This is a genomic window from Chryseobacterium taichungense, from assembly GCF_900109935.1.
Classification (GTDB): Bacteria; Bacteroidota; Bacteroidia; order Flavobacteriales; family Weeksellaceae; genus Chryseobacterium; species Chryseobacterium taichungense.
Genome location: NZ_FOBV01000010.1, coordinates 57,672 through 115,342 on the forward strand (window position 1 = coordinate 57,672; position 57,671 = coordinate 115,342).

Genomic DNA, 57,671 nt, shown 5'->3' on the forward strand with positions numbered 1-57,671 from the left:
TACCGTACCTGTACCAGGTTCCTGTTCTCAGGAACTACCTCAATATCGACAAGGCCATTGTCGGACATATCATCATCAAATACAAATACATCTTCAATTAAGAATTATGGAAATACTATTTAAAAAAGGGATATTCTTGGTTTTTGTATGTGTCGCCATTGCGGCATCAGCGCAGCTAAGTGTCAAAAGACTGAATGATCCTTCGATCGTTGCCCAGCATAAGAGAATGACCTTTGAAAGCTGGGGCGACTGGCGGCCATACCCCAAATATTTCCTGGGTATCCAGACTAATTTTGCCTACGCTACGGTATGGGGAATGTGGGCTCCCAAGATCAATAGGGATTATAAGGACGGGGACGATATCCGTCCGTTGAAACCTACCGGAGAACAAAATCTGCGGTTCGCACAGCTCAAATTCCAGGAAGAGGAAGCTAAGAAGATCAAGGCTGCATCCGACACGATCTATAAAAGAAGCGTGCAGGACTTTGCACATTGGACTTCTGCTACAGTCGATGCGGATCCGCTTTGGTTATTGTATTACAAGCGGATGCTCAAGCCGATCACGGAATTTCCGGACACCCCGCAGAACTTTATCGACTGGCGGCTAAAAGACCAGCAGACCTACGAAACGCTTAATAGTACGGGAACCTTAAAACGGCTTCAGGAAGAACTTGATCTTATAAAAGAGAAATACACGTTATCCCGGTCAATGGATATGCCGAGGGGAAAACGCTTTATCATGTATCACGAAACGCTGATCCGTTGGCGAAAATTTGTGCAGGAACTGAGAAGGTACAATAACCGAACAACGTTGCTTCTGGATTACAAAAACATCCTGAACAGCCATTTACCCACCGCATTGCCAACACAATGGACACCGGCCTCAGACAAAGGAATTGTTCAAAACGTGATGCAGCACTATAAACACAAATATTAGAGATGAATAAAAAACTAACGCTTTGCCTTTTGGCAATAGTACTTCCCATAATGGGCTTTGCGCAAACCGATGGCGACTACAGCAACCTGCTTCAGTTTCTGAAGGGTGACGGCGCTTTCGAAAAGTGGTTTATGGAGGTGTTTACCAAGCTGGACACCAGTATTCAGGACAGCGCTCAAGGTTCCGCATTGGTCGGAAGAGCGATCGGAGGACTGGGCGCACTGATGTATCTCGGCTATATGGGCTGGCAGATGGCCGCCGGAGACCGGGAATGGGAAATTACCCCGATGCTTAAACCGATCCTCATTGGATTCACTTTAGTCTATTGGACCGGATTTGTTAATCTGATCCAGGCACCGTTCGAGGCTATCGCAGAACCCGGCATTGCGATTTTCAGTGATATCGAATCTGAGGTCAATGACCTGAGGGTGCAGAGGTTTAAAAAGCAGCAGCAATTGCTGGACGCGGTCATTAAGCTCAATGCCGAAGAAGATGCGAAGCAGGAAGTGATTAATAATACCTCCAAAGATGCTGATGATTCGTGGTTTGATATCAGCGACGGGATTGATAAGCTGCTGCAACCCATCAAGGAATGGCAGATCAGGATGCAGTTCCAAATGCAGAAACTGGTCGCCGAGGTTATCGAGTTTGTATGTCTTTCTGTTCTCAGGATTTGTGTTTACCTTATATTCTTTATCCAGAAGATCTGGGCGTACATTCTTATCATTTTAGGTCCTATTGCAGTCGGAATGGCGTTGGTGCCGGGATTTGAAAATTCACTGTACAGCTGGGTTTCCAAATTTATCAATATAAACCTTTACACGTTTGTCGCCTACACGATCATCAATATCGGACAGCAGCTTATTGCTTCAGGGTACACCATGGAAATCGAACGCTATGACACTTTACTGACCAACGGCACAGTGACCAATCTCGATGCCTTGATGGTCTATGTCAGTAATTCCGGAATGATCTACAACCAGCTTTTTACCTGTGTCGCTTATATCGTGACCGGTATCGGGGTATTGATGACCCCGACCATTGCGGATACGATTGTGACCGCAGGCGGAGAAGGTGCTATGACGAAAATGAAACAAGCTGCCGGAAAAGTGGCAAGTAGTGCTAAAACAGCAGTGCTTACGGTGAAAACAGGAGGTGCTGCGGCAGCGGCATCGGCCGCTAAATCAGCCGCAGCAGGTACTGCTTCAGGTCGAGTGAGTAGCGCAATGAATAACAAAAAGAATTAAAATGCTTATAAAAAATATAGAACAGCGAATCAAGATCAATAAGATCGTATCCTTATCAGCCATTGTCTTTGCGGTCTTTATCGTTATTGCTGGGTTTTTCTTTTCCTACCGGATGATCCAGGATTCCCGCAGATCCATTTATGTTCTCGATAATGGGGTTCCCGTATTGGCTAAACAGACGGATGTGCTTTTGAACCGGCCCGTAGAATACAAAGCCCAGATCGAATTGTTCCACCGCCTGTTTTTCACACTGGCTCCGGACGATGCTTATATCAAGGAGAATATTCAGAAGTCATTGTATCTCATTGACGACAGCGGAAAGAAGGAATACACCAATCTCCGGGAAAAAGGATTTTACAACCAGATCGTGGCTTCCAGCTCAATGGTCAGCATTCACGCTGATTCGATCAGCCTCAATGTGGAGCAAAACAAATTTCAATTCTTCGGTAAGCAGATGATCACCAGAAAATCTTCGGTCATAACACGAAAGCTCATCACCGAAGGATTTTTTGAGGACATCATCCGAAGCCCTAACAATCCACACGGGGTGTTGCTTAAGAACTGGCGCATCATCGATAACGAGGAACTTTCCAATCAAACCAAAAATTCGTATTAAGATGAATGCTTTTATAAAACAAACCGGCAAAAAGTGGCTGGACCTCGTGGCTAAAAATCCGAAAAGGTTCTTTACCTATTCGATGATCTTTCTTTCGGTCTCATTTATAGGATCGCTGATACAGGGAATCTTCTTTCCTTCCCAAAAGACCTTTACCATTAAACCGCCTGTTCTCTATTCCAATACTGGGATAAGTCAGAATTCAGTTTCTGTCCAGAATAAGGAAATGGAAAAGATCGTTGATGAGCTGAAGTTGCTGAAAGAAAAAAAAGACCGGAATGCACTGCAAAAAGAAGACAGCCTGAGAATAGAGTTTTTGTTTAATCGATTCCAGCAGTTGAAAAATAGCCGGTAGTACCGGATAATGTTATAAAAATTAAAACGCAATGAAGAAAATAGATTTCAAACAGAAAAAATATGTGCTGCCGCTCTTAGCGCTGCCCTTCCTGCTTCTTTTCGGCTATGTCGGTGCGGAGTTTACCAAAGAGGAAAAACCCAAGGACAAGCCTAAGGAGCTTTTCTTTTCATTAGGCGAAAGCAAGGATTCGATTATGAATAAGAATGATGCCTATGATGCATTTTTCAAAAGAGATGACAACCGGACAATGCTGGAAGGACTGGATAAGGAACAGGACAGCCTGCTAAGTTATGATGACCAATTATCACTGGCTCAAAAAAGAAAAATCGATTCGCTGAAAGCAGTATCCTCAAGACAGAATCAATACCAGGGCAAAGGAAATCCTTCATCCTACTATGATTCAAAGAAAGGCAATGAGGATAAGGACTATAAAAAGTCGGCGGAAATAATCCGGATGCTCAATGACAGATCGTATGGAAATCAGGAAATTAAATACGCTGATACACCAAAAGAAAAAACACAATCGGTCCAGCCAGATCCCGTCAAATACCTAAGAGAGCAGATGCTTGTAATGGATTCGTTGGAAAAGGCCAGAGACCCGGAATACCAAAGCAAACTGGCGGCAGAACAACGGCTCAAAGCCAATAAGGAAAAGATGGAAGAATTTCTTAACTCTACCTTTAATGTCAGCAAATCAGGAATCAACAATGTGTTCAATGCATTCTATAAAGAACAGGAAAACAGCTTTATCAAGGCAGTCATTGACGAAAACAACAAAGGCTTTCTTGGCAGCCGGATAAGATTCAGACTATTGGAAGATATTTTTGTGGGCAACCGTAAAATCAGCAAAGGTTCTATTCTCTATGGGCAGATTTCCGGATTCTCCATGCAAAGGGTTGATCTTAAGATCATATCGGTGTTCACCCGGGGAGAGATTTTTCCGGTCAACCTCTCCATCTATGATGTGGATGGAATGAAAGGCCTGTATGTACCGCAAAGCGTTTTCCGCGATATGATCCGGGAAATGGGCAGCAATTCGGTTCAGGGAACGCAGATGGATGTGGGCGGACAGGGATTCTTTACCAGCATCGGTTCCAAGTTGTTTACTTCCACCTCGAAATCCATCGCTAACCTGATCAAAACCAATAAAGCCAAACTGAAATACAACTCCTATGTATTCCTGATCGATGAAAAACAGCTTAAAGAATCACAAAACCAGCAAAATAAATAAAATGATGAAAACATTATTATACAGCCTACTGCTGTTCACCGCAACATTGTTCACTGCACAAACTGCCACCCCTGAGCAGATCATTTCTGATCTGCCGGAACTTGAGATCACGGAAGGAATCAACCTGCATATGATCTCGCCTGAACCGATTCAATATGTTGACCTTTCCACCGATAGGCTGACCGGCGATCTTCCAGCCAGCAATATCGCAAGAATTAAAATTACCGATACTGGTATTTCAGATAAGGACAAGAAGAAACAATCCATCTCTTTTTTCAGCGGAGACACAGTGGGTATCATCACCGTTGTCGGTCAGTCTTTCATCGCACAGTATAAAGCGGTCTACAGAAGCCCCGACAACCTTAATACCATTACTAACATCCACATTCAGCCCGAAGCGATGCAGCCCATCGAGTTTGACAAAATGAGCTTCTCAAACCGTGAGCTAAGGAAATTTGCCTTGGACATCATTCAGAATAAGACCGATAAAAAACCAGTCAGAACAGAAAACAACCTGAATCTCAGTATGCAGCTTAACAATGTATATGTGATGGGTGATTACATCTTTCTGGATATGACCTTTAAAAATACTTCCAATCTAAGCTACGACCTGGAAGCGCTTAAGTTTTCCATTGAAGATAAGAAGATCCATAAGGCGACCAACAATCAGAGCATTGAAATGACACCGGTATTTCAGCTAAATCCTCAAAAGCACTTCAGAAAAAACCTAAGGAATATTTATGTATTTAAAAAATTCACTTATCCGAACTCGAAAGTAATGATGATCCGGTTGATTGAGGAACAGCTCTCAGGAAGGACCATTGAAATGAAAGTGAACTATTCGGATATCCTTAAAGCGGACACCTTCTAACAGGCTAGGCCTGAGCTAATTTTTTAAATAAAAAGAAATGCAAGAGCAACAACATCAGATCAAAATCTACGGATTCCTGCAAAAGGCAGTTTATGCGGTCGTTGCATTGGATTGTGCTTCGCTGTTTTACCTGAATGCGGATGTTCCGGTCGTGTCTAATCTCCTGAAGAACTTCTCGAAGATGAGCTTTATTTATCCACCCATTAATGCTAAGTTTGCCACACTCCTTTTGATTGGGTTGGTTGCTATCGGCACGAAGGCTAAGAAAAAGAAAGATCTCAACCTAGCTAAGGAGATCATCGTCCCAATTGTCTTGGGACTGGTAATGATGTTCTGTTCCCTATTATGGCAGAAGGAAGCAGGAGACACTAAGCTTCCAAAAGTCTTCCCCGGGATGAACCTGTACCAGGTCATTTATGCAGTTCTCTCTTTTCTGGGTGCTGTAATTCTTCAAATGGGCGCAGACAGCATCTCTAAGTTGATGCAGCAGAAAATGGGGAAAGACCGGTGGAATGTGGAAGAGGAATCTTTTGACCAGAACAAAGAACTGGTCGATACCGATACCAGCATTAATATTCCTTATTTGTTCCGTTACAATGCAAAAATCAATAAAGGCTGGATCAATCTTAATCCTTTTCGCGGAACTATGATCATCGGAACGCCAGGCAGTGGAAAGTCATTCGGCGTGATCAATCCTGCCATCAGGCAGATGATCGCCAAAGGTTTCTGCTTGTGCATTTACGACTTCAAGTTTCCGGATCTGGCCCAGATCGCCTACTATCACTATTTGATCAAAAAAAGTAAAGAATCGGGATATAACCATCAGTTTCACGTCATCAGCCTGAACGAGGTCGAGAGATCAAAAAGGGTCAATCCTTTTCATAAAAAGTATATCCAAACACTGGCAGAAGCACAGGAAATGGCGGAATCGATGGTATCCTCACTACAAAAAGGCGGAAGCAGCTCCGGCGGAGGATCGGATGCATTCTTTACCCAATCTGCGATCAACTTCCTGTCATCCTGCATTTATTTTTTTGCCACCCTGGAAAATGGGAAATACTCGGACCTGCCGCATATTCTTTCCTTCATGAACCGTAGCTACCAGGAAATTTTTGACACGCTGTTTACCAACGAAGAAATTGGTTCACTCCTTTCTCCCTTCAAAACGGCATATGACAATAAAGCTTTTGACCAGTTGGAAGGACAGATCGGGACTTTGAAGATCTTTCTTTCCAGACTAGCTACGAAAGAAAGTTTCTGGGTTTTTTCCGGTGATGAAGTGGAGCTGAAAATTACCGACAGGGAAAATCCTTCTATATTGATTTTAGCTTCAGACCCAGGAACACAGGATATTAACTCTGCGCTGTACTCTTCGGTACTGAACAGAACGCTGCGTTTGGTCAATTCCAAGCACAATCTGCCGGGAGGCATTATTGCTGATGAGTTTCCGACCATTTATATCCACAAAATAGACAACGTGGTCGCAACAGCAAGAAGCAACAGCGTTGCCGTGTTGCTAGGGCTGCAGGAAATTCCTCAGCTCCGGCAGTTTTACAAAAAAGAAGTAGCAGACACCATATCTGCCATTGTCGGAAATATCCTTTCCGGTTCGGCCAGGGACAAGAATACACTGGACTGGCTGGAAAAACTATTTGGTAAGATTAAGCAGAAATCCTATTCCCAATCGATATCACAACAGGGAACAACGACCAGTATTAATGAGAAAATGGACCACATGATACCCGCCGGAAAAATAGCCGCATTAAAAACCGGTGAAATGGTTGGGATGATTGCTCAAGGCGAAGAAAACGATACCGACGAATACAAGACATCAGCAATTCATGGAAAGATCAATCTGGATATGAATGCCATCAACGAAGAAGAGCAAAACTACGCTCCGATGCCGGTCTACTATTCATTTTTGGATAAGAGGGGAATTAACCGCAAAGAGGAAGTACTGATGAGCAATTTCCGGAAGATCAATAAGGAAGTGGAACTCATCGTAAATGAATTTATAAAATCAGCTTCATGAAAACATTTATAACATCCTTTTTGATCGGGTTGCTTTTTTCTTTTAAATGCTCTTTGTATGGGCAATTCAACACACTGACGCTTGGATCGCCAAAAAAAACAGAGAATCTGGCCGTTGTAGAAAAGATGGAAGAGACTAAGGATTTGAAGCAGAAAAGCGACAACAGATTCTGGAAGGCTATTTTTACCACCATCTCCAAAGCAGACCTGAAAAGAGAACTGGACTCTTTGAAAACAATCATCAAAGATAATTCAGACAACAACGACAAAAAATGGAGAATACAAAAAATCCAGGACTCGTTGATTTTACAGCTGCAAAGTCAGTTGATTAATAATGAACAAAAACGATCTTTTTCTATAAGAAGCAATGACTATGAAAATGAAACCGGAGAACCAAAGTTTTCAAAGATCGCAATGCCATTAAGTAGATCTGTCTCCGTGACATCTCCTTACGGAATGAGAATACATCCAATATTTGGACAATCAAAAATGCATAACGGTATTGACCTGAAAGCCCGCTATGAGAATGTGTATGCCGTGATGGATGGTGTGGTTACCGCTGCAGGATGGGATCTCAAAGGCGGCGGAAATTATATCAAAGTAAAACATTTCAACCGTTTTGAAACAGCTTACCTGCATCTCTCGGAAATCTATTACAAAGTTGGGGAGCTGGTAAAAGCCGGATTCATCATTGCCAAAAGCGGCAATTCCGGAAACTCCACCGGTGCGCACCTGCATTTCTCAGTCAGGGAAAACGGGAAACATATTAATCCTATCCGTTTTCTCAATGACCTTACTGAAGCGAATTAGTGGCTTGCAACATCCTATCAAAATTAACAAAAAACATCATCTTATGGAACATCACAATTTACCCACCGAAGACCTCAAAACCTACGGAATAATCAATGAAGACCTGACTTTTTCAAAAAAGTTAAGCGCTGACGACATCCAAAAGTTTCTCCAAGGCTATACGATTGTCGCTGATAATGACAGGAACCGCGCTACTTTTCAGCTTACCAATAACAATACGCAGCTGAAGGTCATCTTTCTGGAACGGGACAAAAGACTTGCGGAAATTCTGGAACAAAGCAAAGAAAAAGTCCAGTACACGGACATCAAAGACCTGTCAAAGACTCCCAACGAATGGAATATCGAAAAAAAAGCATTCATCTTCGATAAGGAAAACAGCAAAACAGTGGAATTCGATTTTATTAAAAATGCCACTGAGCTCACCGCTATTATTGCCGATCAAAAGGACCTTCAGGAACTCAGCCGCTATAAAGCCGAACTGCAGAAGCTGAAAAATTACCGCCACGATAAAATCGACCAGTACCCGGAAATCGCCAAGGAAATCGCAAATGATATGAATATTGTTTCCAGGGAACTTAATGCCGTGACGAGGATAGCTGTCGAAGATAAAAGAATTAACAATAGTAATTCTGATGTTCAACTCAATGTCAATGACAGGGATATGTATGAAGATGCCAACCGGATGCGGGAAAATGAGGAACAACAGCTGGATGAGAAACGAAGATTCAGAAGATAAATTCTTTGAAAGTCTTGATGCTTTCAAAAATAATAAAACACCCTATTTCAAAAATGTAACAATGGATCTATTTGAAAATTACCATCAACTCTCCAAAGAATTGCAGGCAGTCCTGGATAAATGGCAGCAAAAAGAAGCCAGCACAGGACTTGATTATAAAGATTGTAAAGCGTTCCAGGAGGAATGTGAAGCGGTTGGCTATACCTTCGACTACCAGTTAGATGGCCAGCCTTTCGATTTACGTCCCATCAACTTGCAAAGTCCCCGATTACAAGAAGAGGATGATCATCTTCAGAATTCAGTGGCTATTAAAGCAGGAAATAATCTTAGCTGGTATGATCAATATATTACGCCGCTGTCAAGGGCTTATAAAGATTTTATAAAAGAGATGGAGCATACTTCTTCCGAGCATTTCTTCCGTGACGGAGAACGGAAATTTACCGCGCAGGAGAAAAAATTTATGCAGATTTACGCTTACAGAGACATACGAATTCTAAACGAGGCAGATCGGCAAAAATTAATTACCGATACCTGGGCGAAAGAACTGAGCAACAGGACGGAATTAAGTGCCGGTATGAGCTATGCGCAGAACGATGAAAAGCAGGCTTATCATTACCGCAAGTATGAAGCGGAAGCCGCAAAATCGGATGCAAAAGAAATACCCCATACCGAGGAGCCGGACTATGAAGAAAACAGGAAGCCGGCATCTTCCCTACCAGCGGGCTGGAATTGGTTCGATTACGATGATGGAAGCGGTTCCCTACAAAGTCCAACCGGCGGGAGTTACTATAGCTATGATCTGCAAACCCAGGAATACCACTTACCGTTCGGCAAAAATGAGTGGACAGGTATGAAAGACCTTTCTGAAAATTCAGCGAGCCTGAACGAATTTAAAGTTTTCGCAGAAAATGACCTGAAAGAAAAGGCCGTACGCAACCATATATCTCCGAAGCTTTCCGAACAGGAAATTAATGATCTGCTTCATCACGATAATAGTACAAAACAGAAAAAATTTTTGCTGAAAGATCTAAACATCACCCAACACCAAAGAGAGAGCTATCAGGAAGAGATGGAATTCGGAACTACAAACGGAGACTACTCACTCACTGAACATCAATTAAGACAACTGCCGGATTTCATTGATGGCCATTATCTATCTAAGAATGATAAATACGAGTTGGCTTATGGATTACTTCAAAAACAGCAGTATGCAGAAGCCTACTCCATCTTGCCTGGCGGTGAAATTATCAAAATGTTCCTGGATGAAGAAGAGATGTCAGCATACAGGCCAATAACAATGAATGAAATACAATATAACAATCAAAATCCAAACATTATGGAAACACAAAAAGATTTCGACCAGGTACAATACCTGAAGGACCAGCTGAAATACCTCGGTTTTGGAGAAGGCGAACAGCTTCACAAAGATTTAGAAAAAGGAATTGCTGCTAAAAAACAGCAGTTTGAGATTAAAACCGGTTCCGATAAAGCATCACCCGGCAACCAGGTAGATTTCACGCTGAAATTCAACAAGACAGAAAGAGGGGGTATTTTTCTCAATGCCTACCACGCCAAACTCACAATGGAGAACAGCGAAGATCGTTCCCACAATTTTCCGGTCAGCAGGGATAATAATTTTACCGCTAAGGAAGCCATTAATCTTTTAGAGGGACGAAGTGTGAAGACCGAGTTTCTCAACCCTAAGACCCAGGAAGAAGCAACCGCCTTTGTTCAGTTTGATTTCGGTCGCCCTAAAACTGAAAAAGACAACTATTATTTTCAGAACTTCCACGAAAAGTACGGTGTTGATACAGCGAAGATCGTGGACAAAGCGGAGCTGGTATTTGACAAGCCGGAATGGAAAGACAACGCGATAAAATCTCTGGAGAAAGGAAATATTGTCAAGGTAAAATTCAAACAGGATGATTCGGTCATAGAAGGCAAAGCTGTTCTCGATCCCCAGAACCGAAACCTTAAGCTCTATGACAACGATATGAACCGGCTTAATACCAACAAGCCTTTGGAAGGGCTGGAACAGGATCATAAACACGAAAAGAATAACGTGAAAGAGCAGAGCATCAAGCGATAAGAGAAATACCTGACCCTAATTCGAAAGCGGTAGGTTTTGTGATCTGCCGCTTTTTTTTTAAATCAACACGATGAAAATAAAATTGACACGATTATCCATTGCACTGATGTTAATCCTGAGTTCCTGCCACCAAGAAATTAAATCCGAGAAAGGCGGAATTGATATTATTTCCAATGTCTATTTCAACGCTTCCAAAGGACTGGACGAGATGCAGAGTTTTCATATTTCCAAAATAAGCTATTCTGAGGATGATCTGATAGAGATCGTTCCCGACCGAAGCTTTCCGGAAATGAGTAAGCAGATTTATTATATCAATGATTCTCTATGTTATCCGATAGGCTCCGAAAGAAAAACCACCATATTATCAGAGATTGCCTTAAAACAAAAGCCATTGCTGGTGTGGCAGAAGAAAGAAGGTGCCGTATTTTCAAAAGAATGGATACCGAATTACCGCAACAGAAGAAAATTATCTGATACCATTTTGTTTGGAAAGCAGTACAAACGCTTCGAGATCAATTCGCCCTGGAACTATACCCGTTTCTATATCTACCCCACCGACACCATCCTGCCCTACTCATTGTACCGACACGCTGAACAGGATTATCACGGAAGGCTGGAACGTATCGACTCTTACAATAAAAAGAATGACATTTTTGTCACCCTCCAATTGATCCCTAGAAAAAGCTGGGATGAGTCTGCCCGGGAATTATTTGAGTTTAATCGTTTTGTAACACGCACTAAAAATGAGTGACGATTTAGAAATAAATGATGACATTACTGTCATTGAAGGAAGTAAAAATGAACTGATCCTTTTCGCAAAAAATGAGGATGCTAAGTCGTTCCAAAAACTCTTAGAGCTTAACGCGCAGTCCAATAGCAGAACCCTTGTCATACTTAATGCTGCTATTAACAGTAAGAGATTTCTTAATCGGTTTCAAAACTTTGATGGTAAGATCTTTTTGTGTCTTGAGGCAAACCGGACAGGCGATGCGGCAACACTTAAAATCCTAATGGAATTTAAGGAAAATAATATCAAAGACATCCGGAAAATGTATGACATATCCGCTAATGGAAATAAGGACCTGTCTCAATATCTTCAGAACAAATTAGATGATGTTCATAAAAACAGTAATTTAGTTACATCAAAAGAATCAGAAAATGCAGCCACTACTACTAAACCAAACGGAATATCCGACACTCAGCACCTGGAATCCGGATCTGCTGGACGAGATTCTGGAAAACCTCTGCAGGACAGCCAATCCGAGCAAACAGGAAATAACGCAACAGGACAAAATGTGGGCAGCTCAAATGCTGGAAATGGATCTTCAGGCGCAGAGCGGAGCAATCTCGCAGCCGGTGAAAGAGGAAGAGGATCCGCTGACAAAACACAACCGCACGATGCTGAAGAAAAACCTTCCGTGGGCAGAATCGTATTCGGGCGAATTGCACCCAACACAGGAAGATCCGACAAACAAGTCCACAAGATAACCACTAATGTTGCAAATGCAGCAGAATTAGACGGTCTTATCTCTAAATATAAAGGTCAGAAGCTGACCAACCAGCAAGTTGCAGAAGTCGCTTCAGCAGCTTGTTTTATTTCCGAAAGCAAAGAGGTTCTTTTTAAAGATGGCATTGCCATTACCGATGAATTGAAAGACATCTGCAATCAGTTCAAAAGCGGCGGTGTCGCAAAAGAAGGTCGTGGTATTCTTGACGAGTATTACACGGATCAGAAAATCGTAGACGCCGTCCGGAACCTCATCAAGGAACAGCTCAAAAACAGGAAGGAAATAAGCGTTTTGGAACCGAGCGTGGGGACGGGCAATTTCTTGTATGCGGTCAAGGAACTTTCCTCTAATAAAACTATTTCAGCTTTTGAGATCAATGAGACCACTGCGAGGATTGCTAAAATACTTCATCCTGAAGCTACTATCAATCTCCGTTCTTTTGAATCTGAATTTATTGACGAGAAGGGAAACAAAAAAGAGCTCTCTCAGCAATACGATCTGGTTATCGGTAATCCGCCTTATGGGGAACATCGTGGCCTCTATAAAGGGTTGGGTGAGGAACCGAAACTTTCCAAATATGAAGATTATTTTGTCAAGCGCAGCCTTGATGTTCTGAAAGACGACGGAGTCCTGGCAATGGTCCTCCCATCCGGCTGGCTCAATCGCAAGAAAGATCTTGAAGATGCTGAACTGCTTAAAGCCTTCCGCTTACCAACCGGAGCTTTTGCGGGAACACAGATCGGAACAGATATCGTTATCCTTAAAAAGTCCTCGCAAATAATCAAGCATAATATCTCCGATTACTTTGAAAAAAATCCGGAAAACATTTTGGGCGAGATTCGTGAGAAATCGAATCGTTTCGGCCGGATGGAACTTTATGTCCACGGAACTTTGGACGATGCATTAGCCAGGCTACAAAGGCTTGAAACAAACAAGCAAACCGAAAGGATCGGGAATCTTTTTGAAGATCTGTTGTCAGAGCCTCCAAAACAAACGGTAAATCAGCATTCTATTCCTTTGCAAAACAAAGATAAAACCGAATCGATTTCTGAAGGTATAGCTGATCCGGAAAAAAATGATGTCAGCTATAACGAAGTCCGGGAAAAGATTGAAACTGTTCTTTCTAAGCTTAATACCGTAAAATTTAAATCGCCAGCTGTTCTGAAAGAAATTGATAAGTACAAAAAGCTGCAGTCCGAGATAGAAGAACAACCATGCAAATTTTCAAAGGACAGAATTAATGAAATTCTGAAAAAAGCAGATCGGTTTATTAGTTCCCATAAAGATAAAAACACGGAATACAGGGTTCAGACGAAACCTGAACTTAAAAAAGGAATCTTAAAATATCTATTCTCCAAGGCTGACGATGTTGTTAATACTTCAATTCAAAACAGCTCCGATATTACTCAGGAACAAATTGATGCCTTCCGGGATACCAATTATGATGGCACATTGAACAATTATGGGAAACATTATCAATTCGCTAATTACTTTGATGGTAAGTGGGTTCACGATTTTTATTATGGAGAAGGAAATATTTATTCTAAGCTTGAGCAGCTGGAGATAGATTTCAAGGATAAATTGGCTGTCGGAGGAACTGAAGACCAATATAACAAGCAGCTGAATCTCCTTCTTAATGTGCTTCCTAAGCCAAAAACCTTTGATGAGATTTTTATAAGCCCCAATCACGAGTTCGTCCATCAATTTGCATTGGGACAGGTAGAAAAAGAACGGTACAACTACAATACTAAATCAAATGAAGTCGTTGTAGTGGATTATAATCTGGCTGAAAAATTTAAAGATTTTGTCGGGACTTTAGCGAGTGATGCCTTTCAGGGTTCTTCAGCCTGGGAGGTGCGTCAGTTTGTCGATAATGAGACCGTAACGGGAAGTGATAAGGAACGAAATGCTTTAGTCCGGGACAGAAGAAAGGCTGCAGCCAACGATCTCTTTCAAAAATTTATCCTGGAAGAATTATCGGATGAGCTTAGGGAACGGTTTGTTAAGGATTTTAATAGAAATTACAACAATATCTACGTTCCGGACTATTCCAGATTCCCCTTGTTTTCTAAAATCTATAAGAACTTCAAAGGTTCAGAATTAAAATTAACCGAGGTTCAGAAAGCAGGCATTGGTAGACTGACAACGAAAGGTGTTGGCTTGCTGGCACACGAGGTATGATTCGGAAAAACACTTTCGGGTATCCTATCGATGCACGAAGCGATGGAGCGGGGAAATTCCAGGAGGCCGTTGATCGTAGTTCCCAACGACAGCATACTGAAGCAATGGGTGGAAACCATTTTTGAAACAATACCCGATGCGAAGGTCAATGTGCTTGGCAATCTGGGTAAGGATTATGATCTTTCAAAATTTGACAACAAGGACGGAGAAATTACCATCGTTACCTATGAAGGCTTCAACAACATTGGTTTCTCGGAAAGCATCACCCAGGATCTGGCATCAAAGTTCTCATATATCTCCGAAAGCGAACTTCGTAGCGTAAATTCAATTAGTGAACGGGATTTTCAGAAGGAATTAGAGAAGGGCAAAGAGATCGAGGGTAAAATGAAGCGCGGGAAGATCTATGACTGGGAAGATTTCGGCTTTGACCATCTGACTTTTGATGAAGTCCACAATGCCAACCACATTGTCGGTAAGGTTAGAATTGAGGATCGAAGATTTTCTTCGGATTTCAGAAGCCAGAATCAACAGACATCCAAGCTGGGGATCAATACCTGGATGGCAGCACAATATATTCAGGAGAAATACGACGGAAGAAATGTTACCCTGCTTTCAGCAACACCTTTTACCAATAAACCGCTGGAATACTATTCCATATTATCGCTGATCGCCAATAAACGGCTTGAAGAATCCGGCTATTTCAATGTCAATACCTTCTTTGAAACTTTTATGGAGGCGGATACCGATATGGAGATTGATGCGAAAGGTGATGTAAAGTTTAAAGCCAATGTCCGCCGGTTCAAGAACAATTCTTTGTTTCAGCAGCTTCTGTCTGAATTTATTGACATCAAGGGTGAAGAGGATAATCCAGAATTGATCCGTCCTAACAAGATCAACAAAGAATACAAGATTGAGCAAAATGAGCTGACTCGCGAGCAATATGATCTATTGACCGAGAATTTCAGCGAAACAGAAAAAGGAGCAATTCTCACTCACATTCTGAATGCAAGGCTGATTGCTATTTCGCCGTATTTATCGCCTTACTATGAAGGAGAATTTCCATCCGTAGAAGAATTTATTGAAAACTCACCGAAGCTCAACGAAACGATGAACCTCATCCGGCAGAATAAAATAGACATTCCGGACGCCGGGCAGATCATTTATTCGGAGTTAGCTGTTTCGGAATTTCCACGGATGAAAGAATACCTGGTGACGAATATCGGTTACAAGCCCGACGAAATTGGTATTATTACTGGCGCAACATCCAAGCCTCAAAGGATATCGATTCAGAATGATTTTAATTCGGGAAAAATTAAAATCATTATCGGCAGTGAGGCCATTCAGGAGGGAATGAATCTCCAGGAAAACACAACAGATCTGTACCTCCTTTCCCTACCCTACAACTTTACGACCTTAAGGCAAGTGGAAGGCCGTGCCTGGCGGCAGGGAAATAGGCACGAAAATGTCAGGGTAAATTTTATGCTTACCAATGACAGCATTGACGTTTTTATGCTGCAGAAATTACAATCAAAGCAAGCCAGATACCTGGAAGCAATGAAAAAAGGAGCGGATGTACTGGACATCTCTGATATCAGTACGCAGGAACTTAAAACTTCTATTATCACAAATCCTGAAACACGGGCTAATATTGAAATTGAATTGCTGAAAAAGAAGATCGAGAGTGAGAAAAATAAGCATCTGGCGGATATTGCCTTCGTCCTTAGAAAACAGGAAGATTTTCTAAAAGTGAAGGAGATGGTAACCAAGGCTGAACAATCTTATAATCGAATTTTAAGCTATACTCAAAATCCAGACGAAAATACCGATTACTGGAAGAATCAACTTCCATCTTACCAGAAAACGATTGACCTGGCTAAAGCGGAAGTTCAGAAAACAATCGAGCTCTTAGGTGAAAAGGGGGTTAATGTTGCAGAAATAGAAATTCAAACTAAAAATACGGAAGAGAAAATTGCTGAATTAGATAAAAAATTAGAAAATCTTCCTGAGATTAAACAACATTTAATTACAAAATATAATATAAAGAACGAGATAACATTGAGTTCGAAGCAAAAAGTCAGTGTCATACAAGAAAGATCTCAAGAAAATTTAAGAATATTTGTAACGACCGATAAAAAATTAAGTCTTAACAATTCTGCAGCTCCTCTGCGAAATGAAGAAGGAAATGGGTTAAGGCTAAATACTATGGTTTCTAGAAAAAGATAAATCAAACTTGGTGGCAGCTAATTATTTCAAAAAAGGTGGTAATCCTAAATTTTGTGAACTAAAATTTATACTAGCATTTTTGTAAAGGTATTTTTTTACCTTTAGAAAGAAGATTATATACATTAAAAAAATTACCTGATGATCCAACAAACACATCAAATCAGTTTTCATTTTTTCGACGTAGGAGGTGGAGATGCTATTTATATAAGATTTTTAGGCTCTGATTCCTATTGGCATAACATATTGGTCGATGGCGGGTATGGGAAGGAATATAAAAATGCTTTCGGACCTTTAATAAAAGATCTAATATCAAATAATGAGAAGATAGACAACTGGATTATCAGCCATGTTGACCGTGATCACATTGGAGCAGTACTGGGCTTTGTGAGAGATATTAAAATCTTGGATAAGCATGAAGTTGTAAAGAATTTTTTGTTTAACCATTCACCTGAAGTAATACAGGCTTCTAACGGCAAGATTTCAGTAGGTGATGGTATTAAATTTAGAGATTATCTTTCTGAAAAAAATCTCCTTTCGACAGTTCCAATTAATACTAAAACAATTCCTGTTGAATGCTCTGGATTTAAAATGACCTTCCTTTCACCAACCCCTGAAAAGGAAGCTGCAGCAAAAGAGTTATGGAGGGTGGAAGAAACTAGTGGTAAAATAGGCAGACCAGAAGACAAATCGGATCACAAAAAAACGATAGAAGAACTAAAAACTGCCAAATTTATTGAGGATACAGACCCTATCAATGGCAGCTCCATTTCTTTACTAGCTGAATTCGGAGACTTGAAAGCCTTATTGCTCGCAGATAGTCATCCTTCTGATGTAATTGACAGTCTTTCTGCTTTGGGATATTGTAAAAAAAAACCAATTGAAGTTGAATTTATGCAATTGTCTCATCATGGAAGCAAAGCAAATACAAGTTCTGAACTTTTAGAAATAGTAAATACCAAATGTTATGTTGTAACGGGAAACGGCATACATAACAGACATCCGGATAAGGAAGCAATTGTAAGATTATTGACAAAGGACAAAAGAAGTTCAGAAATTTTAAACATTCATTTTGCTTGCGACACAAAAGATTTAAGAAATATTTTTGATGTGGATGTAAATGCATGTGATAATCATAAATTTGAGTGTAGTTATGCGGAATTAGGCCCTGAAAGTAAAACACTTGCCTATTTACCATTAAAAGATAATGTATGAAAAAAAATATACAACAACTTGCAGCTGTTAAAATATCCAGCAATAAGGAGGTAAGTACAGCAGTAATATATTTTCCGGATCCAGATGTAGAATATGTTTATGTTCTTACGGCCAAACATTGTTTAACAGGAAAGAATTTTGATAAAGAAATAATTAAAACGGGAATCGTTTTGGATGAGATTTTTAATGAAGAAACATCAACATTCCATTCTTATACTTTAGTTGATACAGATATTGTCTTGGTGTCTGAAAGCGATGAAGAAGATATGGCATTATTGATTTTGCCAAAAGAAGATATTATCTCACTTACCGGCAAACAATTTTTTTGCCAAGTTATCGATACTAATCAATCAATTGAAAACTATCAAATAAGAGGATTTGCGAGTTTTAATAATCAAGATAAGGATCGTTATTTTCCCTTAACATTTAATGAGGATGAGAAAGCAGACCCAAAGCACTTCTCTCTTAGGTCAGAAGAACCTTTAGATACCTTTGATGCAAGAGCATTGGAAAATGTTAGTGGACTATCCGGCAGTGGAGCTTATTCCATACTTTATGATAATGTTTATCTTACAGGAATTATCCATAATTATGAAGATAAAGACATTTTTATAGCAACAAAAGTATTGGCTTATAATAAATTATTGAATAAGGTAGATAACTTTCTACCCATCCCTTTAACAGTGCCAGAGACTAATAAGGAAGTTGTCAGCAGCTATTCAGAAATGGAAAAGAATGAGAAAAAGACCATCGAAAAAACGAATGAAACAGTAGGTGATTTTAACGTGCCACGTGACAATACAAAGCTTTTGCAATCTTTAAAGAATAATAATTTAATTGTGGTTCATGGAAAACCAGGAGTAGGAAAGTCGGCTTTGACCAAATCAGCGGTATCGAATTTAAAGCTATCAGGTGATCACACTATCTTAACATTTACAGCTGAAAATCTTTATTGTGAAACATTAAGCGAAGCTTTAAAGAATTCAGGATGCAATGCAAGTATGGAGCAAATTCTTGATAGTCCATTGTCTAACAAATATTTTTTATTTTGGATAGAGAGTTTTGAAAAATTATTGGAGTCCGGAAAATTTGGGGCATTTAAAGAATTACTCCAGGTACTTAAAAAAAGTAAACATGCTGGGGTAGTTTTAACAATGCGGGATTACCTTATCCAGAATTTTAGAATTAATTTTTATACTGAGCTGCCTGATAATATAAGCTATTTACAAGTGGATGAATTTAATGATCAGGAAATTGCAATGATTCGCGAAAGGTTTCCCGAACTCAATTCTTTACTTGATAATCCTAAAATTAACCATTTATTACGTACTCCTTATTATTTAGATAAAGCTTTAAGAATCTTACCAGTACTTTCAGGGGAAGAAGCTTTAGATGAAAAGCAGTTTAAAATTTTAATGTGGAAGCATATTGTGGAAAATAATTCCACAAAGCGTGGGAATGTTTTTTCCGATATTTGTGTAAAAAGAGCGATTGAAATGACTCTTTTTACAACTTATACCGCAGATGAAGAAATAACCAATGAACTTGTTCGCGATAATATTCTCCAATTTGATAATACGGCGGATGAACCTTCATTTTGCCCATCTCATGATATGCTGGAAGACTGGGCTTTAATTAGATATATACGAAAGCAAAAATCTATATCCACTAGCGCCAAAGAGTTCCTTCTTACATTGGGTGTTACACCCTCACAGAAAAGAGCATTTCGGTTGTGGATGGAAGAACTCTATATAAGCGAGCCTGAAGAGTCAATTACTTTTGTACATGAACTTCTTAATGACCGTGATTTATCACAAACTTGGAAAGATGATTTACTAATTGTTTCTCTTAGATCTCCTCACGCAAATATTATCTTAGATAGTTTAAAAGATCAATTTCTGCATAATTCAGGCAGCTTGCTTGAAAGAATTATTTTTTTACTTCAGACAGGATGTAAAAAGATGGATCCAACTAAAAGAGACTTTGATCACTTACTTCCAGCAGGAAATGGATGGGATTACATTATAAATCATATTAAGGATAATTTTTCTGAATTAATAGAAATTCCTGGATTTGAAACAAAATATCTTACATTGATAGTTTCGTGGTCTGCACAGCTAAAAGAGTTTAATCAAGATATGCTTCCATCTGGTGCAAAAAGCGCTGCGTTTCTGCTGGAAGATTTTATATATAGATCTCAAGCAGTAAAATCAACGGGATATTTTAGAAAGGCTGATTATTCTTATCTCAAAATTTACCTAGATATTCTTTTTAAGTTGACTGAAGCAGACACCGTATTAGTTGGTAATTTAATTCAGTCATGCGTAAATCCACAAGAAGCTGATACGAGATGGACGAACCAAGCTATTTTATCTAAGGTTAGAAATTATATTATTAATGGTTTGACCTCTGATCAGATATGCCGTTTCTTTCCAGACGAAGTTCTGAAAATGGCAACCGAAAAGTGGGCTAAGAAAGTTATACCTCGCTCAAAGGGTCATTTCAGCGGTTGGTACGACAAAAAACCAAAACATAACGATTTTGGATTAGATAAAGATTTGGACTATGACTATGAATTCCCAAGCGGTTATCATACTTTTTTTTACTGGATGTTTTTATATCATCCAGTACAGGCACTTGATTTTATCGTTCCATTCTTGAACACAGCCTTTGACTACAACTGGAAGATATTGTCTGCAGATGATGATGGATTAGAAGAAATTAAGATTAAATTTGAGAACGGTACAGAGAAAATGTACTACGGTACCACTTACTACTGGTCAATGTATAGAGGATTTAATGTTGATAATCGAGTTTTAACCTCTTTATTAATGGGATTAGAAAAATCTTTGTTAGATTTAGGAGAAAAAGATTTAAAAACTGTACAAAATTATCTGAAAAGGCTGATCTTGGAATCCAATAACGTTGCCGTACTAGGAATTGTTTCAAGTGTTATTCAAGCATATCCGTCTGTGCTAGATGAGTATTCTGTCTCTTTACTCGGAATTCCTATTTTTTTTGAATGGGACTCATCCAGATCAACATCGGAAATGATAGATAGTTCATTTTATCCGGATGATGATTTTGAAAAGAGAGAACGTATAACGGAAAACAACAGATTCCATCGTAAAAAATATTATGTTGGTTTGGTTGGTTTTGTAGCACACTATATTTTTTATGAGCGAAAGCTTAATGATCTTCTTTTTAAACAGATAGATAGTATGTGGGAAAATCTGCATCAAGATAACATTGGTTTTAAGAAGTTTTTATTTGACATGGATGCTCGCAAATATGCCATTAAAATAGTGGAAGAGCAAGGAGAAAATAAGCTTATACAATTAACCCCTGGTTATGATACAGAAACTATGCAGATGGTTAGTAGCTTTGGGCAAGAGGAATATCCTCCTGTAAATGCTGTGTGGGCTAGAAATGCTTATAACAATGTAACGATGTCCAATCACAATTATGAAACTTGGAAAATCGGTTATGAGTACATACTAAAATTAGAAGGTAAACCACATTTCATGGTTACACCTATAACTATGGCAGCAGTTGCGTTGCGTGATTTCGCAGATAATCTTTTACCGGATGAGCTATCATGGTGTTGCGAAACCGTTATAAATCTTGGTGAAAATAAACTTTTAGATAAAGACGCTTATCCAATGAATCTAGATACGGTGGATAGTGATCCTGGTTTAAGAGGTTTATCGTATATGTTTAAGTATAATCTTGATGTTTCATTTCAATTGAAAGTAAAGGAACTGATTATGCGCTTACTGTTAAAGGAAATGGACAAAAGGGATCGTCTTTCACTATCAGCAGGTATATCTCATGACTTATCAGTTTATCAGCCAGAATTCGTAGAAAATTGTTGGTTTGGATTACTTGAATTTGCTACGAAAAAGAAACATCTCAATCAAGAATATAAAAGAAAAAAAGCCCAGTATAACCGGGAAGAAATAACATTAGAACAGTTAAATGAAACAGATCACGATTGGTTTGAAAAACTAGTGATGTCAGTGCTTTCAGGAACAATCACTGCTCCAGAAACAAATAATACTTCATTAGATATGGCAACACACTGGCTTCTAGACGAAGCTGTATGTATTATCCCCTGGAAAACTGATGTTCCTGAACAACATCAATTTATACAGGAAATTTTAAAGATGCATCTGGAATACTTAAACGATCAAAAAGTAGATAGTTATTCTGATTACCTTGACAGTAGAAGTGTATTTATATTTTTTTATCCAAGATATCTGTTAAGTCAGCCACTTGAGTTTTCGAAACCTCTTTTTACTTCTATTTTAGATTTAACAGTAAGCGTTGAGCAAAAAATAAAAACGGATAAATCTCAAGAATTTATTTTTAAACTAGTCAAGGAGTTTATTTTGGCAAGAGGAATTGACTTAGGAAAGTTTTGGGCACTTTGGGAGGTTTTGAAAGATTGGTCTTTGAAGAATATGAATGGTACCTTTTTTCCTTTTTTATTATTAGATATTGACTGGAAGGATAGTGTAGAGAAATGTAGCTTTATCGAAGGCAGACATTTGTTTTATAAAGACTTGATTACAAATTGGGGATTTAACAGAATTAATTCTTCAATAAGATTCTTAAACGGTATAGCTTTTTATAATTATATGCCTGAATCTATATCGTGGATTGCACTGATGCTTAAAACGGAAAAATCTGTAGAAGCAGATTATAATCTGCTAAATAATTTCATTGAAAAAGCTTTTTACAAATACGGTGCAAAGATAAAACGAAACAGAAGTGCCTTGAAAGATTTTCTATTTATCCTAGATTTTCTAATTGCGAAAAGCTCCACCAAAGCTTATATGCTAAAAGATGAGTTGCTTCAATATAAATAAATTATATAATTTTTTGCCTGCGTAAAAATAAGGTCGGAAAATAACTTTCCGACCTTATTCTAGCTATAAAATTTCCCATCAGATTGATATCCTTCGGGTTTGATAAAAGGTAATTCTTCAAGTTCTATTTTCTCCCCTTTTCGTACATAATATTTACCAATATGCTCATCGTCTTGTCCCATCAGATAGTGGCCTGTCAATCTTTCCAGCCATCCGTACACTACGGCTCCTACAAACTTTTTGTAATGCCGTTTGTCAGCTAGCGGAGTATCATTAAAATTTTCCCTCTCATTTCCTGTTAGATGAGCTTGAGGATTTTTTGAATGATCATATTTCCACCACACAGTGATCATCAGTTCTTGGTAGCTAATCTCTCTCCAAAGAATCGCACAATTCTGTCCAAATAATTTTGTCAAAAAATGTCCATCCATATCTCCAGCTTTTCCCGGCTGTTCCTTATCAACATCAAAATTGATTTTTTTCTGTTTTAAAAGTTCATTAATCGCTGCAACAATTAAATTTCTATAAGGATCTTTGTTAAGAGCCTTAACAGTTTCCTGTCTTTGAATTGAGGCAACATTTTTTAATTGGTTTTGAAAGTTTTTCCAGGAATGAAAACCACAGTTTATAGAGGCTTTCTCTAAAGCTTCAGCGTGCGTTATGCTTTCTGCTTTTTTGATTGATTTCGCCATACGCTTGATATATTCAGCAGTATGGCCCTTAATTTTTAAGACCATAATAACTAGTTTAAAATCGAAAAAATGACACCTGCCTCTCAAGTTTTCAAATTAAAAACTCGTTATTGGTATATAAATTATTACTACAGCACTGAAACAGTTTCGCTAAGACAAGTGGCAAGCTTCTGTAAAAGCTTTAAACAAAGGTACATTTTTTTCAATTACTACGAATATTTTTTGAGAATTTAATTGTCGTTTCTTGATATTAAAAGTTTAGAAGTTAAGTATTAATGCTTTTTGTATCATGTCTTTTTGGTGAAGATTCTATTTTTTAATTAAAATTATTCTTGTTTATACATTACATTTTATTTTTAAAATTTTGATACTTTTAAAATAAAAACGTATCTTTTAGTATAAAACTTTTACCTGTGGAAGATATCGACCTAACCAAAGTAAAATATTACCCGGACCGATTTTATATTTGTCTTGATGGATTCGACATCGAAAATTTAACAACTTTCCTTAGCGATCTAAGTATTGGCGAACAGCAGTCTATATTCATACATGAATACTATCATTATTTGACTAACATAGCAACTTTCGCAGGAATTCGTCAGTTTGCTCTAAACTTTTGTGACAGATTTAAAGCAACAACTATATTAGCGGTAGCAAAAGGCTTGGATGCATTTCCAATAAATACAAACAACCACCAAAATTGCGCGGAAATGGTAAAATATTGGGCAGACGCTCTTGAATTACTTAATGACGATGATATTGATTATAATGTTATACAAGAAACTGCAAGATCACCTAATAAAAAATTTTCTATAAGTTCTATAGAAATAATAGAAAAACCTATGGATGTTTTAGTCGATGGAAATGTTATAAGTGGAGGCCGAAAATTTATAGCCATTTCTGTATGTGGACTATCAAGTATTAAATCTTTTAATCTGACCTTTGGAGCGATAGATGAATTTCTAAGTTCAGCTATCGATGAATATTTGTTTGAAAAGGACATGTCTGATGTAAACCCTAGCATATTAAGCAATAGGGCATTTTACCCTTATTGTTTTTTTGATGAGTTATTTAAATTTTATGGAATATACCCGGCTTCAGCATTTGAAAAGATTATTATAGGGTACTTTTCGCTAAACTCTCCTAATCCTCCAATCACTCTTATAAATATTCTGAAAAAACTTCAGAATGGAGCTTATAATGAATTTAAGAAGAATCCTGAAGATTTTTTAATGACTAATTTTTTTGAAAATTCTCAATATGAAAATGTTTTGAATTATATAAAATCATTTGCTGATCAATGTTTTGAGCAAGGAAGAATTCATATAGCTCAAGCACTTTATTACTATTATGATAAATTTTATATGTCTCAGAAATTAAAAGAAAATGATTACTTTTTCTTTGTAAGACCGTTCTTTGTAAAAGCGGAAGAGACTTTGAGGATGAAACAGAAATTTTCACTTTCACTTTCTAGAATAATAAATCTTTTTAGCCCACCAGTAATCTTAAAAGATAAACAATTCTTTTATATTGATAAACTAACATCATTCGGTGAGTCTACAGTTTTAATATTAGCTACATACGAAATTTTAGAAAGTATTAAAACGAATAAGATTGCTAAAAGACCACCCAATCTTAAAGCTAAATATAATTTTCCTGATGGTGATCCTAATTGCGATACTTTCGAGCTTTTTACTCCACCACCCATATATGGTACTGCATTCCGATTAGCACTTAATGAAATAGGTTTGTATGGTCTGTATCTAAAGGAACTTGAAGCAAAAAAGAATAAAGACAATTAAGTAATACTGCCAGCCTATGACATTATCAAAAAGACACCACTACATTCCTCAATTTCTTATCAAAAGATTTGCAGACGAGGATAATATGCTTTATATATATGACAAAGAAAAGAATGCTTTCGCCAAGGCAAGGAGAAGTCCAAAGTCTGTTTTCTTTGAGATGAACAGAAACACCCTATACCTTGACGGAGTTCCTGACGACGGCTTGGAAAAACTTTATGCTGAACTTGATGAAATGTTTTCAAAAGATTTACAAGAAATAACAAGTTCAGGAACAATTACTGAAGAGGCATTAACGTCTATACTATTTATGGCATCATCAATGAAATGGCGCTTGCCAGCAAATGATAATCTGTTTGATGCCAAAGACAAGGAATATCCCTACGAAAAACTACCAGTTAAAATTACTATTAAAAAAGACGATGGAATAGATCATATAGAAGCGATGGAATATCTAATTAATTCGAAATTTTTCAAAAATACAAAAAGATTGATTTTCCCATTTCTTCCTTTTTACGAAAATCTTGCTATAAGCGAGGAAAAATTACTTCGTGTTCAAAATAACAGTTATGTAAATTCTAATACAAATATAATTTCAATATTAGGAGATGTTCCCTTAATAGAAAGTGACATTAATAATCTTGATGATTTCGGAAATTTCATTTTGCCACTTGGTAATAATGAAACTTTTATTTGTACTGATTCCCAAGAAAAGAATGTAAAAAACATCGCTTTCTATTTAAATAAAGATTTAGCAATGTTTCATCAGGCTCAGAAATATGTTGTATGTAAGGATAAAGAATATCTTCAGAAGATAATAGAAACTTACAAGCATCTTCAAAATCAGGGTCAGGCAGAAATGATCAATCGTTATATATTTCAGTTTGTATAGGAAGAAATTGAAGATATAGTCGACCGTCTATAAGTTAAAATTAGGTTCTCCTATTCATTCACTATAAATAAAGTTAAATTTTAATTATATTTGGTCATAATTGGTCTTAGGTATATTGAAAGAATTTAATTTTATCGGCAATAACAAGAAAAGTAATTTGAAAGTTTACAACCGAACAAAAATTGACTTATATTTGCAGTAGTAAAAGACGCTAATATTCTTTTTTCTTAGTGACCTATTCAGTGACCTATTAAAATCGAGAACAGCATAAGTCCGATTAATAGGGTGTTTGTTAAAACACGTACAAGCCCCTCAGGACCCACAGAAATCTCTCTTTTTTAAGGGAGATTTTTTTGTTTTATAAATGGATAGTTTTAATGCTAATAAATAATCATAATAAATAAAACGTCCAGAAAAACTGAGTGTTTTTATACTTTAAATAGACTTATTTATTATGTCCGGGCGCATAATTTCTGGCAGATTTGTTTCCTGTTGCTTTTTTAACCTGCCCTGGAGGCAATCCTTTATTTCCATTGGATTTTACGGCAACACATGAACTGAAAAGCAGTCCTATTATTATAGCAATTCCGATTTTCTTATATACTTTCATAATCTCACAAATTTAAAATAGATATTAAAATAGTATGCCAATGAAAGTTATTAAGGAATTAATATTATGAGAATAAGAATTATATTTTTTCAATAATCTTCTGGATATTAAGTTCTTCCAGGCAGGCCCAGTCTCCACGAAAGCATTCTTTATCCCCAAAAACCGAACATGGCCTGCACGTAAGATCTTTCACCTGAACCACATCGCTCTCGCTTTGTCCAAAACCTAAAAATCCGGCATAAGGATGGGTTTGCCCCCAAACGGAAACACATCTTGTTCCTACCAGGCTCGCCAAATGCATATTCGCCGAATCCATAGAAATCATAAGTTCTAATTTTGAAATCTGATCCAGCTCTTCGGTAAGGCTTAATCTGCCCGCAAGGCTTTTCGTATTAGGAATTTCCTTTTCCCATTTTTCCAGTATTTCGGTTTCTGTTTTTCCGCCACCAAAAAAATATACCGTACGATTTTGAGCTAAAATCCTTGTCAACTCATAAGACTTTTCTAAAGGTAACATTTTTCCTTTATGCTGGGCAAATGGCGCGAAACCAATACCTGATTTAGCGATAGCTTTAGGTCTTAATTGATGAGATAATTCAACCTTAAAACCCATTTCGCGGAAAACATCGGCATAACGTTCTACTGTTTTTTTTAACTGGGTTTTATTAAGATTCCAAATGTCTGTTAAATGTTCTTTTTCTTCCTTTTCTTTATTAATCTTGAAAACCTTCAATCCTTTTCTCCGGTAGATTTTATCAAGAATTTTTGTTCTGATTACATCATGAAGATTAGCAATTAAGTCTGGATGAAACTCGCTGATCAATTCATTGGCAAGTCTTGTTAAGCCAAAGAAGCCTTTATAATCATCAAGGTTAACTCCTTTAAATATAACATTCGGAATATCAGCAAATAAAGCTTCAAAATTACTTCTGGAAACCATAATGATTTCCACATCAGGATTTTGCTCAAGAAATTCCCGGAATACGGGTGCAGTCATTGCAACATCACCAAAAGCAGAAAAACGATATGCTAAAATTCTTGTCACAATTACGACTTTAGTTGGTAGGCAACTGCGTAAAATTTAATTTGTTTCGTCATGGCCATTAATCCATTCGCTCTGGAAGGAGAAAGAAACTCCTGCAAGCCGATTTCTGAAATAAAATCAAAATCAGAATCCAAAATCTCCTTTGTAGAATGGCCGCTGTAAATACTTACCAGAAGAGAAACAATTCCTTTTGGCAAAATCCCATCAGAATCAGCATTGAAGAATAACTTACCGTCTTTAAATTCAGCATCGATCCAGACTTTACTTTGGCAGCCTTTAATAAGATTTTCATCCGTTTTCTTGTCTTCAGAAAGTCCTTTAAGCTCTTTTCCCAGATCTATTATGTATTCATATTTCTGTTCCCAATCGTCAAGAAAAGCAAATTCATCGATTATTTCCTGCTGTTTTTCTTTAATGGTCATTGTAAATAATTTCTTTCTGCAAAGATACTAAATTATGTTTAGGCCTAAGGTGGTTAAAATCATAATAAAAACAATTGACTTACTGCTTATTGTCCATAGCCTGCTGAGAGTATAAAACCTTTTCAAAAAGCTTCAGCAGTTTCACCTCTTCATTTTCCCAGCACAGTAAATCAGCTGCCTTTTCCAGCTCAACTTGGTAATTTTTTCTTCCTTTTCTTAAAACTGAACGGACCGCCTCTGCAATATTTTCAGGATGATGATTTTCAATAATTTCCCCGACATCAAATTGCCGTTTAATATTCTGCATTTCAGGAAGATCAGAAAGAATTAATGGAACACGAGCCTGAATGCAATCTAAAACCTTATTAGGAAGTGAATAATAATAACTTTCTCCTCCGTTTTCCTCGATGCTCATCCCGCAATCAGCGGTAAGGGTAATCTTCCGGAGATCCTCTGGTAAAAGTTTTCCCAAGAATAACACTTTATCCTGAAGCTTTTCTTTAAAAACCAACTCTTCGTATTCTTTTTTCTTCGGTCCGTCTCCTGCAATTTTAAAGATCACATGATCAAGATGATGCATAGCCAGGATTGCCTTATCTATGCCGCGGAAAGGATTTATAACACCCTGATATAAAATTATTTTAGGATTATTTTCAGGAATATTGACATTAAAATCCAGTTTTCTTGGTGCATTCTGAATAACGGTTGCCTGCACACCATAACGATTGCTAAACCATATTGCATAACCTGCGCTTGCCGTAATCATAAATTTAATATTCGGAATAACTGCTTTTTCGAGATAACGCCAGATTTTTTGTGACATTTTGCCCTGAATTGCCGGCATTTCGGAAAAAATTTCATGACTGTCAAAAACCAGTGGAATATTCAATTTTTTAGCAATTAAATAATTCGGGAGCAGCGCATCAAGATCATTGGCATAGAGAATCGTATTTTTATCAGCTTTTTTTTTCAATTCCCTGTACAATTTCCAGTTGAACTCAAAATAGGCAGTTTTTAAACTTTTCGAAATCAGCTTTATTCTTGAAACCAAATAGGGTCTAGATAATTCTTCTTCCCCACCCCAATTATTTCCTATCAATTCAATGATATAGCCGTTATTGTGAAGGGTGCTGCAAATCTTTTCAATACGCTGATCTGTGTAAAGATTGCTAAATGCGGAAACAATAATTCTCTTTCTGCTCATTTTTTGCTTTTGTCCGCCAGAAGATGATAGATTTGTATAAAGCAGATCAGTCCGTTTGGAATAATTACGGGCCACAACATTCCGCTGAAAATGCCATAAATGACAAAACAGATGCATCCTATCATATTGACAATCCTGATCTTTCTTATGTCTTTAAGAATAAAACTCAGCACGATAAAAAGCGATGCGGAATATCCGATATAAGTGGCAATTTCAGGGTTCATTAGCGAAATTTAGAGGATCACAAACTTAATCATTTTCAGTAAGATAATAAAATTTTTTCTGCCATAAAGTCATTTATTGGTTTTTGGTAAAATATTTGTAATTTAGATAATGGATAAATGGCAATGCTGCCTTTATTCTAATGAGATATATTATGGATTATAAGTTTTCACAAGGTTTGAGCCAAGTGTTCAAACAAAGCAAAAGCGAAGCGAAAAGGCTGAAAAGTGAATTTCTTAATACAGAACATCTACTTTTAGGTATTATAAAAACGGAAAACTCTGCAAAAGAAATCCTTCAAAACCTTAATGCGGATTTAACACAGATCAGAAGAAAAATTGAAACTTTAAATACAGCAAGTCTTAATCCTATATCTGAGGAGGTTACCAATATTTCTTTCACGAAGATGGCAGATTATGCCGTGAAGCGTGCAGAACTGGAATGCAGACAATATAAAAGCAATGAGATTAATACCGTTCATTTGCTTTTGGGCATTCTTTATAAATATGAGGATCCTACCGCCAATATTTTAGGAGCGTACGACATCGACTATGAAGGAGTTTCAAGAGAATATCAGACGATGCTGAAAAATTCCGGTCAATCACCACAGATGAGTGCCTATGACGATGATGATGAAAGAGAGGAATTTGAACAGATGAGAAAGCCTACAGGTAATCTGGGATCTGCAAAAAGTAAAACCCCTACACTGGATAACTTCGGTAGAGACCTTACTTCTTTGGCAAGAGACGGAAAATTAGACCCTGTTATCGGCCGTGAAAAAGAAATTGAAAGAGTTTCTCAAATTTTATCCCGTAGAAAGAAAAATAACCCGCTTCTTATCGGAGAACCGGGAGTTGGTAAATCTGCGATTGCGGAAGGTCTAGCGCTAAGAATCCAGCAGAAAAAAGTATCCAGAGTTCTTTACGGAAAACGTGTTATTACGCTAGATCTTGCAAGCCTGGTTGCCGGAACAAAATACCGCGGACAGTTTGAGGAAAGAATGAAAGCGATCATGACTGAGCTTGAAAAAAACAGAGATGTAATTCTGTTTATTGATGAGCTTCACACGATTGTTGGCGCAGGAAGTTCTACCGGAAGTTTAGATGCTTCTAATATGTTTAAGCCAGCCTTGGCAAGAGGTGAGATTCAGTGCATCGGAGCGACTACTTTGGATGAATACCGTCAATATATTGAAAAAGACGGCGCTTTGGAAAGAAGGTTCCAGAAAGTAATGGTAGAGCCTACTTCTATTGAAGAAACCATTCAAATTTTAAATCAGATTAAAGATAAATACGAAGAGCATCACAACGTAATTTATACTCCAGAAGCAATTGCTGCATGTGTTAATTTAACATCAAGATATATTACTGACCGTTTCTTACCGGACAAAGCAATTGATGCGATGGACGAAGCAGGATCCCGTGTTTATATCAAAAACATGAAAGTGCCTACCGAAATCATTGATTTTGAAAAGAAAATCGAAGAGATTAAGGAATTAAAGCAAAAAGCGGTAAAAGCACAGGATTATCTGGAAGCCAGAAAGTTGAAAGATGAAGAAGAAAGACTTCAGATGGAATTAAATTCGGCTCAGGATAAATGGGATAAAGATGTTAAAGAGAAAAAAGAAACCGTAACGGAAGAAAATGTGGCTGAAGTGGTTTCTATGATGAGTGGTGTTCCGGTAACGAAAGTAGGTAAAAACGAACTTGACAAACTGGCCGGAATGGACGGAAATCTGAACGGAAAAGTTATCGGACAGGAAGATGCCGTGAAAAAAGTTGTTAAGGCAATTCAAAGAAACAGAGCCGGTCTTAAAGATCCGAACCGACCTATTGGTACCTTCATTTTCTTAGGAACAACCGGTGTTGGTAAAACAGAGCTGGCTAAAGTAATGGCAAGAGAACTCTTTGATTCTGACGAAGCACTGATCAGAATTGATATGAGTGAATACATGGAAAAATTTGCGGTGTCAAGATTAGTGGGTGCGCCTCCGGGATACGTTGGTTATGAAGAAGGCGGGCAATTAACAGAGGCCGTAAGAAGAAAACCTTATGCTGTGGTTCTTCTGGATGAGATTGAAAAAGCTCACCCTGACGTATTCAACATCTTGCTTCAGATTTTAGATGAAGGTCACGTTACCGATAGTTTAGGTAGAAAAATAGATTTCAGAAATACCATTATCATCCTTACTTCCAATATTGGAACAAGAGATCTTAAAGACTTCGGTGATGGTGTAGGATTCGGAACTTCTGCTAAAAAATCAAGTTCAGATACAAGAGCCAGAAGTACGATCGAAAATGCACTTAAAAAAGCATTTGCTCCAGAGTTCCTGAACAGAATTGATGACATCATTATCTTCAACTCTCTTGAACAGACTGATATCAAGAAAATCATTGATCTTGAACTTGGTAAATTGTATAGCCGACTTGAAAAATTAGGATATAAAGTTGAATTAACTGAAGCAGCAAAAGACTTTATTTCTGAAAAAGGTTGGGACAAAGATTTCGGAGCAAGACCATTAAAACGTGCGATCCAGAAATACATTGAAGACTTATTGGCTGAAATGCTGGTAAACAAACAATTGAATGAGGGAGAAACCGTAGTTCTTGATCTTAATGAAGCGAAAGACGGATTGGCAGGAAAAACTTCTAAACCAAAGAAGTCAGCCGCTGAAAAATCTTCTCAATCATAAATAAATTGATTTAATTTTTATAAAAAGCACCGGGAATTTTCTCGGTGCTTTTTGTTTTTTTAATTTATATTGGAATCTATAAATAGAGTAGAAAGATAACTTAGAGTCCAACCACAAAACCAATATTTGGAACCAGCCCTGTTGAGAAAATACTTGAATTTTCTTTCCATAAGACATTATACATCAAGCCGATCTGCATGAAAGAATTATTCCCGATTCTCTGCATGTATCCTCCACCGAGATATAAAGCATCTTCATCTGTATTCATTTTAAAATCGTAATATTTATCTTTATAATTGATAAAATAATGCTGATAATTAGCACTTAAATAAAATGATCTTGCAAAATAATAATTAACAAAAGGTCCTACCCCAAACATTGTAGATCGATAAAAATCGGAAGTCTGCCATGAGACACTTCCTACAGCTCCACCTTCCAGATCATTGGTAAGCCTGTATCCCACCCTTGGAGATGCCTGAAAATAAAACGCACTGTTGCTTCCAAAACCAACACCAATTCCGCCACCGAAAGTCCAGCGGTTGTTGTTTTCCGGTGAAGCTCCCACAGCAACCTGCGAATATAGCAAGCCGGAAGCGGACAGATATAAAGGAATAATAAACTTTTTCATATTACTATTGTTTTTGTCGATGTTTAAAATTATAACTTTTTTGCGAATCTTTTTAATCGTATTTTTGCCGCATCAAACTAAGAACTCCCGTTAAGAGTTTCGTAAAATTGAATATAATGAAAATAGTAGTAGGCCTCTCCGGAGGTGTAGATTCAAGTGTGGCGGCTTATTTGCTGCAACAGCAGGGCCATGAAGTAGTAGCCTTGTTTATGAGAAACTGGAATGATGCTTCAGTAACGTTAGAGGACGAATGCCCGTGGATTGAGGACAGTAATGATGCCTTAATGGTCGCTCAAAAGCTTGGAATTCCTTTTCAGGTAATCGATATGAGTGATCTTTACAAAGAAAGAATTGTAGATTACATGTTCGATGAATATCAGAAAGGAAGAACACCCAATCCTGATGTTCTATGCAACCGGGAAGTAAAATTCGATGTTTTCCTGAAAACGGCACTGTCACTGGGAGCAGATAAAGTAGCCACAGGACATTATGCCAGAGTAGATTCTACATTTGATGAAAACGGTAAAGAAGTTTTCCATTTATTAGCAGGAAAAGATAATAATAAAGACCAGTCGTACTTTTTATGTCAGTTGAGTCAGGAGCAACTCTCTAAAGCATTATTTCCTATTGGTGAATTGACGAAACCTCAGGTAAGGGAAATCGCTAAGGAAATCGGATTGGTAACCGCTGACAAAAAAGATTCCCAAGGATTATGTTTCATCGGTAAAGTAAGCCTTCCTCAATTTCTTCAGCAGCAATTGGTTGCCAAAGAAGGTGAAATTGTAGAAATTTTTAAAGATTCTCCACTTTTTACACAAGAAAAACCACAATTTTCTTCAAAACAGGAAGAACTTGAGTTTTTGAGTCAGAAAATTAATTATAAAAAATCCGACGGAAAAGTTATCGGAAAGCATCAGGGTGCTCAGTTTTTTACGATCGGACAAAGTAAAGGATTAGGTATAGGCGGACATAAAGAAAGCTGTTTTATCATCTCCAGGGATATGGAAAACAACATCCTTTTCGTCGGCGAAGGTCATCAGTTCCCGGGATTGCTGAAAAAAGCTTTAAAAATCGACAATTCTGAATTGCATTGGGTGCGTAAAGATCTACAGCTGAAAAACGGTGAATCGATGGAGGCTATGGCAAGATTCAGATATAGACAGCCTTTACAGAAAGCAACCTTATATCAGTTTGAGGATGCTTTTTATATTGAATTTGAAGAACTACAGTCTGCCATTGCAGAAGGACAGTTTGTAGCATGGTATAACGGAGAAGAACTGTTGGGAAGCGGTGTTATTTCATAAAAGAAATTTTTGTAACATATTTGGAGTTGTTATACTTACTCTATAAATAACAATAAAAAATATCATTATGAAAACGATCTTAGAAAACAATTATTCCTACACACAACAATTAATTATTGCTCTTGTATCAACTTTTTTCGGATATCATCTTTATCAGGAGATTGTAAATCCAGAAAAATCACAGCTTACTTTAAGTATTATGCTGGTTGCTCTTACCTATTTCCTTATCAATAAATTTGGAACTCAATCAGAAAAAGGAAAAATCTAATTTATCTATAGAACCCGGAGCTTTTGTTTCGGGTTTTTAATTTGAATAATGAAGAAATTCATTCGTCAGCGTCATTTTATCTCAAGGATAAAAGATAGTAAGGAAAAGCTTAAAAATCCAGAATACAAGCTCCATGAATTGCATTTTATAAGTACGTGTATTAGTTTTAATCAGGAGCCAATTGCCCTCTTCGAAATCTTTCAGAAAGCCGACAGAAAAACATTCATCACTGATTCTGTGAGTTTTCCTATAGACAGTGAAGAGATCCCGTCATCGATCGTAAAACAGCTTGAAGATACAGAAGCTAATCGTATAGATTATAAATAGTTGATATCTTTGGTTGACTTTTGACAGGTAATAATTATGCTTAAATTTTTAAGATATTGAAAAGTCTTCTGCCTTTTCTCTATTATCTATTTTGTCTTATTTAACTTACCAGCCAGTCTTTAAAGTCTTTAACTCTTTCACGGCTCACCGTAATTTCCTCTTTCGGTTGAAATTCAAGTTCTACTTTATAATTCGGTGAGGTGTGGATATTTTTGATGTAATCTGAATTGATGATAAACTGCCGGTTTACCCTGAAAAATTTACGTTCATCCAGAATATCTTCCAATTCATCCAACGTAAAATCTGAAGGAAATGCACGTTCCTGAGTCTGCAGATAGACAATTTTATTTTCACTGAAAAAACAGCTTATTTCATGCGTCTGCACAATTTTAAGATTATAACCGATTTTGACCAGAATTCTCGAAAGCGTAGTTTTATCTTTTTTAATTAATTGCTTAATTTCCTGTGAATTAACAGCGCTATCCGAAGGGATGAAAGATTTAAATTTTTCAATGGCTACAGCCAAATCCTCGTCTAAAATTGGTTTTAAAAGATAATCAATGCTGTTTAGTTTGAATGCTTTCAGTGTGTACTGATCAAAAGCGGTGGTGTAAATGATAAATCCTTTCGTCGGAATTTTCTCAAAAATATCGAATGACAAACCGTCTCCAAGAACTATATCCGAAAAAATAAGTTGAGGATGCTCATTTTCAGAAAACCAGGCAACTCCTTCTTCTACGGATTCTATTTTAGCTACCACTTCAATTTCAGGAAACTCATTAAGCATTCTTTCCAATTTCCTTGAAGCCGGTTTTTCGTCTTCGATAATGACTGTTTTTATCATTCTGAGCTTCTGATTTAGTTTTTTAATTTTGAATAAAAATAATCAAAACTTACCGGTTTTTAAAATTGAATCGGCTTTTTCGTATTTTTCATTTCTTTTTCGATGATGCTTCTCTCCCATTCTGCATCAAAAATGAATAGTTTTACGGCTTTAACCGTCAGAATTATTCCCCAAATCGTCAGAATGATTGATCCGTCCCAAAGTGAAAAATTAAAAACTCCTTTTTCAAAAATATCATCAAAGAAAAAGATGAAAGCGATAATTCCGAACCATAAAACGCTTTTGTAGAATTTTTTTAAATCGTGTACTCTTTGTTGTGCCTGATTGTAGTCCATTGTATTAATTTTTAAAGGTTATTATTATTTTAAAGTGTTTTTACATTCTTTCTTTCCTCCTCCATCAATTCTTTGATTTTTTTCTCTTCCCAATCTTTTCCGATTCCGAAAGTAGTCACTGCATGAGCCGCAACCCCAAGTCCCCATCCTATCATTGGCCAAAAGAACCACAGATATCCAGGTGATGTTAAAATGTTTAGTACTATAAGAAACGATATGACCAATATGTAAGAAGTAAGGTTTCCATAAAATCCTTTCAGTTCTTTTACTCTTCTGGTTGCTTTTTCGTAAGCCTGATTTTCTTTGGTAATGTAAGTTTCCATATTTTTTATTTTTAAAGATTAATTGTTTGTTTTTGTTGAGACAAATGTAAGTCAGGAAATGATCTCAAATCAATTTTATATGACCGAACCGTAGAATATGCAACCTGAATTGTAAAAATCCCGACTCTACAGCGAATCGGGACCTTATCTAGATTTAAATTTTACAAAAATATCATGAATAAAACCTTAATAAACAAATGGAATGAGCTTTTTGGTTTTCTTTCTGTATTCCAGATATTCATCGCCGAACTGCTCAATCAGGGTTCTTTCCTCAATGGTAATACGGTAACTGAAAGCGATAAAGGGGATAATAAAAGCCAGCAACAACGAAAGCCAGTTATTAAGGTACAATCCGAGGCCAAGTGAAGTCACTAGAGAAAATGCATAAGAAGGATGTCTGATATATTTATAAAAACCTTCTTTTTTAATTTTATGATCCTGCCGGATGGTGACATCAACGGTAAAGTATTTACCTAAAGATCTGATAATAATAAATCTAAGAACAATTCCTAACCAGATAGCAATGACACCGGCATAATAGATCCAGACCTCATCAGAAATCGGAAATTCCGTGATATAGGATATCGTGACAGATACTGCAATTGATAACGGAATGGCAATCCAAAGGATATTAAGTGTAGATTTGTCTTTATCTTTTTTATCTTTTTCGTTGGATTTTAAAATATTCTTGTACAGAAATTCACTTAAAAACCACGCAACCATCGAAAGAGCGAACAGGACCTGTAAAGTTTTCATTTTTAACAATTTAAAGTTCTTTTTCTTTATCCATCAGCTGTTTGATTTTTTTCTCTTCCCAATTGCTTCCGAGAAATACGCCCGGAAGGAAAATACTTATTGCATATCCGGCGATTCCTATTCCCCAGAATATCGCGAGGGTAAAATATTTAAGCTGCCAGATTGTTTCTCCGTGTTTTAGTTCTCTGTAATTAGTTATAAAAATAAAGATATTAACGACGACATACACAAAGGTAAAAATGTAAAAATTTTTTATTCTTTTTACACGCTTTTCTGCTTCTTTATATCTGATGTCATCTTCGCTGATCTGCTGTTTCATGATAATTTAATTTAAAATTTATGATGTTTTTCCAGAATTTCCCTGATCTTTTTTTCTTCCCAGCTTTTACCGATGGCAAAAACATTCATCCCATGTGCTGCGATACCTATTCCCCAGCCCAACATCGGCCAATAAAACCAGATATCATCCGGAGAAGTAATGAGGTTAATGATTATCAGAGCCGGAATGACAATACAGTATGAAATAAGATTTCCGTAGAAGCTTTTAAGTTCCTTTACCCTTTTCTGAGCCCTTTCGTACGCCTTATTTTCATCATCTATTTTAATATTGATTTCTTGCGGCTTGGCGGACAAAATCGGAAGTTTTACTTTAAAATAATCTTCAGATTTTTCGATAAAAACATTCCGCTTGGTTAGCAGGGCGTATCTTTGAACAATATTGGAAAGCCCGATCCCTGAACTCTCTTTAATCTGCTCTCTCACCTGCAAATTGTTTTCGATGCATAATGTGTCATTTTCGGAAAATATCTTTATAACAAGAGGTTTTGATGATGTGGCAAAATTATGTTTGATACAGTTTTCCAGCAGCAGCTGCAGTGACAGAGGAACTACTAATTTTCTGTAATTTTCTGCTTTAACATCAAAAACAAAATCTACGCTGTCTTCAAATCTGGTTTTCAGCAGTTCACAATAGGTTTTTGCAAATTCCAGCTCATCTTCCACTGTTACAAGTTCTTTATCCTTTTGTTCCAGAACGTATCTGTAAATCTTTGACATTGAGGCCGTAAACTTCTGCGCCTGTTTGGGATTTTCGTCGATTAAAGAGCTCAGAACGTTTAAAGAATTAAATAAAAAATGCGGATCCAGCTGATTTTTAAGACTTTCAAATTGGGCATTGGCAGATTTCGCAATTAACTTCTGTTCAACAACTTCCTTTTTGGATGTCTTTTTCAGTTCCTCCATAAAACCTTTTGCATGGAGAAAAGCCGAAATGAGAAGTGCAATATTGATCGTGAACCAATTTGTAAAATTGTACTTCCCTGAGAAATATTCTTCTGTAGTAGCCGATTTTTGGAAGACAACAAAGTTCATATAATTGCAGAAATAAACCATGATAACATTGGCAATCAGAATTGAAATGATACTTAGAATTGCTCTTTTAGTCGTTGCTTCAGACCACGGAAATTTTTTATTGAGAAAATCATTAATCAAAGCATTTCCTGTCCATAAAATAAAAGAATACATAAAAGAAATGACAATCGTAAGCATAAAATTCTGTACCGTTTTCTCATCTGTAAAAACAAAAAAGAAAAACATAGATGTTGCCAGCGATATCCAGCATAAAGTAATAAAGTCCCTGCGTTTCATTATTGATTTTCTTGCCTAAAATTAGGTTATGATAAAAGTATTAAATTATTCTTTACCGAACTGTAATTATAAACCTGAACGGCTCTAAAACCTTCTGCTCTGAGAAGGTTTCAGAGTAAGGTCATTATTTTGCGGCCCCACTAAGAAAATACTCAGCTTCAGATTTTCCCCAATTCGGATCCAAAGAAGTTTTAGGTTTAAAAGTATTGAATTTTTCCAAAGCTGCCTTAAACTGTTCAATGCCCTTTGTTTTGCTTCCTCCGTATTGTTCGGGAGTATAATAGGTGTCTTCTGCTTTGATCAGGGCAACCCGTGGATTGGTAGGATCAAGCGTTTCTGCTTTCTTAAGCTCTTCCATTGCTTTCATCCCGTCAGTCATGTATCTTTCGGCCGGATTTTCCATCATTTTAAGAGAAAAAGCCATTTTTCTGAGAAGGTGAAGTTCGGAATTATCTTTTCCTGCAATAGCTTCTGCCTGATCCAGATATTTTTCAGCAGCATTTGCATTTATGGAAAGTTCAGACATTTTTCCTTCCTGCATCTGCGTTCTCCCTTTCTGAAGATAGGCAAGCGCTGCATAATAAGAAGGCAGCCATTGTTTCGTTTCTTTCTTGCCGATTCTGTCGAAATCATTGGCAAGCGCCTGTAATTCATCTGCTGATCTTGTATTTTCCAGTTTAGCAATCTTGTCAGACATTATTTTTTCATAATCAGCCTGAGCAAAAGCATTTAAACTCATTACACTTAAAGCAAAAGTTAAGAGGTATTTTTTCATTTTTCTAATTTTTAAAGGTTAAATTTTAATATGTTAAATATAATTTTTTAATTGTTTCTAAAATGATATTATAAATTATTGTTGATGGCATCCTGTGTCTTATCAACTCCGAAGCTGATGAAAGCACCTACAAAAACGAAGATATTTACTGGTGGTACTACGGCCGCACTTCTGTTTCCGTCCATCGAGAAATTGTATCCGTAAATATTTTTTGAACCTAAAATATTGGTTACACTCAACACGAGAACGGTAAATGCTTTTGTGTCTTTTTTACCGAGATTCGGGAGATAATTCAGACTGAAGTTCAGGGCACTGTAATCTTTTAGTCTTCCACTATTTCGTATATAATAATTCTCTTTTCCGTCGATGATCTCGGTGGCAATATCGTAATAAGGACGTCCTTTTGCATAGGTGTAGGAGAGGTTAAACCCTGTTTTCCATTTTGGTACAAATCGTTTAGCCACAGCTGAAAGCGTATGTTCGGAGGCAAAATTAGGTTTTAAACTCAAAGGATAATTCATAAAGTCCCTTTTGGAATCCAGATAAGAATAACTGATCCAGTAATCTATATTTTCAAATGTTTTTTTATCTCTCCAGAACAGCTCGAGTCCTTTTGCATAGCCATAGCCATTATTGTTGTTTGCAGTCTGCACATATTGATTCTGTCCGTCGATATATTCAAGATTTCTTACTTTAACCAGGTCATCATATTTTTTATAAAAAGCTTCAAATCGCAGACTTCTTCCTTCCGTCGTTCTCTGGATTTGGAAAATATAATGTTGTGATTTCTGAAAATCTAAGTTGGCCGGCGCATTAATATATTTACTTTCAGGATTTTGGTAGAAGATTCCGTAAGCGAAAGAGGTCGTCCAGTCTTTTGCAAAACGATACGCCAATGCAATACGCGGAGCGATATTGGCTTTTTCGAGATATGAAGAATATTCTGTCCGCATTCCTATTTTAGCCGAAAGCTGATTGCTGAATCCAAGATCCGTTTCCAGAAAAGCAGAAGAGATCAAGTCTTTATAGTTCTTTTCCACAAAATCATTAAAATTCAGTTTTTCATTAGTACTGTTTAATTCAACTCCGCCTCTTAATGCGCTTATTCTGTTTATCTTTCTTTCTAAAACAGTCTTGAAATTGATATAATTCCCATTATTCAAAAGTCTTGTATTTCCTGTCGAAACATCACTTTTTAATGTTGAAAAATCAAGGTCGGACCGGTTAAAAGAATAAGAAGTACCGGCATTCAATAAATATTTACCAAATTTTTGCTTAAAAGACAGATTGTGATACGTACTTTTCCCCTTAAGATTAACGGACGATTCATCATATTTTTCCGGTTCCAGGCTTTGTGTCTGAACTCCCATCCTGTTGGAATCAAACATTCCGTAATATTTAATGAAACCTCCTGATTTTGTTTTAATTCCGAAATTAAAATCGCCGTTAATGTTTTGAGGCGCTTCTTCGAAATTCGTATTAAAATTAAAAACTTCCTGCATTAATTTCAGGTTCGAGTATCCTAAAGTTGCTCCAAACGAAGAATTTTTGTTATCGTTCAGTTTCTGAAATCCTGCATTTAAAAATATAGGGGAAAATCCAATATCATAAGAGCTTTGATCCGGCAGATCAATACTTTCCAGCATCAGCGCTCCGGAAAGAGCCTGCCCGTACAGGGCCGAATACCCGCCGCTTGAGAAAACATTTCCTTTGAAGAGCGAAGTATTAAAACGGTCTCTTCCCGCAATTCCCGGCACCGAATTAGAGAAATAATTATTAATTAAACTTCCGTCCATAAAGATCTTTGACTCTGTTCCGGTTCCTCCACGAATAAAAAGTCCTTCTGTTTCCCCTACTTTCTGAACCCCCGGAAGATAAGTTAATGCTGAGGAAATCTGTCCGTTTGCTCCGGCAGTCGTATAAATATCAATCGGCGTTAAAAGCGCTGTTGCTCTCTTTTTGTCGCTGGCTTCAATAGAACCTGCGGAAACAACAACAGCATCAATTTCATTAATCTGCTCTTTCAGTTCTACATTTACCGAAATCTCCTGGTTTTCAATGGAAATCGCTTTTTCTACATCAATATATTTGGGATGAGTGAACAGTAAAATTTTATTTCCCTTTTCTGAAGTTTCAAAAGAAAAATTTCCGTCGCCATCTGTAGTCGCTCCGTCATAAGTATCTTTTAAAGTGACGTTTACATCTCGTACACCTTTGCTTTTATAAGTTACTTTTCCGGAAATTTTTACCTGGGCAAAACTCAGTGAGCAAAGTAAAAGGAAGATGAAAAATGATAATCTTGTTTTCATAGCTGATTAATTTCGATTCAAAAGTATCTCGAATTTTTACCCGAAATAAATTTTTGTTGCTGAACCGTAGAATTTGAATTCTGAACTGTAAAATTTGTTTTACGTTAAATGATAACTTCTCTCAAAAGCCATATATCCTATTAATCAATCGGAATACAGAAATCCACGATCATTTTGCCTTCAGGATGTTCTTTAAAATTGGTATGGTAAATTTCAAAAGGAAAAGCTTTCCGAATCGTACAGTTGTTTTCTTTCATCCATAAAAAGAGAGACACCCAGCTTTGCTCAAAATCGTTCAAAGTAACTTCTCCACGTCCTACAATAAACCTTCCAGGCTCAATTGTTTCAGAAAAAATTTCCCCTTCGTTCTGTTTTAGTTTTTCGGATAGAAGCATACAGGCATGAATTCTGACTTTATCTGCAGGTGTTACCTTAAAGCTGTCATGATATACGGATATCATCTTCACATTCTCTGCCGGAAACAGTTTTCTGTCTTTTGCCCAATTAATCAAAATGCCGTAGGAAGGTTCTACATTGGCAATTCCAAGGCTCATAACGGCAGCAAGATTCATAACCGGAAATTCTTTAATTTCAATTTTTAAATTCATTTTCGTCCAATTTAAAAGGTTTTCAATATTGCAAATGTATTGGCTGAAAACAGAATTTATTTGTCCGTTCTTGCTTTGTTGAGTTTGGATAATATGAAAATTTTCCGGTACAGAATTCCTGAATTCCGAAGGCGATTTTCCATAATATTTTTTAAAGGTCCTATTGAATGAAGAATGACTGGAAAAACCAGATTGAAGATAAATTTCTTTAAGGCTTATATTTTTCCGTAAGGCAAGGTAAAAGGCACTTTTTTCAGTCCTCTTTCTAATGATATAGTTCTGTAAGGTTTCTCCGGTAACCAGCCTGAAAATCCGATGAAAATGAAAAGGTGAATAGGCAGCAATCTGCGAAATTTTTTCCAGAGAAAATTCCGTATCAAGATTATCGTCAATGTATTGAATCGCTTTTACAATTCTTTTCTTATACTCTTCCAAATGTAGCAGGATTTAGAATCAAATATATTCAGTTTGGATGAGAGAAGCTTGTCATTTATTGCTATTTTCAAAAAGATCCTGAAATCGTACGTTCTTTTCGGTAAATCTTTTTTAAATTTAACATAAAATCACTTTAAATCATTTAAAAATGAAAGCTAAAACATTATCATTACTGGCAGGATGTGCTTTGTTGGTCGTATCATGCGGAACAACAAAAACCTATCAGGTCATGTCTAAAAGCAATACCCAAACGGGCGGAACCGCAAAATTTACCCAGAAAGGTGACGAAGTTATTATGAAACTTGATGTAACTAACCTTACACCAGGAATTCATGCAGTACATATTCATGAAAAAGGCGATTGTTCTGCAGCTGACGGAACGTCTACAGGAGGCCACTGGAATCCTGCAAAAGATGATCATGGAAAATGGGGTGCTGAACATTTCCACATGGGAGATATCGGCAATCTCGTAGCAGACCAGAGCGGAAATGCCACGTTGACTTTCAAAACCAATAAATGGTGCCTTGGATGTACCGACGAATCTAAAAATATTATCGGAAAAGGAATGATCGTCCATGCCGCGGCTGACGATTTCCATACGCAACCAACCGGAAATGCCGGAGGAAGAGTAGGATGTGTTGAAATAAAATAAGTCCGACTATCTCATAAAAAAACCGTTGCCTGAATTCATCAGACAACGGTTTTTTTATTTAATATCGGTTTAAATTAAGATTTCACACCCATTTCAGCAATTACGTTCATGGCTTCCTGAAGGTAAAGGTCTTTTTTAAGATTTTTAACCCAGATTTCAGACTTCTTTTTGAAAGCTTCATCTTTCTTCTCTCTTTCAACTTCGTTCGGGTACATCGTAAACTGAAGTCCGTTGTCGAATTTAGTTAAAGATTTAAACTTTTCGATCTGTGCTTTTCTCTGTTTTGTCAGTTCGTTGAACTTATTGATATTAAGCGTGATCGTTTCTTCTTTATCCAGTTTTTCTCTCCATTGTGCAGCTTCCAGCATCAATTGATATTTTGTATTTTTCGCTAATCTGTCTGCGCTTGCCTTTTCTAACGCCTGGATATTGAAGTAATTAACCTTTTGGAAATTTGTTGCCGGAATTTTATCCCAAGCCAACGCATAATCATCATATCGCTCTCCTACTTCAGCATACGTAAGAAGATCCTTCATCTGAATATCGGAAACAATACCTTTTCTCTGGGTAGATTCTCCTGTAATTCTATAAAACTTCTGGATGGTAAGCTTTAACGCTCCGAAATCGTCCTCTGTATTTAAAAACCTGTTTAATTCAACAAAAGTCTGCACGGTTCCTTTACCAAAAGATTGCGGCGATCCGATAATCATGGCTCTTCCGTAATCCTGCATCACACCGGCAAGAATTTCAGATGCTGAAGCCGAGGCTTCGTTTTGCATGATCACCAACGGACCTGTCCAGATTGGAGTTTCATTTTTATTCTTTAACGTCTGAATTTTTCCATTGCCATCTTTTACCTGAACGTATGGCCCAGCTTCCATGAAAAGCCCCATGATATCTCCAACTTCTGTTAATGAACCTCCTCCATTATTTCTAAGATCCAGTACGATCCCTTCAATATTCTGTTTTTTAAGCTTAACGATCTCATTTTTAATATCATCAGAGGCATTTCTTCCGTTTGGATTTTCAAAATCTGCATTAAAGCTAGGCAAGTTGATAAAGCCATATTTTTTCCCATTAGGAGAGCCTACGACTATACTTCTTGCAAAAGTATCTTCAATGGCTACCTCTTCACGGATCATGGTAACTTCTTTTATGGTTCCGTCCTTTTTCTGAACAGTCAGCGTTACAGGAGTTCCTTTTTCTCCACGGATTAATCGCACAGCTTCATCAGAGAGCATACCGACTACATTTACGGCATCTTCATTTGGTTTTGATTTTACTTTAAGAATCTTATCACCATCGGAAAGCTGTTTAGACTTCCATGCAGGCGCTCCGATTGTTAAGGCTCCTAAATAGAGATTTCCCTTCTTCTCCTGGATAATCGCACCGATACCAATTACTTTCCCGGTAAAGTTGGTATCAAAATCTTCTTTATCTTTCGGAGAATAATAGTTTGTATGCGGATCGAAAACTTCTGTATACGCATTCATATACACCGTAAACAGATCTATTTTCTTTCTTTTTTTAAATCTTCTGAACATGTCCTGTACAAGATCTTTTACCTCTCCGGTCGCTTTCTGAAGCTTCTGCTCAGGTGCAAGTGGCTGATATTTAATGGTATCTTTAAGTTTATATCGTTGTACAGAATCTTTCTTTTCCTTCTGGGTCTCTTCTTTGCTGTTCATTGATTCAATCTCCTGAAGAATATTATATTTAATGAATTTTTTCCATTCATTATACTGTTCCTGCTTGTTAGCTGGAGCTTTTTTGAGTTTTGGCTCAAGCGTCAAAGTTTCATCTTCTTCGAGATTGATCGGTTTGCTTAAAATATCCTGAATCATTTTATCAATTTCATCGGTTCTCTGGTACAATCGGTCAACCGTAAGTTTATAGAAAGTAAGATCTCCTTGATTAAGATAATCATCCAGCTTGGTTTCGTGCTTGGCAAATTCATCCATATCCGACTGCAGAAAATATCTTTTCCCGGAATCTACCAGATCAAAATACAGCTTATACACATCCTTGGAATACGCATCATTGATAGGTTTTGGGCTGTAATGTAGGTAAGAAAGAGTATTTTTTACACTCACCATTATCGTCTGCATCTTTTCATCTTCATTTTTAGGCGAGTTGAAACAAAACATTAGACTTGTTAATGGAATGAGGAGTAAAAATTTATTTAGCTTAAAATTTTTCCACATAAATCTGTAATGTATTTTTTATTAATTTTTAAAAAGTATTTTAATGAGTAGTAATTTTTAATTTACTGTTACAAATTATCAAATTTAATACCTTCTTTACAAATATCAGATAGTTTTAAGTATTTTTGTTAAAATTAAATTTTAATATGGAAAAACCACTTATTCTGGTTACTAATGACGACGGAATCACAGCACCTGGAATCAGAAATCTTGTAAGTTTTATGAACGAAATCGGAGAAGTAATCGTTGTAGCACCCAACTCTCCACAAAGTGGTAAAGGCCACGCCATTACCATCAATTCTACCTTAAGCTATGAAGAAGTACATCTTGACGGTCCGCAAAGAGATTTTTCCTGCAGCGGAACCCCTGTTGATTGTGTAAAGATGGCTCTTGATAAAATACTTCCGAGAAGACCGGATATTGTCGTATCAGGAATTAACCATGGCGCAAATTCCTCAATTAATGTAATCTATTCCGGGACGATGTCTGCAGCAGTGGAAGCCGGTGTGGAAAATCTTCCAGCTATCGGATTCTCTTTACTTGATTTCAGCTGGGAAGCAGATTTTACACAGGCAAAAGAATACATTCAGAATATTGTAAAGAAAACGTTGGAAAACCCAATGCCTAAAGGCGTTGTTTTAAATGTGAATATTCCCAAACTTCAGAAAGAAGAAATCAAAGGTGTAAAGGTTTGCAAGCAGGCTCATGCCAAATGGGAAGAAAGCTTTGATGAAAGGGTGAATCCTCACGGTAAAAAATACTATTGGCTTACCGGATATTTCAACAATATGGATGAATCTGAAGACGCCGATGAAACAGCTTTAGCAAATGGCTACATCTCGATTGTTCCTGTAAAATTTGACCTTACGGCGTATGAGTATATGAATACGCTGAGCGAGGTGATGAAATTTGATTAAAATACTGAGGCGTAATTATTTTTACGCCTTATTTATTGTCCTTTTGTCTTGAAACAAAAGAACGAAAAATTCAAGACTTGGAAAATTTCGCTAAAAATTATTTCTGTTCTCTAAAAATTCTAAAACTCGCGCGAATTCAAGATTTATCTTTTAATTAAACTTTGCCTCGCGCTCAAACAGTAGAATTTTTTTAACGTTCACATAATTAATTTTCTTAACGCTACATTTTCCTATGTCGTTATTAGTGAACAATATCACTAGCATCCACGGAATCTGTGGAAAAATCAGAATAAAACTCTATCCTCTCTTCTCAATTCTTCTAAATATTTACTCTTATCATCACGGTAGAAAAGATTCATAGTTTCAAAAGGAATCAGTTTTAAATCTTTATTGACGATGTGCACACAGGATTTCTTTACGGCACGAACATCAAAATCGTGAGCATCCATAAAATTCATGATGATAATTCTGAAAAGATTGTCATAATCGAGATTTGGCGCCGAAACTTCGGGAAGACAGCACAGTAACTGATTTACTTTAGGTTTCACTTTATCTACGGAGATTCCGGTACTGAAGATATCCAGAAGCTGCATCTGCAGTCCCGTATCCTGTTCGTATACGATTGTATTTCTCGTCTCATTATTCAGAAGATCAGCTGGATTGATATATCTCGTTAAAGGAATCGTTTCACCTTCAAGCTTTAGAATATAACCCATCGCCAAAGCATCCGGATTGCACGGAACCGGAATAATATCATCCGAATTGAGAAGCGGAAACTGGTTTAAAATCTCCTGTCTTACTTCGGTCAACGTTATCTTTTCATACGCAGAATCTTCACGGTTTCTTCCTGCAATTTCAACGGGCTGAAAAGTAATCCCACGCACGCATTTTTGTTTTAAAGCAAAATCAATAATTTTCCCGATCTCGTCAATGTTTTTCCCGTTCTGAAGAACAATCACCAGCGTTGTAGACAGATTCAGGGCATTCAGTTTCTCTAAAGCTTTCATTCTGATATCCGTAAGGTCTTTTCCTCTGAAATCTTTAAGGACTTCGGGTTTAAAGGAATCAAACTGGAGATAGATCTCGAACTCCGGGGCATAGGTCGCCAGTTTTTCAGCAAAACCGGGATCATTGGCAATCCGTACGCCGTTGGTATTTAACATCAGATGCTTGATCGGCTTCGACTTGGCAATATCCATGATCTTAAAAAACTCGGGATGAATCGTAGGCTCTCCTCCGCTAATCTGTACGACATCCGGCTCGCCTTCATTTCTTACGATCGTATCAAACATCGCTTCGATTTCCTCAAGACTTCGGTGACTTCCATAATGCGGCGAAGACATCGCATAACATGTAGGGCATGTAAGATTGCAACGGTCGGTAACTTCTACTATAGAAAGGCAGCTGTGCTGCTCATGATCAACGCATAAGCCGCAATCATAAGGACAGCCATATTCTACATCTGTTCCGAAATGAACCGGCATTTCCGAAGCTTTATTATAGTTTCTGATATTTTTATAATACTGAACATCAGTAGCAATTTTCGTTTTGAAAAACCCATGATCGGGACATCTTTTCGTCATGAAAACAGCTTCATCTTCAATAATGATCTTCGCACCCACTCTTTTCAGGCATTCCGGGCAAAGGCTGATGGTATAATCGTAATAGGTATAGTTTCTTACTGGCATGATACTCTTTTTATAAACTAAAGCCACAGATGCAACCACCGGCGATGAAAGTTAATATCCCGACAAGAATTCCTATTAAAGGCGCTTTGAAATTATACTTCTTTTCGGGGTTGGAGGCAGACATAATCCCTAAAATGAGGATCACGAGCACAGAAACCATGATGATTACAATTCCTGCACCGAGAAAAAAAATTCCAAATCCTGCGAACTGTCCTCCTAAATTACCTACTTCTAATAATTTCATGTATGTTTTTTTTGAATAGATAAATATAATAAATGATAATGAAAACACACACCAGCTGGATGGTACTTAAACCAAAAATGATATTATACTTAGGTTTAATAAAATCAAGAAAAAACCGGAAAGAGAAATAAAGAAGCATAAAAATCTGGAATAAAACGCCGGATCTGTAGCTGAAATTTCTCTGAAAATATTTTAAAAATACAAATAATGCTGCTAAAAATACCATCTCATATAAAGCTACCGGATGCCTTAGAACATGATCTCCCAAATCCATCCCGAAAACAGAATCTGTCGGAAGGCCATAAGTTTCTTCATAGACTCCGGTGAAAAAACATCCGATTCTGCCGATAAACATGGCTGCAATTAAAGGATAAACCATTCTGTCGCCTGTACTTTCCTTTTTACCAATAATTGCTTTCATGGCTTCGACGCCTATCAGACCTCCTGCAAGTCCGCCAACAATGGTATTATTCAGCCAGATGTAGGCCCATACATCAGGTGCTTTCATCAAGTCATCAGGTCTTTCCAGAGAGCCGATCATGTGTGAACCAATTAATGCGCCTAAAGTAGCCGCAATGAGTATCAGTAAAGAATTTATATTACTGAATTTTTCTTTATCGTTTCTTTTTAAAAATGTATAATAACGCATTCCAACAAAAATCCCCAGAGACTCTGTGATCGGATGCAGTAAAACGTCTTTACCTAGAATATGAACTGTTGCAGGGAAATCCATGGTTTCAAATGTATTGCTTTTTACAGCGCTTCTGCAAGCCATTTTTTGATTTTTTATATATTGTCGAAACCTTATTAAAAAAATGTCGAGACGTTTTGTCTAAAACGTCGAAACCTTTTGGTGAAAACGTCGGGACCTTTTTAGTAAAACGTCTCGACGTTTTATGGAGTGCATCGAAACGGCCACTACAACGGTAAGAAAAGACTTTAAATAAAACATGGTTCAGACTTCTTAAAATAATTATAAATCACTTTGATTTAAAAGTTACAATCAATCTTTTTCCTTATTTTTATTAAATAATATCCAAATTATGAGAATAGAAAATGATATAAAGCTGGGATTTAAAGATGTAATGTTCCGTCCGAAACGTTCTACTTTAAAATCCCGTTCGGAAGTTAATCTGGAAAGAGAATTTACCTTCAGACATACCCAGAAAAAATGGAGCGGCATACCGGTCATTGCGGCCAATATGGATACTGTCGGGACCTTTGAAATGGCCGTTGAACTTGCTAAAGAAAAGATTATTACAGCTATTCATAAGCACTACACACCTGAGGAATGGTCTCAGTTCCTGGATTCGCAGCCTGAAAGCATCCATCAGTATATAGCCTTAAGCACCGGCACGGGAAAATCGGATGAGGAAAAAATCAAAACCATCCTCGAAAAGCACCCGAAAATTGAGTTTCTCTGCATTGATGTAGCCAATGGATATTCAGAACATTTTGTGGAATTTGTGAAGAAAGCAAGAACTAATTTTCCGGATAAAATCATTATTGCCGGGAATGTGGTGACGGGAGAAATGGTGGAAGAGCTTCTTCTCGTGGGTGCAGATATCATTAAAGTGGGAATCCGTCCTGGTTCTGTCTGTACAACACGTGTGAAAACGGGTGTCGGATATCCCCAGCTTTCCGCCATTATTGAATGTGCCGATGCCGCGCATGGACTGAAAGGCCATATCATTGCAGATGGTGGGTGTAAGGTTCCGGGCGATGTGGCAAAGGCTTTCGGCGGCGGTGCCGACTTTGTGATGCTGGGCGGAATGTTTGCCGGACACGACGAAAGCGGCGGTGAAATCGTAGAGGAAAACGGTAAAAAATACCGTCTTTTTTACGGAATGAGCTCAAAAACAGCCATGGAAAAACACTCAGGAGGAGTCGCGGAATATAGAGCCTCGGAAGGAAAAACCGTAAAAGTTGCCTACAAAGGCCCGGTTGCAGAAACGGTAAAAGATATTTTGGGTGGCGTACGGTCTACCTGCACATATGTAGGTGCTTCGACTTTGAAAGAGCTTTCTAAAAGGACGACTTTTATCAGGGTGCAGGAACAGGAAAATCAGGTTTTTAAAGATTGATTTTTTACTCTTATAAAACAACAAAATCCGTCTCATGAGACGGATTTTATATTATTAAATTGTTTATTCATTATTAAGTCAGGAGACCTCCATCAACGTTAATCGTCTGTCCTGTAATATATGATGCCATTTCGCTTCCTAAGAATACACATGCATTGGCAATGTCTTTTGTCTGCCCAAGCTTTTTCATAGGAATAGCTTCGTTCCATTTTTCTTTCGCTTTATCATCTAAGGCATCTGTCATTTCAGTCTGAATGAAACCAGGAGCAATAGCGTTGCAACGGATATTTCTTGAGCCTAATTCAAGGGCAACAGATTTTGTAAATCCAATAACCCCCGCTTTAGAGGCGGCATAATTGGCCTGTCCTGCATTTCCACTGATTCCCACTACGGAAGTCATATTGATGATTGATCCTTCTTTAGCCTTCATCATCGGCTTGATTACCGCTTTGGTAAGATTGAATACAGAATCCAGGTTTACATTGATCACTTTATCCCAATCTTCTTTTGACATTCTCAGAAGCAGATTATCTTTAGTGATTCCTGCATTGTTGATGAGAATATCGATTTTCCCGAATTCTTTGATTACTTCATCCACCAATGTTTGAGCAGCATCAAAATCTGATGCGTCCGACTGGTATCCTTTAATTTGAGTTACAGAACTTAAAGTTGCTTCTAATTCCTTCGCTTTTTCTACAGATCCGGCATAGGTGAAAGCGATTTTTGCTCCCTGCTGAGCATACATTTCAGCGATTCCTTTTCCGATTCCTCGGGTAGCTCCTGTTATTAGCGCTACTTTTCCTTCTAATAGTTTCATATGATGACAATTATTTTCTTGATAACTTATTAACCTTTTGAATGTTGGCTAATATACATTATTTAGTTTTATAGAAATAAAACGGTGCGCAAAGATATTATAAAATGTTATTCATTGCATTTTAAATCACACTTTTAGCAAAACTTTTTACCTGTTTTTTGTCATGCATATCAATTAATCTATAAAATTCCGGTCTTTCTGTTCGGTGAAATAAATATATTGGGTTTCTTTTCCTTTTATCAGTTTAAGGCCTTTTTTATCCTGGGTAAACTTATCAAAAATAACTTCTGCTAAAGGCTCGTTTTTGTGATTCGTTACTCCGAATTTGTTATCTTTTTTAATGATAAATTCATTGACGCCGACAAAGGTTGTGATATCATCATAAATAAAAGGAACTACCTCTTTTCCTTCTTCATCTAATATCCCGTAAAAATTATCGATATTTTTACCAACAAGCATAGGATACATATCCAAAAGTTTTATTTCTTTAAAGCCTTTCAGTTCAACATATTGTCTGTCTTTTGGAGAAAATTTATAATACCTATTGTCTTTACTAAGAATCAAAGTATTAGGGAATATTTTTTCGATCTCATAATCTTCATCGATAATATTTTTAAGATCTTTATCCAAAATCTTCTCCTCATCATTTTTACGGAGGTATAAATATTTATCTCCTGCAATAGTAAACCCTTCTATCCTGTCATATTCTTTTGGAAAAACAATTTCCCCATTAAGACTGACCACAGCAGCTTTCGGATTATTCTGATCCTGAGATGTTTTAAATAACCCATTAAAAATAGGGTTTACATAATGATAATCAAGATCATAGATCTTCCCTTCCCGTTTAGAGAAGATGCTTACTTTATCATCTTTTGTAAGGTAAATGTATTCTCTCCCAACAAAAGCCTGTTCATAGATTTCGTCAGCGATTACATTTTCTTTGTCATTAATAATTCCGTATCGGTTTTTGGTTGTATCAAGCGTTACAAGAAATGGAAATGCATTGATATTGTCTACATTATGATTGGAAATTATCGTTAAGGTCTTTCCATTATTATCAATAATCTCACCTGATTTTTCGCCGGTTGTGATGTAGGTTCTTCCTTTATAAAAGCGGAGGTCAGTTGTAAATTCCCTGTCTGAAATCTGCTTTCCATCGAAATCATAGATTAACCAGACTCCGTTTTTCTTAACAAAAAATCTGTTTTCACTGGCAAATTCTATTTTGTCGGAAAAAGGTATGATTTGCTTTCCGTTGAAATCATACACGCATTCTTTACCTTGTTTGGTGTAAATCATGCGATCTTTATTTTCCCATGTCCTGAATCTGAAGTTATCCAAAGGGATTAACTCTTCTCCTTTTTCATTAATCAAAGCGGTTTTTCCGTTTGAATTTCCTGCTTTTACCTTCAGGATGAAACGGTTTTTCCAGATTTGTGAAATTTCACTTTTTAAAGGATTTTCATAAGTAATATTGCCTAAAGAATCTACAATTCCGGTTTTTCCGGTTTTGGCATCGCTGATCATTCCGTAGCCTTTCGTATAGGAACGTACTTCTTTGCCCAGTTTTTTAGTTAAAAGTATCTGCTTATACTGATCCGTCTGTCCGAAGCAAACCGACGAAAACAGTACGAAAATTAGTTTTTTCAATTAAATGGAATTATTTACGATGAGAACGATCTCACCTTTTAAGGTTTTGCTTTTTGAGAATTCAATGAGTTCAATAATTGTTCCGCGCTTGGTTTCTTCGAATTTTTTTGAAATTTCCCGGCTGAGACTTACTTTAGTTTCTTCCCCAAAGAATTCTTTGATCTGCTCCAAAGTCGTATTGATTTTATGTGGGCTTTCATACAGAACGATGGTTTTTTTCTCTTCGGCGAGTTGCTTTAGTTTGGTCTGCCTTCCCTTCTTTTGTGGCAAAAATCCTGCAAAAAGGAATTCGTTGTTGGGCAATCCGGAAACTACTAAAGCCGGAACAAAAGCGGTCGCTCCCGGCAGACAAATCATCTCAATATGATGGTCGGCACCTGCTTTTGCAAGCAAATATCCCGGATCCGAAATTCCAGGCGTTCCGGCATCGGTGATAATGGCAATGTTCTGACCGTTTTTAAGGTCGGTTATTACTTTTTCCGTTGCCTGATGTTCGTTATGGAGATGATAAGATTTTAAAGGTTTTGAAATTTCGAAATGCTTCAGAAGAATTCCGGAAGTTCTTGTATCTTCACACAATATGTAATCAACCTCTTTCAGCACATTGACCGCTCTGTAGGTCATATCTTCCAGGTTCCCGATGGGTGTGGGAACAAAATATAGAATTCCGCTCAAAATTAAGTTTATAAAAATTTATTTTCTACCAATATCCAGAGTCTTTGGGCATATTCATCTACTTTATTCCATTTTTTAGAATAATAGAGATCGCTCAGATATTCTTTCGCTTCTTCCAATGTCCTGAAGCTGTTAAGATTATTGACTACTTCATTAAGTTCAGACTGGCTACCGCCGAAAAGGGTTTTTGAAAAGGCAATCCGGTCGTTAAGATCCAGTTTGAATTCCGGTTTTTTCTTTTCAGCTTCCATAAAATCCGTCGGTATATTTGTTTTTAAAATACTCCCTGATTCTTTTTTCTCAGCAGATTCTGTTTTTTCCGTCGGTAAAATTCTTTCCAAATGATCATCATCAAAAAGTGTCTGCACAGCTTTTAAACCCTTTATGTGGGCCAATTTTATCTTTTTTTCCTGCTGATAGGCTTCAAGATTCTCAAAACTCTCGTCAGATGCAGGCTTATCCTTTTCGTTTTCGTGAACGGGTCTGTCGATATCAACAATTTTTCTTCTGTCATTGATCTCTGCCAGAATATTCTGCTCCTGTTTTTCCTCAACTGCCGCTTCGTACTTGATTTCCGTTAAAATACCTTCTACATTTGAAGTATCCGTAGGAAGCTCTCCATTTTCCACCATGGCACCGGAAACCGTAAAATGTTCTTCGTTTTCTTCTATCAGGAGCTCATCTTCCAAAAGTTCAGTATCAAAAATACTTGGAATAATCTCATTAATTTCCTGATTTTCTTCATTTTTTGCCTCAGTTTCAAAGTTATTACGGATTTTCTCTTCTTCTTCAAAATCGTTTACATCTCCCTGATGATCAGAAACTTCATTTTCAAATCCATCAATTTCATTAAGCTGATTATTAAAGATCGCTTCTTCTTCTGTCTGTTCATCACTGAACATTTTTTCATCAATATCAGCTTCATGGTCAGGCTCTGAATCGGCCAATATTCTTTCCTCGTCTACAAAATTTAATGTGTCATCCGTTTGACCGGAAATTTCATGTTCATCAACTTCTTTCATTTGTTCATTGAAAACATCTTCAACATTTCCAGCTGGACTAATATTTTGATGATCAGTAATTTCTGTTTCTGGATTTTCTTCGACGAAATTGACTAGTGTTTCATGCAATTCACCTTCAACAATTTCATTCAGCTGATTATTAAAAATCGCTTCTTCTTCGGTTACCTGATCTGAAAATTCTTCTTTTTCTCCGATTTCGTTTAGCTGATTGTTAAAGATGGCTTCCTCTTCTTCTATTTCAATTTTTATGTTCTGATCCGGAATTGACGAAAAATTTTCATTATTTTCATCTGTGGACGAAAAATTTTCATTCCCGAAATACGCTATATTTTTTTCCAGCAAGCGTAAAAACGAAATCCTGTTGGCAAGATCATCCACAAGATCCTGCTTGGAAAGTAATTCGTCCACATTGCTTATTTTATCCAGAATAGCGATCATATTCTTGGATTCAAAAAAAATCTTTTCCTTTAAATCTTGGATGTTCTGCATATAAGAATCTTGTTAAAAAATTGCTTACTTTTGATGTTAAAAATATACGGCTAATTTAACAAATGTTTTTAGAAAATACAATTAATCATTCCAAACAAAGCGGTTGGATGGAAGTTATTTGTGGCTCAATGTTTTCCGGCAAAACCGAAGAGTTGATCAGAAGGCTGAGAAGAGCAGAAATGGCGGGGCAGAATGTGGAGATTTTTAAACCTAAACTGGATACACGATATTCTGAAGAAGAGGTGATTTCTCACAACCAGAATAAAATTCGAAGTACACCGGTAGAAAATCCCAACGAAATCATTTTATTGGCTTCCAATTGTGATGTGGTGGGAATTGATGAAGCACAATTTTTCGATGAAGGCATTGTAGATGTAGCCAATCAGCTGGCCAACAGTGGAATTCGGGTTGTAATTGCCGGTCTGGATATGGATTTTTTGGGAAGGCCTTTCGGCCCGATGCCGAATCTTATGGCGACCGCAGAATATGTAACAAAAGTGCATGCTATCTGCAGGAGAACCGGAAATCTGGCTAATTATTCGATGAGAACCTCTGAGGGAAAAGATCTCGTAGAACTCGGAGAAACAGAATCTTATGATGCCGTAAGCCGTAAGGTTTTTGTGGAAGAAGTTCTTAAAAAGAATAATTGATATCAAAATTATCATTATTTTTGTTTAAAATATAATAGTTAAAACTATCGAAAAATGATATTAGAAATCAAAAACTATATAAAAATCAGCAATTCTATTGATGAGATTTTGAGAAGCTCCCCTTTTAAGCTGAAATATATCATTGAAAAAAGCGGAATTTCTGAACCTACTTTTTTCCGTAAGATGAAAGAGAAAAAGTTTTTACCTGAAGAGCTGCTAAAAATTGCGGAAATTATTGAGCCGGAAAAGACTTTTTTACAATCTTTGGAAGAAGCTGAAGATGATTTTAAAAATGGTATTTATCATAACCATGAAGATGTGATAAAAATTTCTGAAGAACGCTTTCTGAAAAAATATGGAAATAAGATGGTCTAGATTTGCTCTTCAGGATTTAGAACAGATTGAAGATTATATAGGGAATAGATTTACATACAAAGAATATCAGAATTTTATAAATATCCTTAACCATAAATTAAGTTTAATCATTGATAAAAAAGTAATTTTCCAGAAGCTTGAAAAATTTCCTGATTATAATAAACTCTTAATTACGGAACAAACAACACTGATCTATAGGTTAGAATCAACACATCTGAAAATATTACGGCTGTATAATAATTATCAGGATGAAGACAAAAAATTCATAATAGACGATTTGTAAATGAATTACACCGCAGAAGATATTGCAGAAATCACCGGCACCAAAGTTATTGGAGATAAACAACGAATAATCAAAAACATTGCTTTTGACAGCAGGATCATATATTCTACCAAAAATACGGCATTTATTGCCATCAATACCCAGAAAAATTCTGGAGAAAAATTTATTGAAGCTGCAATTGACAGAGGAATTGAGATCATCATTTCTGAACACCATCATCCTTATTATAAAAATATTACGTGGATAATCGTTGAGAATTCAGTTGAATTTCTTCAAAAACTTGCAAAATATCATTACGAGAATTCTCACATAAAATCTATTGGAATTACAGGAAGCAACGGTAAAACTATTTTAAAAGAATGGCTTTATCAGTGTCTCTGGAATGAATTTCCAACGGTAAAAAATCCTAAAAGTTTCAATTCACAGATCGGTCTTCCTTTATCTTTACTTCAGATCAATTCTTCACATAAACTGGGAATCTTTGAAGTAGGAATTTCAAAGCCCAATGAGATGGAAAAACTGGAGAATATATTTCATCCGCAGATCGGTTTACTGACCCACATTGGAACTGCCCATCTCGCTAATTTTGCTTCAGAAGAAGATTTGATTAATGAAAAAATAAAGCTCTTTAAAAATTCCGAAGTTATTATTTACAACGGAGATAATTTACTGGTTGACAAAAAGATAAAAACATTATATTCAAGCAAAAAATTAATTTCTTACGGCTTTAAAGAAAATAATCACGTTAATTTTAAAATCAATATCCCGAAAGAAGATAATGTGGTTGTAAAATATTTTGATGAAGAAATTTCATTTCCTGTTCATCAGAGAGATGAAGCCACTTTAACGAACGCTTTGGC

General features: G+C 37.0%; 51 protein-coding genes and 1 pseudogene (2 of these 52 cut by a window edge). 28 read left to right on the forward strand and 24 right to left on the reverse strand.

Annotated features, from left to right (window positions below; genetic code table 11):
* The 15 genes and pseudogenes from BMW64_RS17750 to BMW64_RS17820 all read left to right on the forward strand — a co-directional run.
* On the forward strand, positions 1 to 101 hold the final stretch of the coding sequence (locus BMW64_RS17750) for a hypothetical protein (RefSeq protein ID WP_090001559.1). The gene continues 565 nt to the left of window position 1, outside the view; the window shows 101 of its 666 coding nt (coding positions 566-666); its start codon lies beyond the left edge, outside the window; it ends in the stop codon at positions 99 to 101.
* Positions 102 to 106: 5 nt separating this feature from the next.
* The gene (locus BMW64_RS17755) at positions 107 to 937 is read left to right on the forward strand and encodes a hypothetical protein (protein WP_090001561.1); all 831 of its coding nucleotides are present in this window, start codon (positions 107 to 109) and stop codon (positions 935 to 937) included.
* 188 nt (positions 938 to 1,125) lie between these two features.
* Complete coding sequence (locus BMW64_RS17760) at positions 1,126 to 2,184, forward strand: hypothetical protein (protein ID WP_228400955.1); 1,059 nt, start codon at positions 1,126 to 1,128, stop codon at positions 2,182 to 2,184.
* A 1-nt stretch (position 2,185) separates the two neighbouring features.
* A complete protein-coding gene (gene traK, locus BMW64_RS17765; RefSeq protein WP_078797577.1) occupies positions 2,186 to 2,800 on the forward strand; it encodes a conjugative transposon protein TraK in 615 nt (204 codons plus the stop codon).
* Position 2,801: 1 nt separating this feature from the next.
* Entirely contained in the window at positions 2,802 to 3,155 is a 354-nt protein-coding gene (locus BMW64_RS17770; protein WP_078797578.1) for a hypothetical protein, read from the forward strand.
* Positions 3,156 to 3,186: 31 nt separating this feature from the next.
* On the forward strand, positions 3,187 to 4,389 hold the full coding sequence (gene traM, locus BMW64_RS17775) for a conjugative transposon protein TraM (RefSeq protein ID WP_090001565.1): 1,203 nt from the start codon (positions 3,187 to 3,189) through the stop codon (positions 4,387 to 4,389).
* Positions 4,390 to 4,393: 4 nt separating this feature from the next.
* Positions 4,394 to 5,260 (forward strand): conjugative transposon protein TraN, encoded by an 867-nt coding sequence (gene traN, locus BMW64_RS17780; protein WP_078797588.1) that lies wholly within the window; start codon positions 4,394 to 4,396, stop codon positions 5,258 to 5,260.
* A 37-nt stretch (positions 5,261 to 5,297) separates the two neighbouring features.
* Positions 5,298 to 7,292, forward strand: a complete 1,995-nt coding sequence (locus BMW64_RS17785) for a type IV secretion system DNA-binding domain-containing protein (protein WP_090001567.1) — start codon at positions 5,298 to 5,300, stop codon at positions 7,290 to 7,292.
* Positions 7,289 to 8,101, forward strand: a complete 813-nt coding sequence (locus tag BMW64_RS17790) for a M23 family metallopeptidase (RefSeq protein ID WP_090001570.1) — start codon at positions 7,289 to 7,291, stop codon at positions 8,099 to 8,101. The genes BMW64_RS17785 and BMW64_RS17790 overlap by 4 nt, the downstream gene beginning before the upstream one ends.
* Positions 8,102 to 8,144: 43 nt before the next feature.
* Positions 8,145 to 8,837, forward strand: a complete 693-nt coding sequence (locus BMW64_RS17795; protein WP_090001700.1) for a hypothetical protein — start codon at positions 8,145 to 8,147, stop codon at positions 8,835 to 8,837.
* Entirely contained in the window at positions 8,752 to 10,926 is a 2,175-nt protein-coding gene (locus tag BMW64_RS17800; RefSeq protein WP_228400956.1) for a hypothetical protein, read from the forward strand. Before BMW64_RS17795 ends, BMW64_RS17800 begins: the two co-directional genes overlap by 86 nt.
* 70 nt (positions 10,927 to 10,996) lie before the next feature.
* Complete coding sequence (locus BMW64_RS17805) at positions 10,997 to 11,677, forward strand: hypothetical protein (RefSeq protein WP_090001572.1); 681 nt, start codon at positions 10,997 to 10,999, stop codon at positions 11,675 to 11,677.
* Positions 11,670 to 16,838 (forward strand): annotated as a pseudogene (locus BMW64_RS21140) (Eco57I restriction-modification methylase domain-containing protein). The gene BMW64_RS17805 and the pseudogene BMW64_RS21140 overlap by 8 nt, the downstream one beginning before the upstream one ends.
* A gap of 138 nt (positions 16,839 to 16,976) precedes the next feature.
* On the forward strand, positions 16,977 to 18,050 hold the full coding sequence (locus BMW64_RS17815) for a ComEC/Rec2 family competence protein (RefSeq protein ID WP_090001574.1): 1,074 nt from the start codon (positions 16,977 to 16,979) through the stop codon (positions 18,048 to 18,050).
* A complete protein-coding gene (locus BMW64_RS17820) occupies positions 18,047 to 22,921 on the forward strand; it encodes an NACHT domain-containing protein (RefSeq protein WP_090001576.1) in 4,875 nt (1,624 codons plus the stop codon). The genes BMW64_RS17815 and BMW64_RS17820 overlap by 4 nt, the downstream gene beginning before the upstream one ends.
* A gap of 59 nt (positions 22,922 to 22,980) precedes the next feature.
* Here BMW64_RS17820 and BMW64_RS17825 read toward each other — a convergent pair whose 3' ends face one another.
* Positions 22,981 to 23,658, reverse strand: coding sequence for a hypothetical protein (locus tag BMW64_RS17825; RefSeq protein ID WP_090001579.1), 678 nt, complete (start codon positions 23,656 to 23,658; stop codon positions 22,981 to 22,983).
* A 368-nt stretch (positions 23,659 to 24,026) separates the two neighbouring features.
* Between BMW64_RS17825 and BMW64_RS17830 the strand changes: the two genes are divergently transcribed.
* Together BMW64_RS17830 and BMW64_RS17835 are read left to right on the forward strand one after the other, a co-directional pair.
* The gene (locus BMW64_RS17830) at positions 24,027 to 25,415 is read left to right on the forward strand and encodes a hypothetical protein (RefSeq protein ID WP_090001581.1); all 1,389 of its coding nucleotides are present in this window, start codon (positions 24,027 to 24,029) and stop codon (positions 25,413 to 25,415) included.
* A 16-nt stretch (positions 25,416 to 25,431) separates the two neighbouring features.
* The gene (locus BMW64_RS17835) at positions 25,432 to 26,307 is read left to right on the forward strand and encodes a DUF4238 domain-containing protein (protein WP_090001584.1); all 876 of its coding nucleotides are present in this window, start codon (positions 25,432 to 25,434) and stop codon (positions 26,305 to 26,307) included.
* 445 nt (positions 26,308 to 26,752) lie between these two features.
* Here BMW64_RS17835 and BMW64_RS20780 read toward each other — a convergent pair whose 3' ends face one another.
* The 5 genes from BMW64_RS20780 to BMW64_RS17855 form a co-directional block, all read right to left on the reverse strand.
* Entirely contained in the window at positions 26,753 to 26,917 is a 165-nt protein-coding gene (locus BMW64_RS20780) for a hypothetical protein (protein WP_177175320.1), read from the reverse strand.
* 79 nt (positions 26,918 to 26,996) lie between these two features.
* Positions 26,997 to 27,962, reverse strand: a complete 966-nt coding sequence (locus BMW64_RS17840) for a glycosyltransferase family 9 protein (RefSeq protein WP_228400958.1) — start codon at positions 27,960 to 27,962, stop codon at positions 26,997 to 26,999.
* Between the two features lie 2 nt (positions 27,963 to 27,964).
* Positions 27,965 to 28,384 carry a SufE family protein gene (locus BMW64_RS17845; RefSeq protein ID WP_090001586.1) on the reverse strand — a complete coding sequence of 140 codons (420 nt, stop codon included), beginning with the start codon at positions 28,382 to 28,384 and terminating at the stop codon, positions 27,965 to 27,967.
* Positions 28,385 to 28,463: 79 nt separating this feature from the next.
* Positions 28,464 to 29,588, reverse strand: a complete 1,125-nt coding sequence (locus tag BMW64_RS17850) for a glycosyltransferase (protein WP_090001588.1) — start codon at positions 29,586 to 29,588, stop codon at positions 28,464 to 28,466.
* Positions 29,585 to 29,812 carry a uroporphyrinogen decarboxylase gene (locus BMW64_RS17855; RefSeq protein ID WP_090001590.1) on the reverse strand — a complete coding sequence of 76 codons (228 nt, stop codon included), beginning with the start codon at positions 29,810 to 29,812 and terminating at the stop codon, positions 29,585 to 29,587. Before BMW64_RS17855 ends, BMW64_RS17850 begins: the two co-directional genes overlap by 4 nt.
* A gap of 152 nt (positions 29,813 to 29,964) precedes the next feature.
* Between BMW64_RS17855 and BMW64_RS17860 the strand changes: the two genes are divergently transcribed.
* Positions 29,965 to 32,502: an ATP-dependent Clp protease ATP-binding subunit gene (locus BMW64_RS17860; RefSeq protein ID WP_090001592.1), complete on the forward strand. Its 2,538-nt coding sequence runs from the start codon at positions 29,965 to 29,967 to the stop codon at positions 32,500 to 32,502.
* Between the two features lie 100 nt (positions 32,503 to 32,602).
* Here BMW64_RS17860 and BMW64_RS17865 read toward each other — a convergent pair whose 3' ends face one another.
* On the reverse strand, positions 32,603 to 33,130 hold the full coding sequence (locus BMW64_RS17865) for a hypothetical protein (RefSeq protein ID WP_090001595.1): 528 nt from the start codon (positions 33,128 to 33,130) through the stop codon (positions 32,603 to 32,605).
* Between the two features lie 116 nt (positions 33,131 to 33,246).
* On the opposite strand from BMW64_RS17865, the gene mnmA reads away from it, so the two are divergent.
* The 3 genes from mnmA (at position 33,247) to BMW64_RS17880 (ending at position 35,029) form a co-directional block, all read left to right on the forward strand.
* On the forward strand, positions 33,247 to 34,434 hold the full coding sequence (gene mnmA / locus BMW64_RS17870) for a tRNA 2-thiouridine(34) synthase MnmA (RefSeq protein WP_090001597.1): 1,188 nt from the start codon (positions 33,247 to 33,249) through the stop codon (positions 34,432 to 34,434).
* Between the two features lie 67 nt (positions 34,435 to 34,501).
* Positions 34,502 to 34,702, forward strand: a complete 201-nt coding sequence (locus BMW64_RS17875; protein WP_090001599.1) for a hypothetical protein — start codon at positions 34,502 to 34,504, stop codon at positions 34,700 to 34,702.
* A 48-nt stretch (positions 34,703 to 34,750) separates the two neighbouring features.
* Positions 34,751 to 35,029, forward strand: coding sequence for a hypothetical protein (locus BMW64_RS17880; RefSeq protein ID WP_228400959.1), 279 nt, complete (start codon positions 34,751 to 34,753; stop codon positions 35,027 to 35,029).
* Between the two features lie 100 nt (positions 35,030 to 35,129).
* Here BMW64_RS17880 and BMW64_RS17885 read toward each other — a convergent pair whose 3' ends face one another.
* The 9 genes from BMW64_RS17885 to BMW64_RS17925 form a co-directional block, all read right to left on the reverse strand.
* Complete coding sequence (locus tag BMW64_RS17885; RefSeq protein WP_090001601.1) at positions 35,130 to 35,873, reverse strand: LytR/AlgR family response regulator transcription factor; 744 nt, start codon at positions 35,871 to 35,873, stop codon at positions 35,130 to 35,132.
* A 59-nt stretch (positions 35,874 to 35,932) separates the two neighbouring features.
* On the reverse strand, positions 35,933 to 36,208 hold the full coding sequence (locus BMW64_RS17890; RefSeq protein ID WP_090001603.1) for a 2TM domain-containing protein: 276 nt from the start codon (positions 36,206 to 36,208) through the stop codon (positions 35,933 to 35,935).
* 29 nt (positions 36,209 to 36,237) lie between these two features.
* Positions 36,238 to 36,531 carry a 2TM domain-containing protein gene (locus tag BMW64_RS17895; RefSeq protein WP_090001605.1) on the reverse strand — a complete coding sequence of 98 codons (294 nt, stop codon included), beginning with the start codon at positions 36,529 to 36,531 and terminating at the stop codon, positions 36,238 to 36,240.
* Positions 36,532 to 36,717: 186 nt separating this feature from the next.
* Positions 36,718 to 37,287 (reverse strand): methyltransferase family protein, encoded by a 570-nt coding sequence (locus BMW64_RS17900; protein ID WP_090001607.1) that lies wholly within the window; start codon positions 37,285 to 37,287, stop codon positions 36,718 to 36,720.
* A gap of 10 nt (positions 37,288 to 37,297) precedes the next feature.
* A complete protein-coding gene (locus BMW64_RS17905; protein WP_090001609.1) occupies positions 37,298 to 37,606 on the reverse strand; it encodes a 2TM domain-containing protein in 309 nt (102 codons plus the stop codon).
* 11 nt (positions 37,607 to 37,617) lie between these two features.
* On the reverse strand, positions 37,618 to 38,934 hold the full coding sequence (locus BMW64_RS17910) for a 2TM domain-containing protein (RefSeq protein WP_090001611.1): 1,317 nt from the start codon (positions 38,932 to 38,934) through the stop codon (positions 37,618 to 37,620).
* 124 nt (positions 38,935 to 39,058) lie between these two features.
* Positions 39,059 to 39,709: a hypothetical protein gene (locus BMW64_RS17915; protein ID WP_090001613.1), complete on the reverse strand. Its 651-nt coding sequence runs from the start codon at positions 39,707 to 39,709 to the stop codon at positions 39,059 to 39,061.
* Between the two features lie 68 nt (positions 39,710 to 39,777).
* Positions 39,778 to 42,018: a TonB-dependent receptor gene (locus BMW64_RS17920; protein WP_090001615.1), complete on the reverse strand. Its 2,241-nt coding sequence runs from the start codon at positions 42,016 to 42,018 to the stop codon at positions 39,778 to 39,780.
* Between the two features lie 140 nt (positions 42,019 to 42,158).
* A complete protein-coding gene (locus BMW64_RS17925) occupies positions 42,159 to 43,061 on the reverse strand; it encodes an AraC family transcriptional regulator (protein WP_090001617.1) in 903 nt (300 codons plus the stop codon).
* Positions 43,062 to 43,209: 148 nt separating this feature from the next.
* On the opposite strand from BMW64_RS17925, the gene BMW64_RS17930 reads away from it, so the two are divergent.
* Positions 43,210 to 43,713 carry a superoxide dismutase family protein gene (locus BMW64_RS17930; RefSeq protein ID WP_090001619.1) on the forward strand — a complete coding sequence of 168 codons (504 nt, stop codon included), beginning with the start codon at positions 43,210 to 43,212 and terminating at the stop codon, positions 43,711 to 43,713.
* A gap of 74 nt (positions 43,714 to 43,787) precedes the next feature.
* Here BMW64_RS17930 and BMW64_RS17935 read toward each other — a convergent pair whose 3' ends face one another.
* Positions 43,788 to 45,917, reverse strand: a complete 2,130-nt coding sequence (locus BMW64_RS17935; RefSeq protein WP_090001621.1) for a carboxy terminal-processing peptidase — start codon at positions 45,915 to 45,917, stop codon at positions 43,788 to 43,790.
* 146 nt (positions 45,918 to 46,063) lie between these two features.
* Between BMW64_RS17935 and surE the strand changes: the two genes are divergently transcribed.
* Positions 46,064 to 46,834 (forward strand): 5'/3'-nucleotidase SurE, encoded by a 771-nt coding sequence (gene surE / locus BMW64_RS17940; protein WP_090001623.1) that lies wholly within the window; start codon positions 46,064 to 46,066, stop codon positions 46,832 to 46,834.
* A 284-nt stretch (positions 46,835 to 47,118) separates the two neighbouring features.
* On the opposite strand, the gene BMW64_RS17945 is transcribed toward surE, so the two are convergent.
* From BMW64_RS17945 to BMW64_RS17955, 3 genes are read right to left on the reverse strand one after another with little or no spacing between them, the layout of a single operon-like run.
* On the reverse strand, positions 47,119 to 48,522 hold the full coding sequence (locus BMW64_RS17945) for a radical SAM protein (RefSeq protein WP_090001625.1): 1,404 nt from the start codon (positions 48,520 to 48,522) through the stop codon (positions 47,119 to 47,121).
* 10 nt (positions 48,523 to 48,532) lie between these two features.
* Positions 48,533 to 48,766 (reverse strand): hypothetical protein, encoded by a 234-nt coding sequence (locus BMW64_RS17950; protein ID WP_090001627.1) that lies wholly within the window; start codon positions 48,764 to 48,766, stop codon positions 48,533 to 48,535.
* The gene (locus BMW64_RS17955) at positions 48,744 to 49,541 is read right to left on the reverse strand and encodes a prolipoprotein diacylglyceryl transferase (protein WP_228400960.1); all 798 of its coding nucleotides are present in this window, start codon (positions 49,539 to 49,541) and stop codon (positions 48,744 to 48,746) included. The genes BMW64_RS17950 and BMW64_RS17955 overlap by 23 nt, the downstream gene beginning before the upstream one ends.
* 268 nt (positions 49,542 to 49,809) lie before the next feature.
* Here BMW64_RS17955 and BMW64_RS17960 point away from each other — a divergent pair, with 268 nt between their 5' ends.
* Positions 49,810 to 50,850 (forward strand): GMP reductase, encoded by a 1,041-nt coding sequence (locus tag BMW64_RS17960; protein WP_090001630.1) that lies wholly within the window; start codon positions 49,810 to 49,812, stop codon positions 50,848 to 50,850.
* A 73-nt stretch (positions 50,851 to 50,923) separates the two neighbouring features.
* On the opposite strand, the gene fabG is transcribed toward BMW64_RS17960, so the two are convergent.
* From fabG to BMW64_RS17980, 4 genes are all read right to left on the reverse strand, one after another.
* Complete coding sequence (gene fabG, locus BMW64_RS17965) at positions 50,924 to 51,667, reverse strand: 3-oxoacyl-[acyl-carrier-protein] reductase (protein WP_090001632.1); 744 nt, start codon at positions 51,665 to 51,667, stop codon at positions 50,924 to 50,926.
* A gap of 174 nt (positions 51,668 to 51,841) precedes the next feature.
* On the reverse strand, positions 51,842 to 53,317 hold the full coding sequence (locus BMW64_RS17970) for a WG repeat-containing protein (protein ID WP_090001634.1): 1,476 nt from the start codon (positions 53,315 to 53,317) through the stop codon (positions 51,842 to 51,844).
* Positions 53,318 to 53,992 (reverse strand): 16S rRNA (cytidine(1402)-2'-O)-methyltransferase, encoded by a 675-nt coding sequence (gene rsmI, locus BMW64_RS17975; protein ID WP_090001637.1) that lies wholly within the window; start codon positions 53,990 to 53,992, stop codon positions 53,318 to 53,320.
* Between the two features lie 8 nt (positions 53,993 to 54,000).
* Positions 54,001 to 55,503: a hypothetical protein gene (locus BMW64_RS17980; RefSeq protein WP_090001639.1), complete on the reverse strand. Its 1,503-nt coding sequence runs from the start codon at positions 55,501 to 55,503 to the stop codon at positions 54,001 to 54,003.
* Positions 55,504 to 55,565: 62 nt separating this feature from the next.
* Here BMW64_RS17980 and BMW64_RS17985 point away from each other — a divergent pair, with 62 nt between their 5' ends.
* The 4 genes in view from BMW64_RS17985 to BMW64_RS18000 are tightly spaced (at most 54 nt apart) and all read left to right on the forward strand, a layout consistent with a single transcriptional unit that may run on beyond the window.
* The gene (locus BMW64_RS17985) at positions 55,566 to 56,153 is read left to right on the forward strand and encodes a thymidine kinase (RefSeq protein ID WP_090001641.1); all 588 of its coding nucleotides are present in this window, start codon (positions 55,566 to 55,568) and stop codon (positions 56,151 to 56,153) included.
* A gap of 54 nt (positions 56,154 to 56,207) precedes the next feature.
* Positions 56,208 to 56,528: a hypothetical protein gene (locus BMW64_RS17990; RefSeq protein ID WP_090001643.1), complete on the forward strand. Its 321-nt coding sequence runs from the start codon at positions 56,208 to 56,210 to the stop codon at positions 56,526 to 56,528.
* The gene (locus BMW64_RS17995) at positions 56,509 to 56,811 is read left to right on the forward strand and encodes a type II toxin-antitoxin system RelE/ParE family toxin (RefSeq protein WP_090001644.1); all 303 of its coding nucleotides are present in this window, start codon (positions 56,509 to 56,511) and stop codon (positions 56,809 to 56,811) included. Before BMW64_RS17990 ends, BMW64_RS17995 begins: the two co-directional genes overlap by 20 nt.
* Positions 56,812 to 57,671, forward strand: the beginning of a protein-coding gene (locus BMW64_RS18000; protein ID WP_090001646.1) for a bifunctional UDP-N-acetylmuramoyl-tripeptide:D-alanyl-D-alanine ligase/alanine racemase. Its footprint extends 1,588 nt past the window's final position; the window shows 860 of its 2,448 coding nt (coding positions 1-860); its start codon is at positions 56,812 to 56,814; its stop codon lies off the right edge, out of view.

Bases quoted from the DNA above. Each gene is read 5' to 3' on its own strand.
- BMW64_RS17800 (WP_228400956.1), top strand. From the start codon at position 8,752: ATGACAGGGATATGTATGAAGATGCCAACCGGATGCGGGAAAATGAGG.
- surE (WP_090001623.1), top strand. From the start codon at position 46,064: ATGGAAAAACCACTTATTCTGGTTACTAATGACGACGGAATCACAGCA.
- BMW64_RS17980 (WP_090001639.1), bottom strand. From the start codon at position 55,503: ATGCAGAACATCCAAGATTTAAAGGAAAAGATTTTTTTTGAATCCAAG.
- BMW64_RS17855 (WP_090001590.1), bottom strand. From the start codon at position 29,812: ATGAACCCTGAAATTGCCACTTATATCGGATATTCCGCATCGCTTTTT.
- BMW64_RS17910 (WP_090001611.1), bottom strand. From the start codon at position 38,934: ATGAAACGCAGGGACTTTATTACTTTATGCTGGATATCGCTGGCAACA.
- BMW64_RS17845 (WP_090001586.1), bottom strand. From the start codon at position 28,384: ATGACCATTAAAGAAAAACAGCAGGAAATAATCGATGAATTTGCTTTT.
- traN (WP_078797588.1), top strand. From the start codon at position 4,394: ATGAAAACATTATTATACAGCCTACTGCTGTTCACCGCAACATTGTTC.
- BMW64_RS17825 (WP_090001579.1), bottom strand. From the start codon at position 23,658: ATGGTCTTAAAAATTAAGGGCCATACTGCTGAATATATCAAGCGTATG.
- BMW64_RS17820 (WP_090001576.1), top strand. From the start codon at position 18,047: ATGAAAAAAAATATACAACAACTTGCAGCTGTTAAAATATCCAGCAAT.
- traM (WP_090001565.1), top strand. From the start codon at position 3,187: ATGAAGAAAATAGATTTCAAACAGAAAAAATATGTGCTGCCGCTCTTA.
- BMW64_RS17875 (WP_090001599.1), top strand. From the start codon at position 34,502: ATGAAAACGATCTTAGAAAACAATTATTCCTACACACAACAATTAATT.
- fabG (WP_090001632.1), bottom strand. From the start codon at position 51,667: ATGAAACTATTAGAAGGAAAAGTAGCGCTAATAACAGGAGCTACCCGA.
- BMW64_RS17920 (WP_090001615.1), bottom strand. From the start codon at position 42,018: ATGAAAACAAGATTATCATTTTTCATCTTCCTTTTACTTTGCTCACTG.
- mnmA (WP_090001597.1), top strand. From the start codon at position 33,247: ATGAAAATAGTAGTAGGCCTCTCCGGAGGTGTAGATTCAAGTGTGGCG.
- BMW64_RS17935 (WP_090001621.1), bottom strand. From the start codon at position 45,917: ATGTGGAAAAATTTTAAGCTAAATAAATTTTTACTCCTCATTCCATTA.
- BMW64_RS17790 (WP_090001570.1), top strand. From the start codon at position 7,289: ATGAAAACATTTATAACATCCTTTTTGATCGGGTTGCTTTTTTCTTTT.
- BMW64_RS17915 (WP_090001613.1), bottom strand. From the start codon at position 39,709: ATGAAAAAATACCTCTTAACTTTTGCTTTAAGTGTAATGAGTTTAAAT.
- BMW64_RS17860 (WP_090001592.1), top strand. From the start codon at position 29,965: ATGGATTATAAGTTTTCACAAGGTTTGAGCCAAGTGTTCAAACAAAGC.
- traK (WP_078797577.1), top strand. From the start codon at position 2,186: ATGCTTATAAAAAATATAGAACAGCGAATCAAGATCAATAAGATCGTA.
- BMW64_RS17885 (WP_090001601.1), bottom strand. From the start codon at position 35,873: ATGATAAAAACAGTCATTATCGAAGACGAAAAACCGGCTTCAAGGAAA.
- BMW64_RS17945 (WP_090001625.1), bottom strand. From the start codon at position 48,522: ATGCCAGTAAGAAACTATACCTATTACGATTATACCATCAGCCTTTGC.
- BMW64_RS17955 (WP_228400960.1), bottom strand. From the start codon at position 49,541: ATGGCTTGCAGAAGCGCTGTAAAAAGCAATACATTTGAAACCATGGAT.
- BMW64_RS17995 (WP_090001644.1), top strand. From the start codon at position 56,509: ATGGAAATAAGATGGTCTAGATTTGCTCTTCAGGATTTAGAACAGATT.
- BMW64_RS17865 (WP_090001595.1), bottom strand. From the start codon at position 33,130: ATGAAAAAGTTTATTATTCCTTTATATCTGTCCGCTTCCGGCTTGCTA.
- BMW64_RS17835 (WP_090001584.1), top strand. From the start codon at position 25,432: ATGACATTATCAAAAAGACACCACTACATTCCTCAATTTCTTATCAAA.
- BMW64_RS17900 (WP_090001607.1), bottom strand. From the start codon at position 37,287: ATGAAAACTTTACAGGTCCTGTTCGCTCTTTCGATGGTTGCGTGGTTT.
- BMW64_RS17880 (WP_228400959.1), top strand. From the start codon at position 34,751: ATGAAGAAATTCATTCGTCAGCGTCATTTTATCTCAAGGATAAAAGAT.
- BMW64_RS17930 (WP_090001619.1), top strand. From the start codon at position 43,210: ATGAAAGCTAAAACATTATCATTACTGGCAGGATGTGCTTTGTTGGTC.
- BMW64_RS17805 (WP_090001572.1), top strand. From the start codon at position 10,997: ATGAAAATAAAATTGACACGATTATCCATTGCACTGATGTTAATCCTG.
- BMW64_RS17850 (WP_090001588.1), bottom strand. From the start codon at position 29,588: ATGAGCAGAAAGAGAATTATTGTTTCCGCATTTAGCAATCTTTACACA.
- BMW64_RS17890 (WP_090001603.1), bottom strand. From the start codon at position 36,208: ATGGACTACAATCAGGCACAACAAAGAGTACACGATTTAAAAAAATTC.
- BMW64_RS17985 (WP_090001641.1), top strand. From the start codon at position 55,566: ATGTTTTTAGAAAATACAATTAATCATTCCAAACAAAGCGGTTGGATG.
- BMW64_RS17895 (WP_090001605.1), bottom strand. From the start codon at position 36,531: ATGGAAACTTACATTACCAAAGAAAATCAGGCTTACGAAAAAGCAACC.
- BMW64_RS17785 (WP_090001567.1), top strand. From the start codon at position 5,298: ATGCAAGAGCAACAACATCAGATCAAAATCTACGGATTCCTGCAAAAG.
- BMW64_RS17990 (WP_090001643.1), top strand. From the start codon at position 56,208: ATGATATTAGAAATCAAAAACTATATAAAAATCAGCAATTCTATTGAT.
- BMW64_RS20780 (WP_177175320.1), bottom strand. From the start codon at position 26,917: ATGAAAGTATATAAGAAAATCGGAATTGCTATAATAATAGGACTGCTT.
- BMW64_RS17950 (WP_090001627.1), bottom strand. From the start codon at position 48,766: ATGAAATTATTAGAAGTAGGTAATTTAGGAGGACAGTTCGCAGGATTT.
- BMW64_RS17905 (WP_090001609.1), bottom strand. From the start codon at position 37,606: ATGAAACAGCAGATCAGCGAAGATGACATCAGATATAAAGAAGCAGAA.
- BMW64_RS17770 (WP_078797578.1), top strand. From the start codon at position 2,802: ATGAATGCTTTTATAAAACAAACCGGCAAAAAGTGGCTGGACCTCGTG.
- BMW64_RS17960 (WP_090001630.1), top strand. From the start codon at position 49,810: ATGAGAATAGAAAATGATATAAAGCTGGGATTTAAAGATGTAATGTTC.
- BMW64_RS17815 (WP_090001574.1), top strand. From the start codon at position 16,977: ATGATCCAACAAACACATCAAATCAGTTTTCATTTTTTCGACGTAGGA.
- BMW64_RS17795 (WP_090001700.1), top strand. From the start codon at position 8,145: ATGGAACATCACAATTTACCCACCGAAGACCTCAAAACCTACGGAATA.
- BMW64_RS17755 (WP_090001561.1), top strand. From the start codon at position 107: ATGGAAATACTATTTAAAAAAGGGATATTCTTGGTTTTTGTATGTGTC.